Origin of the sequence: Cypionkella psychrotolerans (genome assembly GCF_001294535.1) — a bacterium.
Taxonomy (GTDB): Bacteria; Pseudomonadota; Alphaproteobacteria; order Rhodobacterales; family Rhodobacteraceae; genus Cypionkella; species Cypionkella psychrotolerans.
The window spans coordinates 1-57158 of the sequence record NZ_LGIC01000034.1 but is presented as its reverse complement, the minus strand read 5'-3'; the positions used below and the strand labels follow the sequence as shown (position 1 = coordinate 57158).

54 protein-coding genes and 1 pseudogene (1 of these 55 running past the window's edge) are annotated in these 57158 nt (G+C 62.1%); 33 read left to right on the top strand and 22 right to left on the bottom strand.

Annotated elements, in window-relative coordinates:
* The 5 genes from AKV04_RS07960 to AKV04_RS07940 form a co-directional block, all read right to left on the bottom strand.
* A protein-coding gene (locus AKV04_RS07960) for an ABC transporter ATP-binding protein (protein ID WP_054005924.1) crosses the window boundary here: on the bottom strand, positions 1-110 show its start. The gene continues 1534 nt to the left of window position 1, outside the view; 110 of the gene's 1644 nt are visible here — the first part of the coding sequence; the start codon lies at positions 108-110; its stop codon lies off the left edge, out of view.
* 5 nt (positions 111-115) lie between these two features.
* Positions 116-1201, bottom strand: a complete 1086-nt coding sequence (locus AKV04_RS07955; RefSeq protein ID WP_054005940.1) for an ABC transporter permease — start codon at positions 1199-1201, stop codon at positions 116-118.
* 65 nt (positions 1202-1266) lie between these two features.
* Positions 1267-2625, bottom strand: coding sequence for a CmpA/NrtA family ABC transporter substrate-binding protein (locus tag AKV04_RS07950; RefSeq protein WP_054005939.1), 1359 nt, complete (start codon positions 2623-2625; stop codon positions 1267-1269).
* A 251-nt stretch (positions 2626-2876) separates the two neighbouring features.
* Positions 2877-4049: a CmpA/NrtA family ABC transporter substrate-binding protein gene (locus AKV04_RS07945; RefSeq protein ID WP_054005923.1), complete on the bottom strand. Its 1173-nt coding sequence runs from the start codon at positions 4047-4049 to the stop codon at positions 2877-2879.
* Positions 4046-4630, bottom strand: a complete 585-nt coding sequence (locus AKV04_RS07940) for an ANTAR domain-containing response regulator (protein WP_054005938.1) — start codon at positions 4628-4630, stop codon at positions 4046-4048. The genes AKV04_RS07945 and AKV04_RS07940 overlap by 4 nt, the downstream gene beginning before the upstream one ends.
* A 288-nt stretch (positions 4631-4918) precedes the next feature.
* Between AKV04_RS07940 and AKV04_RS07935 the strand changes: the two genes are divergently transcribed.
* From AKV04_RS07935 to AKV04_RS07925, 3 genes are all read left to right on the top strand, one after another.
* Complete coding sequence (locus AKV04_RS07935; RefSeq protein ID WP_054005922.1) at positions 4919-5644, top strand: DeoR/GlpR family DNA-binding transcription regulator; 726 nt, start codon at positions 4919-4921, stop codon at positions 5642-5644.
* Between the two features lie 157 nt (positions 5645-5801).
* Positions 5802-6803, top strand: a complete 1002-nt coding sequence (deoC, locus tag AKV04_RS07930) for a deoxyribose-phosphate aldolase (RefSeq protein ID WP_054005937.1) — start codon at positions 5802-5804, stop codon at positions 6801-6803.
* Between the two features lie 3 nt (positions 6804-6806).
* The gene (locus tag AKV04_RS07925) at positions 6807-9185 is read left to right on the top strand and encodes an aldehyde dehydrogenase family protein (RefSeq protein ID WP_054005921.1); all 2379 of its coding nucleotides are present in this window, start codon (positions 6807-6809) and stop codon (positions 9183-9185) included.
* Between the two features lie 27 nt (positions 9186-9212).
* Here the strand turns inward: AKV04_RS07925 and AKV04_RS07920 are convergent, their stop codons facing one another.
* The 4 genes from AKV04_RS07920 to AKV04_RS07905 form a co-directional block, all read right to left on the bottom strand.
* Positions 9213-10175, bottom strand: coding sequence for a dihydrodipicolinate synthase family protein (locus AKV04_RS07920; protein WP_054005936.1), 963 nt, complete (start codon positions 10173-10175; stop codon positions 9213-9215).
* Between the two features lie 126 nt (positions 10176-10301).
* Positions 10302-11003 (bottom strand): GntR family transcriptional regulator, encoded by a 702-nt coding sequence (locus AKV04_RS07915; RefSeq protein WP_054005920.1) that lies wholly within the window; start codon positions 11001-11003, stop codon positions 10302-10304.
* A 99-nt stretch (positions 11004-11102) separates the two neighbouring features.
* A complete protein-coding gene (locus AKV04_RS07910; protein WP_054005935.1) occupies positions 11103-11816 on the bottom strand; it encodes a pyridoxamine 5'-phosphate oxidase family protein in 714 nt (237 codons plus the stop codon).
* A 10-nt stretch (positions 11817-11826) separates the two neighbouring features.
* Positions 11827-12510, bottom strand: a complete 684-nt coding sequence (locus AKV04_RS07905) for a GNAT family N-acetyltransferase (protein WP_054005919.1) — start codon at positions 12508-12510, stop codon at positions 11827-11829.
* Positions 12511-12622: 112 nt separating this feature from the next.
* On the opposite strand from AKV04_RS07905, the gene pdxR reads away from it, so the two are divergent.
* The 19 genes from pdxR (at position 12623) to AKV04_RS07810 (ending at position 35393) form a co-directional block, all read left to right on the top strand.
* On the top strand, positions 12623-14092 hold the full coding sequence (pdxR, locus tag AKV04_RS07900; protein ID WP_054005918.1) for a MocR-like pyridoxine biosynthesis transcription factor PdxR: 1470 nt from the start codon (positions 12623-12625) through the stop codon (positions 14090-14092).
* Positions 14093-14182: 90 nt separating this feature from the next.
* The gene (locus AKV04_RS07895; protein ID WP_054005917.1) at positions 14183-14827 is read left to right on the top strand and encodes a DUF1007 family protein; all 645 of its coding nucleotides are present in this window, start codon (positions 14183-14185) and stop codon (positions 14825-14827) included.
* Positions 14809-15756 carry a nickel/cobalt transporter gene (locus tag AKV04_RS07890; protein WP_054005916.1) on the top strand — a complete coding sequence of 316 codons (948 nt, stop codon included), beginning with the start codon at positions 14809-14811 and terminating at the stop codon, positions 15754-15756. Before AKV04_RS07895 ends, AKV04_RS07890 begins: the two co-directional genes overlap by 19 nt.
* A 350-nt stretch (positions 15757-16106) precedes the next feature.
* Positions 16107-17723 carry a glucan biosynthesis protein gene (locus tag AKV04_RS07885; protein ID WP_054005915.1) on the top strand — a complete coding sequence of 539 codons (1617 nt, stop codon included), beginning with the start codon at positions 16107-16109 and terminating at the stop codon, positions 17721-17723.
* Complete coding sequence (locus AKV04_RS07880; RefSeq protein ID WP_054005914.1) at positions 17720-17908, top strand: hypothetical protein; 189 nt, start codon at positions 17720-17722, stop codon at positions 17906-17908. Before AKV04_RS07885 ends, AKV04_RS07880 begins: the two co-directional genes overlap by 4 nt.
* 4 nt (positions 17909-17912) lie before the next feature.
* The gene (gene mdoH, locus AKV04_RS07875; protein WP_054005913.1) at positions 17913-19700 is read left to right on the top strand and encodes a glucans biosynthesis glucosyltransferase MdoH; all 1788 of its coding nucleotides are present in this window, start codon (positions 17913-17915) and stop codon (positions 19698-19700) included.
* On the top strand, positions 19693-20835 hold the full coding sequence (locus AKV04_RS07870) for an OpgC family protein (protein ID WP_054005912.1): 1143 nt from the start codon (positions 19693-19695) through the stop codon (positions 20833-20835). Before mdoH ends, AKV04_RS07870 begins: the two co-directional genes overlap by 8 nt.
* Positions 20836-21157: 322 nt before the next feature.
* Positions 21158-22105, top strand: coding sequence for a GAF domain-containing protein (locus AKV04_RS07865; protein ID WP_054005911.1), 948 nt, complete (start codon positions 21158-21160; stop codon positions 22103-22105).
* Between the two features lie 152 nt (positions 22106-22257).
* On the top strand, positions 22258-23775 hold the full coding sequence (gene adh / locus AKV04_RS07860) for an aldehyde dehydrogenase (RefSeq protein ID WP_054005910.1): 1518 nt from the start codon (positions 22258-22260) through the stop codon (positions 23773-23775).
* A gap of 51 nt (positions 23776-23826) precedes the next feature.
* Positions 23827-24168, top strand: a complete 342-nt coding sequence (locus AKV04_RS07855; protein WP_054005909.1) for a DUF779 domain-containing protein — start codon at positions 23827-23829, stop codon at positions 24166-24168.
* A 234-nt stretch (positions 24169-24402) separates the two neighbouring features.
* A complete protein-coding gene (locus AKV04_RS07850; protein WP_054005934.1) occupies positions 24403-26061 on the top strand; it encodes a thiamine pyrophosphate-dependent enzyme in 1659 nt (552 codons plus the stop codon).
* Positions 26058-28145: a hydantoinase/oxoprolinase family protein gene (locus tag AKV04_RS07845; RefSeq protein WP_054005908.1), complete on the top strand. Its 2088-nt coding sequence runs from the start codon at positions 26058-26060 to the stop codon at positions 28143-28145. The genes AKV04_RS07850 and AKV04_RS07845 overlap by 4 nt, the downstream gene beginning before the upstream one ends.
* Complete coding sequence (locus tag AKV04_RS07840) at positions 28142-29776, top strand: hydantoinase B/oxoprolinase family protein (protein ID WP_054005907.1); 1635 nt, start codon at positions 28142-28144, stop codon at positions 29774-29776. The genes AKV04_RS07845 and AKV04_RS07840 overlap by 4 nt, the downstream gene beginning before the upstream one ends.
* The gene (locus AKV04_RS07835) at positions 29773-30981 is read left to right on the top strand and encodes a pyridoxal phosphate-dependent aminotransferase (RefSeq protein WP_054005906.1); all 1209 of its coding nucleotides are present in this window, start codon (positions 29773-29775) and stop codon (positions 30979-30981) included. The genes AKV04_RS07840 and AKV04_RS07835 overlap by 4 nt, the downstream gene beginning before the upstream one ends.
* Positions 30978-31796, top strand: a complete 819-nt coding sequence (locus AKV04_RS07830) for an NAD-dependent epimerase/dehydratase family protein (RefSeq protein WP_054005905.1) — start codon at positions 30978-30980, stop codon at positions 31794-31796. Before AKV04_RS07835 ends, AKV04_RS07830 begins: the two co-directional genes overlap by 4 nt.
* Positions 31793-32998, top strand: a complete 1206-nt coding sequence (locus AKV04_RS07825) for an NAD(P)/FAD-dependent oxidoreductase (RefSeq protein WP_054005904.1) — start codon at positions 31793-31795, stop codon at positions 32996-32998. The genes AKV04_RS07830 and AKV04_RS07825 overlap by 4 nt, the downstream gene beginning before the upstream one ends.
* 3 nt (positions 32999-33001) lie before the next feature.
* The gene (locus AKV04_RS07820) at positions 33002-33913 is read left to right on the top strand and encodes a LysR substrate-binding domain-containing protein (protein WP_054005903.1); all 912 of its coding nucleotides are present in this window, start codon (positions 33002-33004) and stop codon (positions 33911-33913) included.
* A 12-nt stretch (positions 33914-33925) separates the two neighbouring features.
* Positions 33926-34642, top strand: a complete 717-nt coding sequence (locus AKV04_RS07815; protein ID WP_054005902.1) for an SDR family oxidoreductase — start codon at positions 33926-33928, stop codon at positions 34640-34642.
* 1 nt (position 34643) lies between these two features.
* Positions 34644-35393, top strand: coding sequence for an SDR family NAD(P)-dependent oxidoreductase (locus AKV04_RS07810; protein ID WP_054005901.1), 750 nt, complete (start codon positions 34644-34646; stop codon positions 35391-35393).
* Positions 35394-35397: 4 nt separating this feature from the next.
* On the opposite strand, the gene AKV04_RS07805 is transcribed toward AKV04_RS07810, so the two are convergent.
* From AKV04_RS07805 to AKV04_RS07780, 6 genes are read right to left on the bottom strand one after another with little or no spacing between them, the layout of a single operon-like run.
* A complete protein-coding gene (locus AKV04_RS07805; protein ID WP_162232842.1) occupies positions 35398-36156 on the bottom strand; it encodes a pyrroline-5-carboxylate reductase in 759 nt (252 codons plus the stop codon).
* 22 nt (positions 36157-36178) lie between these two features.
* Positions 36179-36931 carry an SDR family NAD(P)-dependent oxidoreductase gene (locus AKV04_RS07800; RefSeq protein ID WP_054005899.1) on the bottom strand — a complete coding sequence of 251 codons (753 nt, stop codon included), beginning with the start codon at positions 36929-36931 and terminating at the stop codon, positions 36179-36181.
* Positions 36932-36940: 9 nt separating this feature from the next.
* Positions 36941-37693, bottom strand: a complete 753-nt coding sequence (locus AKV04_RS07795; RefSeq protein ID WP_054005898.1) for an SDR family NAD(P)-dependent oxidoreductase — start codon at positions 37691-37693, stop codon at positions 36941-36943.
* Positions 37690-38721 (bottom strand): proline racemase family protein, encoded by a 1032-nt coding sequence (locus tag AKV04_RS07790; protein ID WP_054005897.1) that lies wholly within the window; start codon positions 38719-38721, stop codon positions 37690-37692. Before AKV04_RS07790 ends, AKV04_RS07795 begins: the two co-directional genes overlap by 4 nt.
* 10 nt (positions 38722-38731) lie before the next feature.
* Positions 38732-39964 carry an NAD(P)/FAD-dependent oxidoreductase gene (locus AKV04_RS07785; RefSeq protein WP_054005896.1) on the bottom strand — a complete coding sequence of 411 codons (1233 nt, stop codon included), beginning with the start codon at positions 39962-39964 and terminating at the stop codon, positions 38732-38734.
* A gap of 3 nt (positions 39965-39967) precedes the next feature.
* A complete protein-coding gene (locus AKV04_RS07780; protein WP_202905583.1) occupies positions 39968-40852 on the bottom strand; it encodes a dihydrodipicolinate synthase family protein in 885 nt (294 codons plus the stop codon).
* Between the two features lie 156 nt (positions 40853-41008).
* Here AKV04_RS07780 and AKV04_RS07775 point away from each other — a divergent pair, with 156 nt between their 5' ends.
* Together AKV04_RS07775 and AKV04_RS07770 are read left to right on the top strand one after the other, a co-directional pair.
* On the top strand, positions 41009-41722 hold the full coding sequence (locus AKV04_RS07775) for a GntR family transcriptional regulator (protein WP_054005895.1): 714 nt from the start codon (positions 41009-41011) through the stop codon (positions 41720-41722).
* Positions 41723-41785: 63 nt separating this feature from the next.
* Positions 41786-42778, top strand: coding sequence for an MDR family oxidoreductase (locus tag AKV04_RS07770; RefSeq protein ID WP_054005894.1), 993 nt, complete (start codon positions 41786-41788; stop codon positions 42776-42778).
* Between the two features lie 219 nt (positions 42779-42997).
* Here AKV04_RS07770 and AKV04_RS07765 read toward each other — a convergent pair whose 3' ends face one another.
* Positions 42998-43723 (bottom strand): UTRA domain-containing protein, encoded by a 726-nt coding sequence (locus tag AKV04_RS07765; RefSeq protein WP_054005893.1) that lies wholly within the window; start codon positions 43721-43723, stop codon positions 42998-43000.
* A gap of 18 nt (positions 43724-43741) precedes the next feature.
* Positions 43742-45100, bottom strand: coding sequence for a formimidoylglutamate deiminase (locus AKV04_RS07760; RefSeq protein ID WP_054005892.1), 1359 nt, complete (start codon positions 45098-45100; stop codon positions 43742-43744).
* Between the two features lie 125 nt (positions 45101-45225).
* Here AKV04_RS07760 and hutI point away from each other — a divergent pair, with 125 nt between their 5' ends.
* From hutI to AKV04_RS07740, 4 genes are all read left to right on the top strand, one after another.
* Positions 45226-46392, top strand: coding sequence for an imidazolonepropionase (gene hutI / locus AKV04_RS07755; protein ID WP_054005932.1), 1167 nt, complete (start codon positions 45226-45228; stop codon positions 46390-46392).
* Positions 46389-47921 carry a histidine ammonia-lyase gene (gene hutH / locus AKV04_RS07750; RefSeq protein WP_054005891.1) on the top strand — a complete coding sequence of 511 codons (1533 nt, stop codon included), beginning with the start codon at positions 46389-46391 and terminating at the stop codon, positions 47919-47921. The genes hutI and hutH overlap by 4 nt, the downstream gene beginning before the upstream one ends.
* 12 nt (positions 47922-47933) lie before the next feature.
* Positions 47934-49631: a urocanate hydratase gene (hutU, locus tag AKV04_RS07745; protein WP_054005890.1), complete on the top strand. Its 1698-nt coding sequence runs from the start codon at positions 47934-47936 to the stop codon at positions 49629-49631.
* A 218-nt stretch (positions 49632-49849) separates the two neighbouring features.
* Entirely contained in the window at positions 49850-50110 is a 261-nt protein-coding gene (locus AKV04_RS07740; RefSeq protein WP_054005889.1) for a hypothetical protein, read from the top strand.
* 60 nt (positions 50111-50170) lie between these two features.
* Here AKV04_RS07740 and AKV04_RS07735 read toward each other — a convergent pair whose 3' ends face one another.
* Entirely contained in the window at positions 50171-50611 is a 441-nt protein-coding gene (locus tag AKV04_RS07735) for a MarR family winged helix-turn-helix transcriptional regulator (protein WP_054005888.1), read from the bottom strand.
* 167 nt (positions 50612-50778) lie between these two features.
* Here AKV04_RS07735 and AKV04_RS07730 point away from each other — a divergent pair, with 167 nt between their 5' ends.
* From AKV04_RS07730 to AKV04_RS25440, 4 genes are all read left to right on the top strand, one after another.
* Positions 50779-51207, top strand: a complete 429-nt coding sequence (locus AKV04_RS07730; RefSeq protein ID WP_054005887.1) for an organic hydroperoxide resistance protein — start codon at positions 50779-50781, stop codon at positions 51205-51207.
* A gap of 57 nt (positions 51208-51264) precedes the next feature.
* Complete coding sequence (locus AKV04_RS07725) at positions 51265-52029, top strand: SDR family NAD(P)-dependent oxidoreductase (protein WP_054005886.1); 765 nt, start codon at positions 51265-51267, stop codon at positions 52027-52029.
* Positions 52030-52196: 167 nt separating this feature from the next.
* Positions 52197-53057 (top strand): dimethylarginine dimethylaminohydrolase family protein, encoded by an 861-nt coding sequence (locus AKV04_RS07720; RefSeq protein WP_202905582.1) that lies wholly within the window; start codon positions 52197-52199, stop codon positions 53055-53057.
* A gap of 43 nt (positions 53058-53100) precedes the next feature.
* The gene (locus AKV04_RS25440; protein ID WP_235815573.1) at positions 53101-53559 is read left to right on the top strand and encodes a DUF1294 domain-containing protein; all 459 of its coding nucleotides are present in this window, start codon (positions 53101-53103) and stop codon (positions 53557-53559) included.
* On the opposite strand, the gene AKV04_RS07710 is transcribed toward AKV04_RS25440, so the two are convergent.
* A complete protein-coding gene (locus AKV04_RS07710; RefSeq protein WP_202905581.1) occupies positions 53556-54260 on the bottom strand; it encodes a peptidoglycan-binding protein in 705 nt (234 codons plus the stop codon). The two genes, AKV04_RS25440 and AKV04_RS07710, sit on opposite strands and share 4 nt — an antisense overlap.
* A gap of 408 nt (positions 54261-54668) precedes the next feature.
* Between AKV04_RS07710 and AKV04_RS07705 the strand changes: the two genes are divergently transcribed.
* Positions 54669-54854, top strand: coding sequence for a hypothetical protein (locus AKV04_RS07705; protein WP_054005884.1), 186 nt, complete (start codon positions 54669-54671; stop codon positions 54852-54854).
* Between the two features lie 45 nt (positions 54855-54899).
* Here the strand turns inward: AKV04_RS07705 and AKV04_RS07700 are convergent, their stop codons facing one another.
* The 3 genes and pseudogenes from AKV04_RS07700 to AKV04_RS07695 form a co-directional block, all read right to left on the bottom strand.
* Positions 54900-55973: a DMT family transporter gene (locus AKV04_RS07700; protein ID WP_054005883.1), complete on the bottom strand. Its 1074-nt coding sequence runs from the start codon at positions 55971-55973 to the stop codon at positions 54900-54902.
* A gap of 309 nt (positions 55974-56282) precedes the next feature.
* Positions 56283-56555: a hypothetical protein gene (locus AKV04_RS26110; RefSeq protein WP_156317415.1), complete on the bottom strand. Its 273-nt coding sequence runs from the start codon at positions 56553-56555 to the stop codon at positions 56283-56285.
* 3 nt (positions 56556-56558) lie between these two features.
* Positions 56559-57158: pseudogene (locus AKV04_RS07695) on the bottom strand (IS5 family transposase); the annotation flags it as partial.

Sequence of the window (57158 nt, the reverse complement as noted above, 5' to 3'; positions counted from 1 at the left end):
AAGCCAAGGATCGCCAGAAACTCGCCGTCCTGCACCTGAAAGCTCAGGTTCCGCAGCACAGGCATATCGCCGTAGCCCTTGGAAACATTGTTAAACTCAAGAATGCCCATCCCGCTCACCGATTATTCGAGAAGGTGAACAGCGATTGCAAAGCGAACATCACCCGATCAAGCAGAAAGCCGATGATGCCAATGGTCAGCACTGCAACCATGATCTTGGCTAGGGATTGCTCCGATCCGTTCTGAAACTCATCCCAGACGAATTTGCCAAGCCCCGGATTCTGCGCCAACATTTCTGCGGCAATCAGCACCATCCAGCCAACGCCCAAAGACAGCCGCAGCCCAGTGAAAATCAACGGCAGCGCCGAGGGCAGCACCAACCGGGTGATCTTTTTCCACAACGACAGCTTCAGCACACGGCTGACGTTGACCAGATCCTTGTCAATTGACGCCACCCCCAGCGAGGTGTTGATCAGCGTCGGCCACAGCGAACACAACGTCACCGTAAAGGCCGAAACAATGAAGCTTTTCGGCATATTGCCGTCCGTGTACACCGCCGAGACCACCATCGTCACAATCGGTAGCCAAGCCAGCGGCGACACCGGTTTGAACAACTGCACCAGCGGGTTGATCGCCGCGTTTGCCGTCGCCGACAGCCCCGCCAAAATTCCCAAAGGCACCGCAATCACCGTGCCAATCAGAAACCCCGCGAACACCGTCTTAATTGAGGTCCAGATCTGCGCATAATAGGTCGGCTTGCCGGTATAGGCCGGAGTTCTCACCTCGTCCGCCTTGCCGTCCGCCACCAAAGCGGCGTTTTTCGCGGCCTGCTTGGCGTAAAACTCCTGCTCTTTCACGCCTTCAGCCGCAGCGCTGGCGTCCAAAGCAACCGCCTGTTCCCACACCTGCAAAGGCCCCGGAATAGCGCCCAGCGAAGTCTGTACCATCGGCGCAAGGCTGGCCCAAAGTGCTAAGAAACCCGCAATCGCCAACATTGGCACGACCGCCAACCGCCAGATTTCCGGCACTTGGCCCCGCGGATTATCCCCGGCCAGCACGCGCCATATCGGAGTGATCCATGCCAGCCCCAGCAGCTTGAACCATTTGTCGCATTTGCTGATCAAGCGATAAAGCTTGTCCAGCCTTGCGGCGCGGTCACGGGCGGGTTCTTCGGGCAAAGCGGCAGGGTCAAGCAGGGTCATGTCAGTCTCCATCAGCGGCGGCGTTTTCCGGCGCCTCCGCCAGACAATCCAGATAAACTATTGATTCAGTTGATGATTTCACCGCCTGCGACGGTCTGGCCGTCTTTCAGCCCAATCGTCAGGCTGTCGATATAGGCGTTCGGTTTGGTGCCATCATAGGACACCCCGTCGATGAAATCGGCGGAGGGTTCGCGGTAGCCGTCGGCGTCAAAATCGAACTCGTCAGCAGTGGCATTGCCATCAGCGATCAAAGCCTCAGCGGCGGCTTTGTAGATCTCCGGCTTGTAGACCGACTTCGCGGTTTCATCGAACCACGCATCCGGCTTGCCCTCGCCGATCTGCCCCCAACGCCGCATCTGGGTCAGATACCAGACCGCATCGGAATAGTAGGGGTAGGTCGCGTTATAGCGGAAGAACACGTTGAAATCGGGGGCAGGGCGCTTGTCGCCCTTTTCATACTCGAACGTCCCGGTCATTGAGTTGCCGATTACCGCCGCATCCGCGCCGACATAATCCGAACTGGACAGGATTTGCACCGCTTCGGCGCGGTTGGCGTTGTCATTCTCGTCCAACCAGATCGCGGCACGGATCAGCGCCTTGGTCAGCGCCAAAGTGGTCTGCGGATTGGCTTCAACGAATGCAGCGGTCAGGCCGAACACCTTTTCCGGGTTGTTCTTCCAGATGTCATTGTCGGTGATCACGGGAACGCCGATGCCCTTGGCAACCGCGGCTTGGTTCCACGGCTCCCCAACGGAATAGCCGTCGATGGTGCCAGCTTCCAAGGTCGCGGGCATTTGCGGCGGCGGCGTCACCGAAATCAGCACATCGCCACCGATCTGGCCCGACACATCATCCGCCGAATACAGCCCCGGATTGATGCCGCCCGCCGCCAACCAGTAGCGGAGTTCATAGTTATGGGTGGAAACCGGGAACACCATGCCAAGATTGAACGGCTTACCTTCGGCGGCATAGGCCTCAATCACCGACTTCAGCGCAGAAGCGGAAATCGGATGCGCAGGCTTGTCGCCCTCCATTTTCAACCCCGGCTTCATCGCCTCCCAAACCGCATTGGAAACCGTGATCGCGTTGCCGTTCAGATCCATCGAGAACGGCGTCACCAGTTTCGCCTTGGTGCCATAGCCAATCGAGGCCGCAATTGGCTGCCCCGCCAGCATATGCGCGCCGTCCAACTCGCCGGAAACCACGCCATCCAGCAGCACTTTCCAATTCGACTGCGCCACCAAAGTCACCGAAAGGCCTTCGTCTTCAAAGAAGCCCTTTTCCTTGGCAATCGCCAAAGGCGCCATGTCGGTCAGTTTGATGAAACCCAAAGTTAGCTCGGGTTTCTCAATGCCGGGGGTTTCGGCGAAAGCGGGGAAGGCAAGCAAGGCGGTCGTGGCAAGCAGGGCTGAGATGCGTGTCATGTCTGGTTCCCGGATGTCCCCGCAACGGGGCGTTGAAATGCAAAAAGCCGCCAGATCCCATGCCAACAGAGGCAGTGGATCGAGCGGCGGTGCTCGGCTTTTCCCAACTTTGGGGGTCGGCGGTGAAGGCGTCATTGCCTTCGTGCTTGGATTAAATCTGCCGATGCCGCGCTGCAGCGTCAAATCATCCGTGTCGGATTCTGTGCAATTTATGACGATTTCGCAGTCGCAGCATCGCACTGCCACTTTTTTCAGCGTGCAAGCGCGGTCAGGTCGAAAATTCGGGCGTCAAAAAAGCGATCGGCGGGCAGAATCAGCTGTCCACGCTCGGCAGGAACAGCGGTGTCGATTGCCAAAGCGCCCTCAAGCTTCTCAGACGCGCCCGGCAGAATGGCACCCGCGGGGCGCAGATGCAGACGATAGAGATCGCTGCGGAACACATCGGCGGCAGAGGCCGACGCTTCGGCCACATCCAGCCCATGCCGCCCCGCCAAAGATGCGCCAATCCACGCTGCCTGACTGCGCCACGGAAAGCCCGCCGCACCCTCAAAGAACTCGATCAGCTGCGGCGTCACATGTTCGCGGCCATCCGGTGCGGTCACAATCCGACCGGTCAACGCCCGCTCCACCAGTTCCGCCGACACGGCAATGCGCCCCTGCGCAGTCAGCATCTCCGCCGCGATGATGTGGTTTTCCGCCCGCCCCAGCCAACGCCCCGCCCGCCACAAGGCGCGCAACAGCCGCCCCGCCAGCGCGGGCTCTGCCGCAGCCCAACCCAACCGGGTCGCCAGTACTTTCTCCGGTGCCCGCGCCCACAAAGCCGAGGTCGGCAGCAGCAGAGTGCCGGAACCGTTCTCCACCGCGACAGAACCCCAAGGCTCACCCACACAAAACAGATCAATCTCGCCTGCCTGTAGCGCCTCGGCCATACGCGGCGGCGGCACGGTGCGGATATCGAGTTGCGCCGCATGCGCGCCAGAAGCTGCCAGCCAATACAGCAACAACTCGCGGTGCATCGAAAACGTATAGGGCACACCGATGCGCAGGCTGGGCGCAGCCTCCAACAAAGCCTGCCCCGCCGCCGCCGCGTCGGTGAAATCAAAGCCATACCCCGCGCTTGCCATCTTGGCTGCCAAAGCGTTGGAAATCCCAACCACATTGCCATTCAGGTTCAGCACACACAAAGCCTCAAACCGCACCGGGCCACGCCCCAAGCCCAAGGCCATCGCCACCGGCACCGGTGCCAGCATCTGCGCCGCATCAACTTGCCCCACCGCCAGCATATCGCGCAACGCCGCCCAACTGGGGGCAGCGTGCAGATCCAGCGACAGCCCCTCCTCCTCGGCAAAGCCCAAAGCCTCGGCGATGATCAAGGGCGCGGCATCCAGCAGCGGTACATAGCCAAGGCGCAGGGTCACGCTCATTTCAACAAATCCGCCGCAAGGACCAAAGCTGAAGCCACATCGGCCAGCTTGCGCCCCTGATCCATCGCGGTCTTGCGCAGCAAGGCGTAGGCTTCTTCCTCGCCAATACCGCGCGCGCGCATCAAAATCCCCTTGGCGCGGTCAATCGCCTTGCGTTCTTCCAGCGCCCGGCGAGTCTCAACCAACTCAATCCGCATCTTTTGCAGCATATGAAACCGCGCGATGGCCGCATCCAAGATCGGCTTGATCCGATCCGCCCGCAGGCCATCGACCACATAGGCCGACATCCCGGCCTCAATCGCCGCTTTGGTCAGGCTGCCATCGCTTTGATCGACAAACATCGCCACAGGGCGTTCGGTCGGCCCCGTCGCCAAAGCCAGTTCCTCCAACACATCGCGCGAGGGATTTCCGGCGTCGATCAGCACCAGATCAGGATTGCGCTGGGCAATGCGACGGGCAAGCCCGGTTTCCTCGGCAATCACCATCACATCAAAATCACCGGCGTCGCGCAGACCATCCACGATCAGCATCGCGCGGGCGCGGTCCTTCTCGACCACAATGATGGAAAGCCGTTGTGTCATGGTATTGGAAGACGGCGATGCGCCGCGCGAGGAAAGCGCAACCGCAGTCAACAGGGCCAGCATCAGTTCATGGTGCAGGCATATGATTAAACTGTGAGCAAATGCCGTGAGTATGCGATAAAAATGTGCAAAACGACAAAGCTGGTCGAAGCCCCGCGCGCCTTCCTGGTAGTCGGCAAACTAAAGTCGGCAGACAGGCCCCCAGATTGTTTACTTCATAACAATGGTTGAAAAATGGCCAGTAATGTTATAAAAATAACAGTAAGCGACCGTTCAGGAGGCTACAAAATGACCGCAAAAGACCGCCGCATAATGGCGCTGTCGCTGGCTTTGGCCGAACGGAAAGTGATCCACCTGAAGGAAGCCGCAGCCTTGATGCAGGTGTCAGAAATGACAGTGCGGCGCGATGTGGCTGAAAACCCCGACCTGTTCGGCACCCTCGGCGCGCATATCATTCCGGCAGGCAGGCCCGATCTGGAAGCCCCCTATGCCATCGACCGCGCTGCCGAAAGCCATTCCGTGGCCAAGCGCCAAGCCTCCATCCACGCCTTGCGCTATCTTCAGCCGGACGAAACCGTGTTCATAGATTGTGGTAGTACGCTCACCCATCTTGTCGATCTGATCCCTGCCGATACCCGCCTGACGGTGGTGTGCTATGCTTTCAATACGGCAGAGCGTATGATTACAAAGGAAAATATCACACTTATTCTTTTGGGCGGAGTCTTTCACCCCACCTCGGCCTCCTTCGCCGGGGCCTCTGGGGCCGATACGCTGAACGCCTTGGGTATCAATGTCGCCTTCCTGTCCGCCTCTGGCGTGGACCGGCAGCGCGGGGTGTCTTGCGAGCAGTTCCACGAGGTGCCAATCAAGCGCAAAGCGATGGAGATGGCGCAGCGCCGCTATCTGGTCTGCGACCAAAGCAAGATCGGCCGTGTGCGACCTGCCCACTTTGCAGATGTCAGTGATTTTGACGCCATAATCACCGAGGCGGGTGAATTGCCGTCAGACGCCTAAGGCCGGTGCTCTCCTCTGCGCGAAAAGTAATGTTGTAATTATAACAAATATAATGATATAAAAATAACGAAAGCAGGCATTGAGTCGAATCGGCTCGAAAGACTCGCGCCGGATTGCCTCGGAAATTTCGCGCAGCGGAGGGTATTTGGTGACGATATTGCAGCCGAAAACACAGGCTAAGGTCGCCTCGGTGCAGCAGGCGGTTGGCCATGCTGCGCGCAATGCCGGGATGCCGCTCGATCTGGAATGGATCGCGCAAACACGGGTCAACCAATCCGCCACTGATCGGCGCGTCACCAGCCTGCCCGGTCGGCGTAGCGTCAAAAAAGATGCGCAGGCGGCTTGGTTGCTGAAAGCCCTCACCTGTATCGATCTTACCACCCTCAGCGGGGATGACACCGCCGGACGCGTCCGCAGGCTCTGCGCCAAGGCGGCACAACCGCTGACCCCCGCCTTGCAAGAGGCGCTGGGCATGGCGGATCGCCGCATCACCACGGGTGCTGTCTGCGTCTATCACCGCTTCGTTGCCACGGCTGTCGAAGCGCTGGCAGGCACAGGAATACCCGTCGCGGCTGTCTCAACGGGCTTTCCGGCGGGCCTTGCGCCGCATGATGTAAAGCTGCGCGAGATCGCGGCCTCGGTCGCCGATGGCGCCGCCGAGATCGATATCGTCATCACCCGCGAACATGTGCTAACCGGCAACTGGCAAGCCCTCTACAATGAAATGCGCGATTTCCGCGCCGCTTGTGGCGCTGCCCATGTCAAAGCCATCCTCGCGACGGGCGAATTGAAAACCCTGCGCAATGTCGCGCAAGCCAGCCTTGTCTGCATGATGGCAGGCGCGGATTTCATCAAAACCTCCACCGGGAAAGAGGCCGTCAACGCCACGCCCGCCGTGACCCTGACGATGATCCGCACCATTCGCGATTACCATGACCGCACCGGATATCGCGTTGGCTACAAACCCGCAGGCGGCATTGCCACCACCAAAGACGTGCTGATGCAGCAGTTCTTGATGAAGGAAGAATTGGGCCGCCCGTGGCTGGAACCCGACCTTTTCCGCATTGGTGCCTCCAGCCTTCTGGCCGACATCGAACGCCAACTCGAAACCCATCTCACCGGCGGCTATTCTGCCTTCAACCGTCACCCGATCGGATAACCGATGAGCATTGCAAAGTATTTCGATGATATGTCCTATGGCCTTTCGCCAGAATCCGACACCGAGGCCCGCGCTTGGCTGGCCCGCCACGATCACAGCTTTGGTCATTTCATCGCGGGCAGCTTCACCACGCCCGACCACAGCTTTCAAACCTTTGAACCCGCCACGGGCAAGCCCTTGGCCCATCTCGCGCGCGGCACCGCCGCCGAAGTCGATGCCGCCGTCACCGCCGCCCGCAAAGCCCAATCCCCATGGGCGAAACTGACAGGCCACGCCCGCGCCCGTCACCTCTATGCCCTCGCCCGGATGATCCAACGCCACGCCCGACTGATCGCCGTGGTGGAGGCCATCGACAACGGCAAACCCATCCGCGAAACCCGCGACATCGACGTACCTCTCGCCGCCCGCCACTTCACCCATCACGCTGGCTGGGCGCAACTTCAAGCCACCGCCTTCCCCGATCATGCCCCGCTGGGCGTGGTCGGCCAGATCATCCCATGGAATTTCCCGTTCCTGATGCTGGCCTGGAAACTCGCCCCCGCCTTAGCCTTGGGCAACACCGTGGTGCTGAAACCCGCCGAATACACCTCACTCACCGCGCTGCTGTTTGCCGAACTGGCGCAAGCCGCTGGCCTGCCCGCAGGCGTCATCAACATCGTCACAGGTGAAGGCGACACGGGCGCGCTGCTGGTCGATCACCCCGGCATCGACAAAATAGCCTTCACCGGGTCCACCGAAGTCGGCCGCCTGATCCGCCAACGCATCGCAGGCACTGGCAAGTCGCTGACGTTGGAACTCGGCGGCAAATCCCCGTTCATCGTATTCGACGATGCCGATCTCGATGGCGCGGTCGAAGGCGTCGTCGATGCAATCTGGTTCAACCAAGGCCAGGTCTGCTGCGCAGGCTCACGGCTGTTGCTGCAAGAGGGCATCGCCGAAGATTTCATCCGCCGTTTGAAACGCCGGATGGATAATCTGCGCGTAGGCTCCCCCCTCGACAAATCCATCGACATGGGGGCCATCGTCGCCCCGGTGCAACTGGACCGCATCCGCGCTCTGGTCGCTCAAGGCGTCGCCGAAGGTGCCACGCTGTATCAAGCTGCGATGGACCTTCCGACCAACGGCTGCTTCTACCCGCCAACCCTGCTGACAGGCGTGCAACCCGCCCACATCGTCGCGCAAGAAGAAATCTTCGGCCCCGTCGCCGTCACCATAACCTTCCGCACCCCGGACGAGTCAGTGCAACTGGCCAACCACTCCCGCTACGGCCTGTCCGCCAGCATTTGGAGCGAATCCATCAGCCTCGCGCTGCAAGTCGCCGCGAAGGTCGAGGCCGGCGTGGTCTGGGTCAACGCCACCAACCTGTTCGATGCAGCCGTCGGCTTTGGCGGCCGCAAAGAATCCGGCTTTGGTCGTGAAGGTGGCCGCGAAGGGGCTTATGAATACCTCAAACCCAAGGCCATGCTGGGCCGCAAATTGCGCCCTGCACAGCCACCGATCACCGCCCGCTCGGCTTCGATAGCCGATTTCGTCGCTCCCACTATCGACCGCACTGCCAAGCTGTTCATCGCAGGCAAACAGGCCCGCCCCGATGGCAACTATTCTCGCCCGGTGTTGACCCCCAGAGGCGCGCTGATCGCCGAAGTCGGCGAGGGCAACCGCAAAGACATCCGCAACGCCGTCTCCGCCGCCCGCAAAGCCGAAGCTTGGGCCAACGCTACCGCCCACAATCGCGCGCAAGTGCTGTATTACATCGCCGAAAACCTCTCCGCCCGCGCCACAGAATTCGCAAGCAGGATCAGCGCGATGACAGGGCAGGGCGCGGCAAAGGCTGATGCCGAAGTTGCAGCCTCCATCGAGCGCCTGTTCAGCTATGCCGCTTGGGCGGATAAATACGAAGGCAGCGTCCACGCCCCGCCCCTGCGCGGTGTGGCTTTGGCGATGCACGAACCGATCGGCGTGGTCGGCGTGATCTGCCCGCCCGAAGCGCCGCTGCTGGGCCTGATCAGCCTGACCGCCCCGCTGATCGCCATGGGCAACCGCGTCGTTGCCGTGCCATCCGCGCCGCATCCGCTGTCGGCCACCGATTTCTACGGCGTGCTAGAAACCTCGGATATGCCCGACGGCGTCTTGAACATCGTCACCGGTGATCCGCAGCCCTTGGCGGAAGCCCTCGCCACCCATGCCGATGTCGATGCGCTCTGGGCCTTCGGCTCCGAAGCGCTGTCAGAGTCGGCCGAACGCCTCTCCGCCAGCAATCTCAAGCGCACCTTTGTCGATCACGGACGCCTCACCGATTGGCACCACCCCAGCGCCGAGGGCGCGGATTGGCTGCGCCACGCGACCGAGGTGAAGAACATCTGGATTCCCTACGGCGTGTAGGGAACCCAGCCGATCAGGCCTCGCCGATCAGGCCAAACAGCGCGCCACAACGCCGCCCTGCTTGCTCCAGACATCATACCAAGCGGTAAACAGCTTGAACTGCGCCTCGGCGTAGCCACGCTGGCTGGCACTCAACACATCGGTCTCATTGAAATGCAGCGCATATTCCGCCTCGCCCTGCAACTCCAACAGGTATTTGAAATACAACACCAAATCCGGGCCCTCATCGAACGACGACAGCACCGCAAACGCCGCTTCCAACTCCAGCGCCTTCTGCCGGGCCTCCACATCCCCCGCAGCCGCCGCCCGTGACAGGTTGCACAGGGTCAGCACCGGGCGCGGCAACACGCAACCAATCCCGGTGATCGCCCCCGACGCCCCGCAGTTGACAAACCCGTTCACCACCCCGGTATCCACCCCCACCATCAGCGTCACACCGTCGCCCGCCGAGGTGATAAACTCCCCCGCATAGCGCATCTCAGCAGGGCCACCGAACTCCTTGAAACCCACCAGATTGGGATGTTCGGCCTTGAGCGCGGTGAACAGATCGGCGCGGGTGACAAAGCCATAATACGGGCTGTTGTAGATCACCGCAGGCAGATCGGGCGCGGCAGACAAAATCGCCTTGAAATGCGCCTTCTGCGCGCTGGGCGAGGGCCCGCGCGACAGCACCCGCGGGATCACCATCAGCCCATGCGCGCCCACTTCCGCCGCATGACGCGCAAGCGCCACCGCCGACGCGGTATTAATCGCCCCGGTGCCGACCACAACCTTGATCCCCGCCGCCACCAGCCGCGCCACGCCTTCCATCCGCTGCGCATCGGTCAGCAGCGGCCAATCCCCCATCGAGCCGCAATAGACCACCGCCGACATCCCCGCCGCGACCAACTCCTGTGCTTCGCGCACCAAAGCGTCAAAATCCGGGCTGCGGTCCGCCGTGCAAGGCGTCATCAACGCGGGGATCACCCCTGAAAAGAGCTCGGATTGCATCTGCTTCATCCCTGTAAAAATCACGGCTGGACCCTGTGACGCCATGCGGCAGCTGCCGGATGAATCACTTCTCCGTTTTAATATACACATTGTATTTTACTTGTCGACAAGAAGCTGAGGCCAACCCTACAAAGCAATATCCTGCCGCTGGTCCCGCGCCATCAACCGCTGGATTTGCCCGACAATCTGATCCGCATGCGCCTTCGCCAGCACATCCGCGCGCGCCACATCCCGCGCCGCAATCGCGATAATAATATCCTCATGCTCGGTGATCACCGAAGCCGGTGGGCGGTCGTCAAACGATTGATAATACAACCGCAAAATCCGCCTCCCCTCATCCAGCAACCGCAAAAACAGCGCCAGATAATACGGATTCCGACCCGCCTCCGCGATGGCAGCGTGAAAATCGCGGTTGGTGCCAATCATTGCCAAAGCATCATGCGCTTCAAACGCCGCGCGGTAATCCGCCTGATGCGCCCGGATCACCTCCAGATCACCCGCCCGCCAGTTCTGCGCCGCCAATCGCGTCGTCACCCGATACATCAGCGTGATCGCGTCAAAAAATGTGTGCAGGTTCACAAAGTCGATCTGCGACACCATGGTGGATCGGTTCGGCAGCGTGTCGATCAACCCCTCCATCGCCAGCCGCGCCAAAGCTTCGCGGATCGGCGTGCGCGAGATTGCAAACCGCTCCGCCAGTTGCACCTCATCAATCGGGCTGCCCGGCGGCATCACCAGATCAAGAATGTCATCGCGCAGCAGATCATAGACCATCTTAACGCCAGAGCCGCGCTTGCGTTCAGGCGGCGGGGCAGGGGTGTTGGCCATGAAATTATCCTTCTGTGGCCAACACAGTTACGGCCACACCCCCCGCCGATCAACCGCTTCGCGTGCAGCCCCCGCCGATTGCGCCCACTTTAACCGCCATCATGCCTTGGAAAAACTTGCTGCATGGGCCTCGCGCAGCGCATCCTCCAACGCACGCCCCGCCCGATAGCCGTCCAGCGCCGCAGGCCGCGTCACCCCCGTCAGCAAACGCGGGCAGGGCTCCGGCGCGCCGATCACGGTCTGCACGGGTAAGCGCTCGGCATAGATCGGCAACGCGTAATCCTCGTCTTCATCCACCACTCCGCGCGCCCGGATCTTGGCCGAGGCGCGTTCAATCACCATCGCCACCACCGCCGTCGCCTTCACCTCTTGCGCCAAGGTTGCCCGCAACATCGCACTGCGGCCGGGGTAAAGCCGATCTACCACCGCCACCAGCGCCGCCGCCTTTTCGGCAGGGTCGTCCAGCAACCGCGCCTGACCAAATGCCATCACTGATCGGTAATCGGCAGAATGGTTGAACCCCGAGCGCGCCAACACAAGGCTGTCGAGATGTGTCACCGTCAGGCAGGCGGCTTGGCCCTTGCTTTGATTGCGCAACATCCGGCTGGCGCTGCTGCCGTGCCAATACAGCGTCGATCCTTCGCGCCAGAACAAAGTCGGCGTGCAATAGGGCGCGCCGTCAATCACATAAGACACATGGCACAACACCGCCGCGTCGAGCAATTTATGCACGGTGTCATGGTCGTAAAAGCCGCGATCATGGCGGCGCTTCAACTGGTTGGTTGCATCAACGGGATAGGATGCAGATGTCATCGGGATATCTTCACGCGCCAAAATCGGCGCGAATATCTTCCAAACGCCGCTTCTGCGCACCGACGGCATCGAAGTTATCCGGCGACAGCCACGCTTCATAAGCAGGCTTCAGCGCAACCCAATCCTTGTCGATCATCGCAAACCAAGCGGTATCGCGGTTCAGCCCCTTGATCACAAAATGCTGCCGGAACAGCCCCTCGTACTGAAAGCCAAACCGCAGCGCCGCTTGCTTCGACGGCAGATTGTCATTGTTGCACTTCCACTCAAACCGCCGATAGCCCAGCGTATCAAATGCGTACTCCGCGAACAGGAACAACGCCTCGGTCGCCGCCGCCTTGCGCGCAATCAACGGCCCCCAATAGATATTGCCGATCTCCACCGCGCCATTGGCGGCATCAATCCGCATCAAAGTCTGCCGCCCTGCAACCTTACCCGTCGCCTTGTCGATGATGGCAAAGTAAATCGGGTCCGTACTGGCCGAAACCTTCTCCACCCAAGCACGGAAACTGGCCTGATCCTCTGGCGGATTTTCCGCAAGCCAAGTGAACTTCGCATCGGCATCGACGGTGGCCGAGGCGTCGTAAAGCTGAGCTGCGTGCTTTGCCTCCAGCTTTTCCAGCCGCACAAACCGCCCCTCCAGCGTCACGGCTTCGGGGCGTGGACGCGGCGTCCAATGCTGCATGTTTTCGGCCATGGGGATGCTCCTTCGGCAAGGCTATGCCCTATGGCTAGAACGATACCGGATAGATATACAGGGCCAGTAATCGAAATAATCATCTAGCCAGTATAAAGGAGGCGCCACCCGTATGAGCAGAACCGCCGCCGCCCCGTTTCAAATTCAAATCCCGCTAAACCGTGGCCCCTCCGCCGCCCCGCTGGCCGATCAAATCGCCGCACACCTGCGCACAGCAGTGCTCGCGCACACCCTGCGACCTGCCGAGCAAGTCCCCTCAACCCGCGCCCTCGCCGCCGCCTTGGGTGTGTCGCGGATGACCGCCGATACCGCCTATGCCCAACTGATCGCCGAGGGCTATCTAGAGGCCAAGCTCGGATCAGGCACCCGCGTGGTGCCGCAAGGCCACATCACCATACCCCAACCCCTCGGCGCAAAACCCAAAGCCCCGCAGCGTACCGATCTGCCCCCCCGCGCCGCCTTACTGGCCGAGGTCGCCCGCAATCTCACCGTGCAAGCCGCGATCCCCCTCGCCATCAGCGCCCCGAATGAAACCCTCGCCCCCGGCAAAGCTTGGACTCGTATCGCCATCGCCCAAGCCCGCACGCCATGGCGCGACGCAGCCTACACCGGCCCGCACGGTCTGCCCGCCCTGCGTGTCCAAATCGCGGAATATGTCCGCCGCATGCGCGGCATCACCTGCACGCCCGACCAAATCCTGATCACCGCGGGCACCCAGCAAGGCCTGTCGCTGACCGCCCGCGTGCTGTTCCAACCCGGAGATCAGGTCTGGTTGGAAAACCCCGGCTACATCCCTTTGCGCGCCGTGATCCAAGACGCCGGACTGACGGGCATCCCGGTTCCCGTCGATGCCGACGGCCTCAACATCGCGGCAGGCTTGGCACTGGCCCCCAATGCCGCCGGAGCCTATGTCACCCCCTCACACCAATACCCCTTGGGCGCGGTGCTAACGATGGAGCGGCGCTTGGCCCTGCTGCACTGGGCACAGGCCCGCAAAGCGTGGATCATCGAGGATGACTACGACAGCGAATTGCGCTACGACGGCCGCCCGATCCCAGCCCTCGCGGGTTTGGATGCCGCCGAAGGCGCGGTGATCTACCTTGGCACCTTCAGCAAAATGCTGTTCCCCGGCCTGCGCTTGGGCTACCTGATCGCCCCCGCCCGCCTGAGTGATGCCTTCGCGGGTGCGCGGTTGCTGGCGGATCGCCACGCCCAAAGCACCGATCAGCGCGTGCTGGCAGCCTATCTCGCCGGTGGCCATTACGATGCCCATATCCGCCGCATCCGCCTGCTGTTCGCTGCCCGCCGCGCGATCCTACTGGCGGAATGTGCCGCGCAACTGGCCGATTTCGGCGGCGTCGCCCCCGGTGACCAAGGTATGCATGTGCTATTCCGCTTCCACACGCCCCTAGACGATGTGCACCTTTCCTCCACCCTGCGCGCGGCAGGCATCGAAACCCGCGCCCTCTCCCCGTTCTACGCCCACACCCCCACCTCCGGCCTGCTGCTCGGCTTTGGCAGCTTTGACGCCACACAAATCAAAACTGCCATCACCAACCTCCGCCAAGCCCTTATCCGTTAACCGCGTGGCAAACATCAGCCACCCTACAGCTTCGGGATTGGCCTTTTCCACCCATCTCTCTAGGGTCCGCGAAGCATCGGAGAGCCCGCGATGAAACCGCTGATTTTGGCAATGGCATTGCTGTGCTGGTCGCAAACCGCCCAAGCCCACCCACATGTGTTCATCGACACCGGGCTGGAGCTGATCTTCGACGCCCAACACCGGGCCACCGGTCTCCGCATCACTTGGAGCTACGATGATCTGACCTCGTTGCAGATCATCACCGACAAGGGCCTCGATCCAGATTTCGACGGCAACTTGACGCCAGAGGAAACCAGCCAACTCAACGGCTTCGACATGCACTGGGACGCAGGCTATCCCGGTGACACCTATGCCTCAATGGCAGGTCAATCTCTGCCGCTGTCCGGGCCCTCGGATTGGACCGTCGATTATAAAGACGCCAAGATCCTCTCCACCCATTATCGTAGCTTTGACCAACCCATTGAAATCACGCAACCCTTTCTGGTCCAAGTCTACGACCCCACCCTCTACATCAGCTATGCGCTGAAACTCGGCACCACCCTGACCAACGCCGCAGATTGCACCGCCCGCACCGTGCTGCCCAATCTTGATGCCGCACGCGCCAAACTCAACGCCGCCATCGCCGCGCTGCCACAAGATGCCGAAGCCGCCTATCCTGAACTCGGCGCAGATTTCGCCGAAGCTATGGAGGTCATATGCCCCCCACAGTCGTGATCCGGCCCAAACTAAAACGCACCCTTCTGAGCGTCGGCGCACTGCTCGCGCTGATCCTGCTGGCCCTCTGGTTGACCGGTGGCTTGTTGGTGTTGGAACGCTGGGTGATCGATTCCCAACATGTAATCCAAAACCAACTTGCCGCCGGAGTGCGCGCCATCAAACAGGGCCAACCTGGCGCGCTCGCCGCTCTGCTGGCGGTTTGCTTCAGTTACGGTGTGCTGCACGCCGCTGGGCCCGGCCATGGCAAAGTGCTGATTGGCGGCTACGGCATGGGCCGTCGCGTCGCGTTCTGGTCGCTGGCCAGCATTTCCCTTGCCGCCAGTCTGGCGCAAAGCTTGGTCGGAGTGGCCTTGGTCTACGCCGGGGTCGCGGCTTTGGGTTGGACCCGAGATGCCGCCCAGAATGTCGCACAAGACGTGATGGCCCCGATCGGCACATTGGCAATCGCGGCAGTGGGCCTCTGGCTGGCAGCACGCGGCCTGCGCAAAATTTGGCAACAAACCGCGACGCCTCCACCAAACACGCATGAGCATCCCCATCACGATCACCACCACCACGACGCCAACTGCGGCTGTGGCCATTCCCACGGCCCCAGCCTCGCCGAAGTCGAACGCGCCACCAACTGGAAAGACCGCGCCGCCCTGATCATCGGTGTGGCGCTGCGTCCCTGCTCGGGTGCGCTGTTCCTACTGATCCTGACATGGCAACTCGGCATCGCGCTGGCGGGCATCGCCGGTGCTTTTGCGATGGGGCTTGGCACTGCGGTGATCACCATCGCTGTCGCAGCCATGGCGGTCTGGGCGCGCGAAGGTGCCTTGGCCAACCTGCCGTTCCACCGGGTCGCGCAAATCTTACCATGGGTCGAGGTATTGGCGGGCTGCCTGATCACCCTTATCGCGCTGACCCTGCTGACGCAGGCGCTGTAACGCCGCTCACCCCGGCCTTTCACGATTCTCCCGCGAAAATCCGGGCCAGCAAAGCCACCAAATCTCCCCACAAAGTCGCCCCATGTGCAGTTGCAGCACGATTTGCCCCTATATGCGGCAGTTTCTCGCGCATCTCACCACCCTGTGATGGCCGCTAACACATCTGGAATTGACCTTTTGTACATCCTCCCCCATCTGAACCCGTGGTTGGGTCTAGGCATCGCGTCCGGGTTCCTTTGCGATTGCGGCATGGCAGGGTTGCTTTGGTTGCATAGCATGACATCTGGCGCGACTTCCGATAACCTGCGAATTACGTTAAGTTTTCCCCGAATCGGGGAGCAGGAGAGAATATGCCGGGTCAGCCGGGTTTGTCCGCGATCGTTCACCGCCGCTCTGTCCTGGCTTTGCTGGGGACGGCGGCATTGCTGCAATGCAGCACAAGCCTGTCCAACGCCGCTTGGGCTGACGCCGCAGCCCCCGCTGCGGCGACCCCAAAAGTCGTCAACGCAGAGCCGTTCAGTTTCGACATTCTCACCGCTGCAATGCAGCAACGGGCGACCACGCCGCATCAAGCCCCTGCCAAGGTTGAAGGCTTCTTCACGACCTTCAGCTATGACGATTACCAAGCCGTGCAGTTCAACCCGGATCGTGGCCGCTGGGCCGGGCCGAAGGCGGGCTTCAACGTGCAGGCCTTCCATTTGGGCTGGCTGTTCGCCGAACCCGTGCAGATGTTTGAGACAAAAGACGGCATGGCCCGTCCGATGACCTTCTCGACCGACGATTTCCGCTATTACGACCTTGTCGCCGCCCGTGTGCCGAAACACGAGCCATTGCCGGGCGTCGCAGGTTTCCGCCTGAACGCGCCGCTCAATCGCGCCGATCTGTTCGACGAAGTCGTGGCTTTCCTTGGGGCCAGCTATTTCCGCGCTTTGGGTCGTGACAACGCGTATGGTCTGTCGGCGCGTGGTCTGGCGATCAACACCGGCCTTGGCAAACCCGAAGAATTCCCGCGTTTCTCGAAATTTTGGCTGGAAACCCCGGCCCCCTTCGCCCGCGAAGTCGCGGTCTATGCAGCCCTCGAAAGCGAAAGCTGCACCGGGGCTTACCGCTTTGTGATCCGCCCGGGGGCCGAGACCGAAATCGACGTCACCGCGCGGTTGTTCTTCCGCAACGCGGTCGATCAGATCGGCATCGCGCCTTTGACCTCGATGTTCCTGTTCTCGGAAAAAAACCGCGCCGCCTTCGACGATTATCGCCCCAATGTCCACGACAGCGACGGCCTTGCGATCTATCGCGGCGATGGCGACCATATCTGGCGTCCGCTGAACAACCCGCCGCGCCTGTCGGAATCGTATTTCGCCGAAACCAGCCCGCGCGCGTTTGGGCTGATGCAGCGCGACCGTAACTTTGAAAGCTACCAAGACGCCGGCGCGCATTACGAACGCCGCCCGTCTTTGTTGGTTGAACCCTTGGGCGATTGGGGCAAAGGTGCTGTGCGTTTGGTAGAAATCCCCAGCGCGCTAGAGGTCAACGATAACATCGTCACTTTCTGGGTGCCCGAGGCCAAACCCGTCCCCGGCACGATGATGGAATTCAGCTACCGCCTGCGCTGGGGCGCTTTGGCCGCTGATGTCAACGCTGACATCGCCTTCGTCAAAGAAACCCGCGCCGGAATTGGCGGCGTCTCGGGCGTCGACAACACCGATGGCACCCGTAAATTCGTGGTCGATTTCGAAGGTGGCCTGCTCGCCGCGCTGCCACCCGAGGCCGAGGTCAAAGCCATCGTCACCATCTCCGGTGGCGAAATCGCGCATCAGGCGCTGTCTGAGATCCCCGGCACCGATTTCTGGCGTCTGGTGCTGGACGTCTCCACCACCGCCGGTGCCACGGTGGAATTGGGCGCTCATATCACCGGATATGGCCGCAAACTGTCCGAAAACTGGCTTTATCAATGGGTGAATGCATGAACGTGACCATTCAAACCGGGGCAAAGCCCGCAGCCAAGCAAGCCACGCTGGCCGATCTGATGGCTCCACCGCGCGCCGCCCTTGCCATGCCAAAGCAAGTGCTGACCGCACCGCCGGGCAGCTTCATGCGGTCCGTGCGCAGCTTGCTTTGGGCCGTAGCCCCGGGCCTGCGCCGCCTCGGCTGATCCGATGGCCCAAAACGCCCCCTCCCGCGACCGCACCATCAGCGCCCGCGCTTTGGCGATCGCGGCCAGTGTTCTGGCCGCCGCAGCCGCTGGCATGGTGTTTCAGATCTACGGCGCTGCGGACGGTGTGGGCTTTCTGGACGTGCTGCGCAGCACCCTGATCTTCTTCTCCACTTGGTGGCTGGCTTGGGGCGCGGCCACAGCGCTCCTTGGCCTGACCGCGCGCCAACGCCCCGCGGTCGCCCGCATCGCTGGGGCGATCAAGGGTCGTACCGTGGTCATCGTCCCGGTCTACAACGAAGAGCCCCGCATCACCTTCGCCCGCATCGCCGCGATGGACGCCTCGATCCAAGCCACCCACATCGCCGCGCAAGTCGATTTCGCCGTGCTGTCCGATACCCGCGACGACAAGATCGCGCTGCAAGAGCAACACTGGTTCGCCCGCCTGCTGGCCCGTCAAAACGGCGAAGGCCGGATGTTCTACCGCCGGCGCGAGAAAAACACTGGCCGCAAGGCCGGCAATATCGAAGAATTCATCGCCTCCTCGGGGGCGGCATGGGATTACGCGGTGATCCTCGATGCCGACAGCCTGATGGAAGGCGACACCATCATTGAGATGATCCGCCGCATTGAGGCCGCCCCCAAACTCGCCCTGCTGCAAACCCTGCCGCGTGTCGTCGGCGCCACCACCCGCTTTGGCCGCGCCATGCAATTCGCTGCTGGCTTCCACTCGCCGATCTTCGCGCGCGGTCTCGCCGCCACCCAAGGCCGCACGGGCCCGTTCTGGGGCCACAACGCCATCGTCCGCATCCGCGCTTGGGCCGAAAGCTGCGGCCTGCCCGAACTGCCGGGCCGTGCCCCGTTCGGCGGCCATATCATGAGCCATGACTATGTTGAGGCCGCCCTTCTCGCCCGCGCAGGCTGGCTGGTGCGGCTGGATGATGACCTTGAAGGCTCGTATGAAGAAGGCCCCGAGAATATCATCGACCACGCCAAGCGTGATCGCCGCTGGTGCCAAGGCAACCTGCAACATGCCAAACTGCTGACAGCCCCCGGCCTGAAACCATGGAGCCGCTTTGTCTTTGTCCAAGGCATCTTCGCCTATATCGCCCCCCTGATCTGGCTGGCCTTCATCGCGGCCTCGATTGCCGCCGTCTACTGGGTCGAAATCCCCGATTACTTCCCCGAGGCCAACTGGCCGTTCCCAACCTTCCCCAACGACCAAACCCCGAAAGCCATCGGTCTTGCCGTCGGCGTCTTCGGCCTTCTGGTGATGCCGAAACTGCTTGTGGCGCTCGATGCCATCTTCACCGGACGCGTGCGCGGTTTTGGCGGCATCGGCGGATCCTTGCGCGCCATGCTGGTCGAGCTGGGGCTTTCCTCGCTCATCGCGCCGATTCTGATGGCTTTCCAAAGCCGTTCGGTTTTACAGGTGCTTCTGGGACGCGACGGTGGCTGGCCACCGAACAACCGGGGGGATGGTGGATTGGATATAACCGAGGCTTGGGCCGCCGGAAGCTGGATCTCTTGGCTTGGTCTTTCGGGTTTGATTGCCACGCATCTGATGGCCCCGGTGCTGACGCTGTGGCTGTTGCCCGTCGGGCTGCCGATGGTGGCGGCACCGCTGCTGATCTGGTGGACCTCCCATCCCGCAGGCCCTCATGCGTTTCCGGTGCCAGAAGACACCACGATCCCGCCAATCCTGACGCGCCATAATGCCGTGCTTGCCGCATGGTCGATCGCGGCCCCCGCCGCCAATGCCACGCCGCTGGCGGAGGCCAAGCTTGGCTGAACCTGCACGCGTCCGGGATTACCGGATTGATCTGCTGCGCGGCATCGCGTTGGTGATGATCTATATCAACCACATTCCCGGCACGATCTGGGAGCATCTGACCTCACGCAACTTCGGCTTTTCCGATGGCGCCGAAGGCTTCGTGCTGATGTCGGGCATGGCCACCGGGCTGGCCTATGGCGCGGTGTTCCTGCGCGGCGCAAGCTGGCCCGAGGCTTTGCGCCCGTGGAAGCGCGCCTTCACTCTGTGGTGGGTGCACGTGCTGGTCGTGGCCTGCATCCTGGCGCTGTTCGTCTTCACCCAGCACGATTCCGAAGTGGCCAAAATGGCGATCAAGCGCAACATCGCCCCCGCGCTTGAGAATATGGATGGCTTTGCCCTGCCGCTCTCCACCCTTGGCCACCAGTTCGCCTATGCCGATATCCTGCCGCTTTATGTCGTGCTGATGCTCTGGGCTCCGGCGCTGTTGGCGCTGGCCGTCCGCTGGCCTAGGGCGCTGATGGCGGGCTCGTTGCTGATGTGGTTTGTGGCGGGACTGGCCCGCTTCACCATGCCGACTTGGCCCTTGTCGAACGGCTGGTTCTTCAACCCATTCTCGTGGCAGGTGCTGTTTGTTGCAGGGATGCTGACCGGCATCGCCATCCGCCAAAACCGCCGCTGGTTGGCCGTACGCAAGTGGCCGCTGCGACTGGCTTGGGCGTTTCTGATCCTCTCCGCCCTCTGGGTGCAAATTGGCTGGGTGGCGAATTGGGGCGGCCATACCCTCTGGTTGCTGCACGAATACGCCTATTTCCCGGCGGTGTTCACCTCGTTCGAGAAAAGCTTCATCTTCCTGCCGCGCCTGTTGCACATTCTGGCGCTCGCCTATGCCCTCAGCGCCTTGCCCGTGCTGAAAACCGTGGCCAACAGCCCGAAGGTGTCCGGTCTGATCCTGCTCGGCCAACACTCGCTGCCGGTGTTCGCTACCAGCACCGTGCTGGCGTATATCGCGCAAGTCACCAAGGCGATGAACCCGCCCTCCATCCTGCTCGACACCGCCCTGATCGGCGGCGGCTTGGTGATCCTCTACGCCGTGGCATGGCTGCGTGACGGCCAAAAGCGCCAGCAACAGACCCGGATCGCGGACACGCTCTAAAGGATTTTCTCTTTTAAAAATACGCCCGCCGCAGGCATCTGCGGCCAACCAAAAGAGCCTCCGGCGGGGATATTTAAACACAGAGGATGACCCAAGCGGCGCGCGCCCCTATCTTGTGCCCGCGCCATAGCACGACCAAAGCCACGGCGCGTATACGCGCAATTCTTAACAGGACATGAATCAGCGCGTGTAACCCATTGATTTATAAAGACCGAAAAAAGTGCCGCGCGTGGACACGCCCACGTGCTCGCGCCACACTTGAATTAATCCCGACAAGAGACATACTCCTACCTGTCCAACCTCCTCGACCGGTGTGTCCCCCATGATCCCGCGCGGCACCGAAAACCACCTCACCACCATCGAGACAGCCCTCGCCCGCGGCGAAGCTGCCCGGTCCCCCGTGGTCGCCTCGTGGAGCCGTTCCGCCCGCCTGCACGGCCTTGACCCCACCAAGCCCAGCCAACCCGACCGGATGACCGCGCAAGAACTCGCCGCCGCCCGCGACCGCACCGCCCCCCTGATCCGCGCCGCATCCCCGAGCCTTGATCGGCTGTTCCAAGCCGTTGGGGCCGTCGGCTGCTGCGTTCTCCTCGCCGACCTTGATGGAGTCCCCCTGGAACGTCGCGGTGCTGCCGTCGATGACACCGTCTTCTCCGACTGGGGGCTCTGGCCCGGCACCCGCTGGTCCGAAGCCGAGCAAGGCACCAATGGCATCGGCACCTGCTTGGTCGAAGAGCGCGTGGTGACCATCCACCGCGACCAACATTTCTTTGCCCGCAACACCATCCTGTCCTGCATGAGCGCCCCGATCTACGGCCCGCAAGGCAAACTCGCCGGGGTGCTGGATGTCTCCTCCGCCCGCAACGACCTGACCGAAGGCTTCATGGTGCTGATCAGCCAATCCGTGACCGAGACTGCCCAAAAGATCGAAGCCCAAGCCTTCCGCGATGCCTTTCCCACCGCCCGTATGGTGCTCGTGCCGGGGGATCGCGCCCCGGGCGGTCTGCTCGCCGTCGATCACGACGATCTGGTGATCGGTGCCACCCGCGCCGCCCGCCACCACCTTGGCCTGACCGGCGACCTGACCCGCCAACCCCGTCCCGCCGCCGATGTGCTGGGCCATTTCGAGCATGAAACCTTGGAAGACGGCGAACGCGCCGTGCTGATGCGCGCCCTTGCCCGCGCCGGTGGCAACGTCTCCGCCGCCGCCCGCGACCTTGGCATCAGCCGGGCCACCTTCCATCGTAAGCTGGGGCCCCGCCTGATCTGACGCTCTTGCTCTAGGTTTTCCTTCTACCTGTCGCAACGCTGCGACAACTTCGCCGAACATCCCCTTCCCCCCCTGCTGACAGACGCCGCCCAAAGGCGCAGCCTGAGTCCAGTGCCGCGAGGAGGCGGCCGCACAGTCTGGGAGGACTAGCAATGAACATGGTGGAGCATTTCCGCACGTCTAAATCGCCGTTCAAGGCGACCTATGGCAACTTTATCGGCGGCAAATGGGTGCCTGCCCAATCGGGCAAAACCTTTGACAATACCTCGCCGATCACCGGCGAAGTGATCTGCAAAATCGCGCGGTCCGAAGCGGCGGATATTGAGGCAGCCCTCGACGCCGCCCATGCAGCGAAGACCGCGTGGGGCAATTCCTCGGTCGCCACCCGCGCGGTGATCCTGAACAAGATCGCCGATGTGATGGAGCAGAACCTTGGCCTGCTGGCGCTGGCCGAAACTTGGGATAACGGCAAGCCGATCCGTGAGACGACACACGCCGACCTGCCCTTGGCCATCGACCACTTCCGCTACTTCGCAGGCGCTATCCGCGCACAGGAAGGCAGCCTGTCCGAGATTGATCACGACACCGTCGCCTACCACTTCCACGAACCCTTGGGCGTTGTCGGCCAGATCATCCCGTGGAACTTCCCGCTGCTGATGGCGGTCTGGAAACTTGCCCCGGCGCTGGCCGCAGGCAACTGCGTCGTGCTGAAACCGGCGGAGCAAACCCCGGCCTCGATCCTCGTTTTCGCCGAACTGGTCGCCGACCTGCTACCGCCCGGCGTGTTGAACATCGTCAACGGCTTTGGCCTTGAGGCAGGTAAACCGCTGGCCTCCAGCAACCGCATCGCCAAGATCGCCTTTACGGGTGAAACCACCACTGGCCGCCTGATCATGCAATACGCCAGCCAGAACCTGATCCCGGTCACGCTGGAACTCGGCGGCAAATCCCCCAACATTTTCTTCAAAGACGTCTGCGCCGAGGATGACGATTACTTCGACAAAGCCATCGAAGGCTTTGTGATGTTCGCGCTGAACCAAGGTGAGGTTTGCACCTGCCCGTCGCGCGCTTTGATCCACGAGTCGATCTATGATCAATTCATGGAAAAAGCCCTGAAGCGCGTGGCCGCGATCACCGCAGGCGACCCGCTGGATCCCACCACGATGATCGGCGCGCAGGCGTCTTCGGAACAGTTGGAGAAAATCCTGTCCTACATGGACATCGGCCGCCAAGAAGGCGCGCAGGTGCTGGCCGGTGGCGCACGCCGTGAAATGCAGGGGGGCCTTGCAGGCGGCTTCTACATGCAGCCAACCGTGTTCAAGGGCAACAACAAGATGCGGGTATTCCAAGAGGAGATCTTTGGCCCGGTGGTTTCTGTCACCACCTTCAAAGACGACGACGAAGCCCTCAGCATCGCCAACGACACCCTCTACGGTCTGGGCGCAGGCGTATGGAGCCGCTCGGCCAACACCTGCTACCGCTTTGGCCGCGCCGTGCAAGCAGGCCGGGTCTGGACCAACTGCTACCACGCCTATCCCGCCCATGCGGCCTTCGGCGGCTATAAGCAGTCCGGCATCGGGCGCGAAAACCACAAGATGATGCTGGATCACTACCAGCAGACGAAAAATATGTTGGTCAGCTACTCTCCCAAGAAGCTAGGCTTCTTCTGATCAATCGGGCGCGAGGTTCGCCTCGCGCCCACATCCTGCCGGGAGGCTGATATGACTGAGGTTCTCGATAAAGTCACCGCCACGCCTGCGGCCCTGCAACTGCTGGCTGAGATTGTCGCCGACCACGGCCCGGTGATGTTTCATCAATCGGGTGGCTGCTGTGATGGCTCATCCCCGATGTGCTACCCGCAGGGCGATTTCCTGCTGGGGGATCGCGATGTGAAACTGGGCGAGATTGGCGGGATGCCGTTCTACATCTCGGGCAGCCAGTTTGAGCTGTGGAAGCACACCGATCTGATCATTGATGTGGTCAAGGGCCGGGGTGGCATGTTCAGCTTGGACAATGGGCGCGAGCAAAGGTTTCTAACGCGGTCCGAGGTCTGTGCGATTTGATTTTGCCAAGGTCCCAACTCGGGACCTTTTTTATGCTTTTGGAATCATATGGTTAGGGCGGGCGTTTTAAGTCTTTGTTAAGACTTACTTGCGTTTCGATACCGATTTGATCCGGCGGTACGCCATCGGGTCGAGTGCATATGGACAAGTAAAACTTGCCAATCGCTTACACTTCTTGATTTCCCTTTGCCCCGCGCCAGCGCAGGATACACCCAAGTGATCAAGGGGCGGGCGATGCAAAACGGCGGGCAGTTACTGGTTTCCTCTTTGGTTGCCTTGGGCGCATCCAAGGCCTTCGGCGTTCCCGGTGAAAGCTATCTTGCGGTGTTGGACGCTCTGCACGACACCCAAGGCCAGCTTGATTTCATCCTCTGCCGCAACGAAGGCGGTGCGGCTTTCATGGCTTCGGCCTACGGCAAGCTGACCGGAACGCCCGGCATCTGCATGGTCACACGCGGGCCGGGGGCGACCAATGCCTCGATCGGCGTGCATACTGCGATGCAAGATTCATCACCGATGATCCTGTTCGTCGGCCAGGTTGGCACCGACATGAAGGGGCGCGAGGCGTTTCAGGAACTCGACTACCGTGCGGTGTTCGGCACGATGGCTAAATGGGCGGTTGAGATTGACCGGGTCGAGCGTATCCCCGAAATTCTCGCCCGCGCTTGGGTCACTGCCACCACAGGCCGCCCCGGCCCGGTGGTGATCGCACTGCCCGAGGATATGCTGACCAGCCTGACCGACACCCCGCCGCTGACCGCCCCCGCGCGTATCGCGGAACCTGCAGCGTCTCCCGACACCATCGCTGAAACCCTCGCCCTGCTTGCATCCGCGCAGCGGCCGCTGATCCTGATGGGCGGCACCAACTGGACGGATACAGGCCGCGCCGCCTTGCAGCATTTCGCAGAAACCTCGGATATTCCCGTGCTGGCCGCCTTCCGGTTTCAGGATCAGTTCGACAACTTTTCCCCCGTCTTCACGGGTGAAGCGAGCGTCGGGATGCTGCCCCATGCCAAAGCCCTGATCTGCGACGCCGATGTAATCCTCGCGATCAACGTGCGGTTTGGTGAGATGACAACCGATGGTTACACCCTGCTTTCGGTGCCGAACCCAGTGCAGAAATTGATCCATGTGCATGGATCTGATCGTGAAATCGGCAAGATTTATCAGCCAGTTATCGGCATCCACTCCGGCCCCAACGCCTTCGCCAGCACCCTCACCCCGCTGCAAGGCGCATGGTCCGACTGGCGCAGCAACGCCCGCGCAGCCTACGAGGCCAGCTTCAATGCCCCCGCCCAGCCCTCCCCGGTGGATATGGTCGCCGTCACCGCTCATTTGCGCGAAATCCTGCCCGAAGATGTGATCCTGACCAATGGCGCGGGGAATTTCACGGTCTGGCCGAATAAGTTTTTCAAATTCGGAAAAAATGCCCGCCTGCTTGCCCCGCAATCGGGTGCTATGGGCTACGGTGTGCCTGCGGCGATTGCCGCCAAGGTGGCCTATCCCGCCCGCCGTGTGGTCTGTTTTGCCGGAGACGGCGATTTTCAAATGAACTGCCAAGAGCTCGCCACCGCCGCCCAAGCAGACGCGCAGCCGATCATTCTGATCGTCAATAACGGCATCTACGGCACCATTCGCGCCCATCAGGAACGCCACTACCCGGCGCGGGTTTCTGGCACCACGATGGTGAACCCCGACTTTGCAGCCCTCGCCCGCGCCTACGGTTTCCACGCCGAACGGGTAGAGCGCACTGAGGATTTCGCCGCCGCCTTTGCCCGCGCCTTGGCCTCGGACTCAGGCGCGGTGCTGGACCTCAACGTATCCCCCGAAGCCATCACCCCGCGCCAAACCCTATCCCAAATGCGCGCCGCAGCGCAGGCGGCCAAGGCATGAGCGCGCCCATCCGTTTGGGCGCGGACATCGGCGGCACCTTCACCGATATTGCGCTGGAATGTCGGGGCCGGATGTTCTCGACCAAAGTGCTGACCAACTACGCAGCCCCGGAACAAGCCATCCTTGACGGCATCGACGTGGTGCTGGCTGAGGCCGAAATTACCCTCGCCGATCTAGATATCGTGATCCACGGCACCACTTTGGCGACCAACGCCTTGATCGAACGCCGGGGGGCAAAGACCGCCTTTGTCACCACCGAAGGTTTCCGCGATGTCATTGAAATGCGCACGGAAAATCGCTTTGCGCAGTATGATCTGAACATGGTTCTGCCCAAACCACTGATCCCGCGTGAGGATCGTTTTGCCATACGGGGCCGCATCGGCGCACAGGGGCAGGAGCTCGCCCCGCTCGACGAAGCAGCCCTAGAAACTTTGGCAGATCACATCGCCGACGCTGGCTTTGGCGCAGTGGCGATTGGCTTCATTCATTCCTACATGAACCCCGCACATGAGCAGCGGGCGCGGGAGATAATTGCGGCGAAGGTCGCAGTTCCGATCAGCATTTCCGCCGAAGTCTCGCCGCAAATGCGCGAGTTTGAACGCTTCAACACCGTCTGCGCCAATGCCTATGTCCGCCCGCAAATGGCGGATTATCTGACCCGGTTGCAGGCGCGGCTGAAGGCTTTGGGCGCGGGTTGCCCGGTGTTCATGATCCACTCGGGCGGCGGTTTGATTTCTGTGGAAACCGCCTCAGAATTCCCGGTGCGCTTGGTCGAAAGCGGCCCAGCCGGGGGCGCGATTTTCGCCGCCGATGTGGCGCAAAGGTTCGGGCTGCAAAAGGTCGTCAGCTATGACATGGGCGGCACCACCGCGAAGATTTGCCTGATCGAAGACTACGCCCCCAAAACCGCCCGCAGCTTTGAGGTGGCGCGGACCTATCGCTTTGCCAAAGGTTCCGGGATGCCGATTTCGATCCCGGTGATCGAGATGATCGAGATCGGCGCGGGGGGCGGTTCTCTGGCGTGGGTCGATGCGATGGGGCGGATTCAGACCGGGCCAGAGTCGGCAGGGTCAGAGCCGGGGCCCGCATGTTACCAGCGCGGGGGGGTGCATCCCGCGATCACAGATGCTGATTTGGTGCTGGGCAAACTTGATGCCGATAACTTCGCAGGCGGCGCGATCAGGCTTTCCACCGATGCTGCAAGTGGCGCAATCCTGCGCGATGTCGGCGACAAACTCAACCTCGACGCCACCTCTGCCGCCTTTGGCATCTGCGAGGTGGTCGATGAGAATATGGCCAACGCCGCCCGCGTTCATGCGGTGGAAAACGGCAAGAATATCTCGGACAATGTGATGATCGCTTTCGGTGGTGCCGCCCCCCTGCACGCCGCCCGCCTCTGCGAGAAACTGGGCATCGACCAATGCCTGATCCCGGTCGGTGCGGGGGTTGGTTCCGCCATCGGCTTCCTGAAAGCCCCATTTGGCTATGAGGCTTTGGCCTCGCATATCCTGCGGCTGGCGGCGTTTCAGGCGGCGGCGGTGAACGCCTTGATCGTGGGGTTGAAGGCTACGGCGACGGGTTTCGTGCGCGCAGGCACCAGCGCTGCGATCCAGTGCGAGATCACGGCGTTCATGCGCTATGTCGGGCAGGGGTGGGAGATTCCCGTCACGCTGCCGGACCGCAATTTTACCGATGCTGATGCCGACATGCTGCGCGAAAAGTTCTGCGAGAATTACGCGCGGTTCTTTGGTCGGGCGATTGAGGGTCTGGATGGCTTGGAAATTGAAATCGTCACATGGTCGGTCAAGGCGCAAGACCAGCGTGCTGCGCCTGACCAGATCGCACTCATCTCGGGCGGGTCGGAGGTTGGGCGCAAACTCTCACGTCCGGTGTTCGACCCGTCTCGGGGGGAGTTCATGGAGACCGCAATCATAGATCGCAGGGACTTGCGCCCCGGAGCGCGCGTGCAAGGCCCGGCGGTGATTGTCGAACGTGAAACCTCCACCGTCGTCACCGCGCCTTTCGACGTGGTGATGCAAAGTGACGGCAGCTTGCTGTTGAGCCGCAAAGGGGGTGCGCGATGAGTGACCAGACCCGCGATATTCGGATGCAGGTGATGTGGAACCGCCTGATCTCGGTGGTTGAGGAACAGGCGCTGACCCTGTTGCGCACGGCATTTTCCACTAGCGTGCGGGAAGCGGGCGATTTGTCCGCCGGAGTCTTTGGCCCACAGGGCCGGATGCTGGCGCAGGCTGTCACCGGCACGCCCGGGCATGTGAATACGATGGCCGAGGCGGTGCTGCATTTCATCGCGGAAATTGGCCGGGAAAATATGTTTGCGGGCGATACCTATGTGACGAATGACCCCTGGAAGGGCACCGGGCATCTGCATGATATCACCATGGTTTCGCCCTCGTTCCTTGGCGCGGAATTGGTCGGTTTCTTCGCCTGCACCGCGCATGTGGTCGATGTCGGGGGCAGGGGCTTTGGCGCGGATGCCAAGTCGGTCTATGAAGAAGGCATCCAGATTCCGATCATGAAATTTGCCGACAAGGGTGTGGTGAATGCCGACCTCGTGCGCCTGCTGCGCGCCAATGTGCGCGAACCCAATCAGGTGGTGGGCGATTTCTACTCGCTCGCCGCCTGCAATGATGTCGGCCACCGCCGCCTTGTGGCGATGATGCAGGAAATCGGCCTCACCTCGCTCAATGCCTTGGGCGATTTCATCTTCTCCCGCACCCATGCTGCGACTTTGGAGCGTATCCGCGCTTTGCCGCAAGGCGCTTGGACGAATGAACTCTTGACCGATGGCTATGACGCCCCCGTGAAACTGGTGGCGCAGGTCGAGATCAAAGGCGATCAGGTTAACGTCGATTTCGCAGGCTCTGATCCCGCCAGCCGCTACGGCATCAACGTGCCGATCATCTACACCAAGGCCTATGCCTGCTATGCGTTGAAATGCGTGATCGCCCCCGATATTCCGAACAACTGGGCCTCGCTTGCCCTGTTCACCATTTCCGCGCCCGAAAATATCCTGAACGCCGCACGGCCTGCGCCGGTCGCTGTGCGGCACGTCATCGGCCATATGGTGCCCGATCTGGTGCTGGGCGCTTTGGCGAAAGCCCTGCCGGGGCAGGTGCTGGCCGAAGGGGCTGCGGCCCTATGGAATATCCATATGTCGGTGCGCCCTGTCGCCGGAACCAAAGGGCGGCGCGCCGAAATCCTGATGTTCAACTCCGGCGGCATGGGCGCGCGTCCTAGCCTCGATGGGCTGTCCGCCACCGCCTTCCCCTCCGGCGTGATGACCATGCCGATTGAGGCGACCGAGCATACCGGGCCGATCGTGGTCTGGCGTAAGGAGCTGCGACCCGACTCCGGCGGCGATGGCCAGTTTCGCGGCGGCTTGGGGCAGATCATCGAAATCGAACCTGCACCGGGTCACGAATTCGACTTCTCGGCAATGTTTGATCGCGTCAATCACCCGGCAGCGGGCCGCGACGGCGGCGGGGCAGGGGCGGCTGGCATCGTGGCGCTGGATGATGGCACCCAGCTTAAGCCGAAAGGCTGGCAGCATGTGCCGCAGGGGCGTCGGTTGATCCTTCATCTTCCCGGTGGCGGCGGCTACGGTGCGCCGGAAGCGCGCAATGCGGATGCGCGGGCGGATGATGCCGCCAAGGGTTATGTGACGGGCCAAGATTTGGGGAACAAGCCATGAATTACGTTGCGGATCGGCTAGCGGTGGTGAAACCCTCGGCCTCAATGGCGGTGTCGATGGCCGCCAAAGCCCTGCGCGCGCAGGGTGTCGACGTGATCGACCTAGGCTTAGGAGAGCCCGATTTCCCAACCCCCGCGCATGTGGTGGAAGCGGCGTTCAAAGCGGCGGCGGCGGGCGAGACACTCTATACTGCATCGGCAGGCACCCCTGCGCTGCGGGCAGCGGTGGCGGAAAAACTCAGGCGCGAGAACGGCTTGGACTATAGTGCCGATGAAATCACCGTCGCCAATGGTGCCAAGCAGATCATCTTCAACGCGCTACTGGCGACGCTAAATCCCGGCGACGAAGCCATCTTGCCGACCCCCTATTTCGTGTCCTACCCCGAGATGGTCAAACTGCTGGGCGGCGTGCCGATCACCCCCGCGTGCCCGGCGGAAACCGGCTTCCGCCTGACGCCGGACCTGCTGGAGGCCGCCATCACCCCCCGCACCAAATGGCTGTTTCTGAACATGCCGGGCAACCCCTCGGGCGCGGTCTACTCGGCGGCAGAGTTGCAGGCCTTGGGCGCAGTCCTCGCCCGCCACCCGCAAGTGCTGATCCTGTCGGATGAAATCTACGAACACATCCTGTTTGATGGCCGACAATTCGTCAGCTTCGCCGCCGCCTGCCCAGACCTCCGCGACCGCAGCCTGATCGTCAACGGCGTGGCGAAAGCCTATGCGATGACCGGCTGGCGTGTCGGTTACGCGGCAGGCCCAGCCCCCCTCATCAAAGCGATGAACACCGTGCAAAGCCAATCCGTCACCTCGGTAGCCGCGCCAATGCAAGCGGCAGCCCTCGCCGCGCTGACCGGCCCACAAGATTGCACCGCCCAGTTCCGCACCGCCTTTGAACGTCGCCGCGATCTGGTCGTCACGGGCATCAAAACCATCCCTGGCCTGAGCCTCGCCCCGCCCGAAGGCGCGTTCTACGCCTATATCGGTTGCGCGGGCCTGATCGGAAAGCGCACGCCCAAAGGCGAAACCCTTACCGACGACACTGCCGTCACCCAATACCTGCTGACCGAAGCCCGCGTCGCTGCCGTCCCCGGCGCAGCCTATGGCCTCTCGCCGTTCTTCCGCATCTCCACCGCCACCTCTGACGCGGTTTTGGCCGAAGCGATCAGCCGCATCAAAACCGCAGTCGCGGCGCTGGAGACAAAATGACCCCGCGCTTTGACACCATTCTGATCACCGGCGCGGCGGGCCGTTTGGGCACCGAATTGCGCCGGGGTCTGGCACCCTTGGCGCGGCGCCTGCGGCTGGCGGATGTGGCCGAGATCAAAGACCTGCAACCCAATGAAGACGCCATCATCTGCGACCTCGCCGATGAATCCGCGATCCTGTCCCTCACCCAAGGCATTGACGTTATTGTGCATTTCGGCGGCGTTCCGATGGAGCGGTCTTGGGATAGCATCCTCAACGCCAACATTCGCGGCAGCTATCACATCTACGAAGGCGCGCGCAAAGCGGGCGTCAAACGCATAGTCTACGCCTCCTCCGTCCATGCCATCGGCTATCACGACTTAGAAACCCAGATCGACGCCAATGCCCCGCACCGCCCCGACGGCCTCTATGGCCTGTCGAAATGCTTCGTCGAAGACTTGGGCCGCCTCTACTGGGACAAATTCGGGATTGAAACCGCAGCACTGCGCATCTTCTCGTCGTTCCCCGAACCCGCAGACCGCCGGATGCTGTGGTCCTACCTGTCCTTCGACGACTGCATCCGCCTTGTTACCGCCGCCCTGACCGCCCCGCGCGTGGGCTTCACCGTCAGCTTCGGGCTGTCGGATAACACCGTGAAAACCGTCGACAATCGCCTTGCGGCGCACCTCGGCTATCAGGCAAAAGACACGTCAGAACCCTTCCGCGCCGGGGTAGAGGCGCGCACTGACATGCCCGATCCGAAAGCCCCCGCCGTGCGGCATCTGGGCGGTTGGTTTGTAGATTTGGGACACCCCGACGATAAGGATACAAAATGAAAACGCAGTATGATGTGGTGATCGTGGGCGGGGCGGTGATCGGCTCGGCTGTGGCCTATTTCCTGATGGCGAACCCGGATTTCAACGGCTCGGTTCTGGTGGTCGAGCGTGACCCGACCTATGCCAAGGCCTCGACCTCGCTGTCGGCAGCCTCAATCCGCACCCAGTTCTCCAATGCGATCAACGTGAAGATCAGCCAGTTCGGCTATCAGTTCATCAAAGATTTCCCGGAAACCATGCAGGTCGGTGACGACAAGCCTGACCTGAATTTCCACTCCGGCGGCTATCTTTACCTCGCAGGCACCCCCGAACAGGAACAAATCCTGCGCGAAAGCCACGAGGTGCAGCGCGCCTGCGGGGCCGATACCGTGCTGTGGGATCAAGACCAACTGGCCACAGCCTTCCCGCACCTGAATGTCGACGATATCCGGCTGGCAAGCTACGGCCAATCCGGCGAAGGCTGGTTCAACAACACCGGCATCATGTCCGGCTTCCGCAATAAGGCGCGGTCCTTGGGGGCCGATGTGATCACCGATGAGGTCACGGCCATCGGTCGCGCTGCCGATACCGTCACCTCTGTCACGCTCAAATCCGGCGCCACGATCCAAGCCGGAACCGTAGTGAACGCCTCCGGCCCCCGCGCCGCCCTCACCGCCCGGATGGCTGGTCTCGACATCCCCGTCGAGCCCCGCAAACGCACCCTATTCGTGTTCGACTGCGCCAAATCCCCGGAAGGCAGCGCCACCGTCAACCAAGGCCGCCTGCCGTTGATGATCGACCCCTCCGGCGTGTTCTGCCGCCCCGAGGGCCGCTTTTTCCTGACAGGGGCCGTCCCCGTCGAAGACCCCGCCGTGGATTGGGATGATTTTGAGCCCCGCTATGAAGAATTTGAAGACATCATCTGGCCCGCGCTGGCCAACCGCGCGCAGGGGTTTGAGGCGATCAAAGTCGTCAACCAATGGGCGGGCCACTACGATTTCAACACCCTCGACCACAACCTTGTCGTGGGCCGCCATCCACAGGTGCGCAACTTTGTCTTCGCCAACGGTTTCTCCGGCCACGGCCTGCAACAAGGCCCCGCTGCGGGCCGCGCTGTGTCCGAACTGATCATCTACGGTGGCTATCGCACGCTGGACCTCAGCGAAGTCGGCTATGAACGCATCGTCGAAAACCGCCCGTTTCTTGAAAAGGCCGTCATTTAACCCATGGACCGCCCGCCGCGCCTTCCGCCTTTGAACGCGCTGCGGGTGTTTCAAACCGTGATGCGGCACCGCAGCTTTCGCGGTGCTGCGGACGAGTTAAGCGTCACCCCCCAAGCCGTCAGCCAGCAAATCAAACTGCTGGAAGACACCTTGGGGTTGGAGCTTTTCGCCCGCAAAGGCCGTGCGATTGAGCCGAATGAACAGGCGATCTTGCTGGCGCATCACATCCAAGCCGGGTTTGACGAATTTGCCGAGGGCGTGCGGCGGGTCACCAAGCTGGGCCAACGCAACCGCATCAACCTCAACGCCAGCCCGTATTTCGCCACCCGGTTCCTGCTGGATCGGCTGGCGCGGTTTCGTGAGATCATGCCGGGGGCCGATCTGCGGCTGACCACGATGGTCGAGCTGCCGGATTTCGTCGCCGACGATGTCGATGTGGCGATCCAATGGGGCTTTGGCACTTGGACGCAGTTTGATCAGGTGCTGTTGCTGCGCGACATAAAGGTGATCTGCTGCACGCCCGACCTCGCCATGCGTCTGCGCGCGCCGGGTGATCTGCTCGACGTGCCGCTGCTGCATTCCGTGCTGGCTGACCTCTGGGTGCCCGTGTTGCGGCACCTTGGCGTTACGGGAATCCATGCCCCCGACGCGCTGCGGTTTCAGGATGCCGCCACCATGCGGCGGGCAACTTTGGCGGGCTTGGGGGTTGGTTTGCTGTCCACCATTGACGCCGAGGAAGACCTCGCTTCGGGCAAATTGATCGCCCCGTTTGGGCTGGATGTGATGGCGGGGATGCCGCAAGCGCAGATCCCGGGGTTCTATCTGGTGCTGCCAAAAGCGCACCGCCGGGTGAAAGCCATCGCGGCGTTCTGCGATTGGGTGGCGCGTGAAAACTGGGCTTTGCCCGTTGTTTAAGCAGGAGGCGGCATGGCGCAGGCATTGGTGACAGGGGCGACCAGCGGCATTGGCCGCGCGATCGCTATCGCCCTACATAACACAGGCCATCAAGTGATGGCTTTGGGCCGCAACGCCCACGCGCTGGCCGATCTGTCAGCACTTGGCCTGCAAACCCGGCAGATTGATCTCACCGATCCGTCAGGCTTGGTTGATCTGGCCGACCTCGCCCCGGATATTCTGGTGAACAACGCCGGCATGATGCCGCCCTTGGGCAATTTCTGCGATGCCGACCCCGCCGATATTGACCACGCCATCAACACCAACCTGCGCGCCGTTCTGTCGCTGACCCGCGCCATAGCCCCCGGAATGCGCACGCGCGCCCACGGCCATATCTTCTTCACTGGATCCACGGCAGGCCACGCCCCCTTTGCCAATCTCGCGGTCTATTGCGCCACCAAAGCGGCCATCGGCGGCTTCGCCCAAGCCCTGCGCCTAGACATGGCCCCACACGGCGTTCGGGTGACCGAGATCGTCGCGGGGCGGGTAGAGACCGGGCTCTACAACGCCCTGCTGCCCGCCGAGGCCCGCGCCGCGATGTATGCGGACAACGCAGCTGTGCAGCCCGAAGACGTTGCCGCAATGCTGCTCGCCGTGCTGGCCCTGCCGCAATCCGTCGACGTGGCGCGGTTCGATATTCTTCCCACCTATCAGGGGGTCGCCACAGGCACCTCGAAGAAAGAGGCTTAAGATGAAGGGTTTATCCGTTGTGATCATCGGTGGCGGCGCGGGTCTGGGCGCGTTGCTGGCCGAAATGGCGGTGGCGGAAGGGGCTTCCGCCTTGGGTATCATTGATCTGAACGCCGAAGCCGCCGAGGCTGCCTTGGCCCCCGCCCGCGACGCAGGCTTGCCGCACGCCTTTGCCGCCTGCGACATTCGCACCGCCGAGGCCGCCCATGCCGCCTTTGCCTCGGTTGCGCAGGCTTTGGGCCGCGTCGACACCCTGATCAATTCCGCCGCAATCTATCCGCGCAAACCGATTCTTGAGATTTCCGACGCTGATTGGGATGCCTCCAACGCCATCAACGTCAAAGGCACCTATCACATGATGGTCGCCGCCATCCGCCAGATGAAGCGCCAAGACCCCATCGGCCATATCCGCGGCCGCATCGTCAACATCACCTCGGTCGATGCCTTCAAGGCGCATCCGCAGAACGCGCATTACGCCGCGACCAAAGCGGCGGTGGTGTCTTTGACCAAAAGCATGGCGCAAGAGGTCGCGCCCGATGGCATCCTTGTGAACTCGGTCGCCCCCGCTGGCATGGCGACGAACCGCGCGCGGGAGTTGGGTTTCCTCGGTGAACTGGCCAAAGCCAGCCCGCTGGGGCGCGGCGGAGAGCCGAAGGAAATGGCCGAATGGGTGCTGATGGCAGGCGGGCCGCGCAACACCTATATGACCGGAGAGAACATCATTGTCTCCGGTGGCTATATCTACGCCTGAGGCCCTAGCCCTGCACCCGTTTGAAGGCCGCCGTCAAAGCGGCCTCCATCGCCGCCCCGCCGCCACCTTGCACGAAGCGTTGAAAAATCATTTCATTCAAGCCGCCCTTGGTCGAATGATCCTCCCGCAACTGTTCAAACGAGGCCGGGCCTGCGCGCAAAACATCGCCCAAACTGCCAAACAGCCCGCGCAGATAGGCGACGGCATCGAGGCGCGGATGGCCCTGCGCCACCATCCAATCCGCCGCGGTTTCCAGCAGACCGAAATAGCTGGCCATCAGCGCACTTGCCGCGCCATAGGCATCGTAGGCGACCAGATCGGTGACGGGCAAAGCGGTGCCCAAGGCGGCGAAAATCTGCATCGCGTGGCGCTGCGGCGGGAACACCGGAGTCACCCCTTCATGCCGCTCGACAAACGGCAGCGGGATGGCGCGGGCGATATCCTTAGCCCCCGTCCATTCGGCGATCTTGCAGATATGCAACCCCGCGATCAGACTGATCACCGGGCGATCTGCCGGGAAAACCAAAGCCCCAAACACCGCCTCCGCCACCTGCGGACGCACCGCGAGGATCACCAGATCACACTGATCAATGACGGCCTGATTGCTCGCAGCCACCGTTACACCCGGCAACAAAGCCAGTTCCGCCGCCACCGCCTCATTGCGCGGAGACAGCACAATCGGCCATTCCGCCAGCGCCGAGGCCTTCAGCCCCCGCACCATATGCGCCGTGATCGTGCCGGTGCCAATAAACCCTAACCGCATCATTCCCCCATGAGCCCCAATCTTACGCGACCGCCTGCGCCCCGGTGATTTCCACCAAAGACCCGCACATGAACGCCGCCTCATCCGAGGCCAGAAACGCCACCAAGGCCGCAACCTCCTCAGGCCGACCTATCCGGCCATAAGGCACCATACGATCCAGATCGGCAATCGTGCGACCGGATCGTTTCACCCCGGCCTCCAACATCGGCGTGTGGATTTCGCCGGGGCAGACCGCATTGACGCGTACTTTCTGCGCAGCATAATCGCGGGCAAGGTTCTGGGTGAAACTCGCCACCGCCGCTTTGGTGACGTTATAGGCGATGTGGTTCGGCGCGGGGTGCAAACCCCATTGTGAAGCAGTGTTCACAATCGCCCCACCCCCCGCCGCGATCATATGCGGCAAGGCGGCTTGGCACAGGTGAAACATTGCGTCGATGTTAATGGCGAAAGAGATATTCCAGTCATCAGCCGTCAGCGAAAGCAGGTTTCCACGCCGATTAACCCCGGCATTGTTGCACAAAACATCAATCCGCCCTTCCACCGCTATCACATCGTCGATCACCGCGCGGCAACCCTCCGCCGCGCCAATATCCGCCGCAAAACTGCGCGCCCGACCACCCGAGGCCCGCAAACCCGCAGCCGTCGTCTCGGCGCCGTCACCGTTCACATCCGTCACGACAACCAGAGCCCCTTCACTGGCAAAGCGCGCGCAAATTGCACCGCCAATGCCGCCAGCCGCCCCGGTCACCACCACCACTTTATCCTGAAACCGCATCCCGTCCCCCTAGCGCAAATAACTGCCGCCGTTCACATCCAGCACCGCCCCGTTCAACGACGCCTGACTTGGCCGCAAAGCAAAAGCCACCAACTCGCCGATTTCAGCCGCCTCGGCCATCGCGCCAATCGGGATGCCCGCCAGTGCCGCAGCCTCACCATGCTGGGCAATAAACGCCTCGGCCATCTCGGTGCGCACCCAACCCGGCGCAATCGCCACTGCCGTGATCCCCTCGCCCCCATGACTTTGCGCCACCGATTTCGTCAGGTTGATCAACGCGGCCTTGCTGGCCCCATAAGCCATCGCGTTGGAGGCATATCCCCGCTGCCCGGCCCGGCTGGCCATATTCACAATCCGCCCGCCGCCCTGTGCCCGAAAGTGCAGGATCGCCGCTTTCGTCAGATCGACCGCAGCAAGGAAATTCACCCGAAACTCCCGCCCCCACACCGCCTGCCACTGATCCAGCGGTGCACCGACGGCCACCTCAGATCGGATGCCAGCATTGTTCACCAAGCCATGCAAGCGCCCCGCCAAAGCCTCGGCCTGCTGCCAAAGCGTCGTCGCCCCCTCAGCCGTCGCCAAATCCGCCCCAACGCACCAACCCGCCCCGCCGATCTGCGCCAGCAAAGCCTCGGCTGCCGCCCGATTGCGCCCATAGTGGATCACCACCCGCGCGCCCTCGGCAGCCAGAGCGACGCAAATCGCCTGCCCAATCGCCCCGGTTGCTCCGGTGACCAGAACCGCGCGACCTGCCAAACTCATAGCTCGCCCACCTGCGAGCCCCAAGTGTCCGACAGCGCAAAGCCGCGCGCAAAAGGATCATCCGGGCTGATCCGCAACTGTTCCCGCCCGTAAACCCAGCCCTGCCCGGTGATGCGGGGTAGCACGGCGCGACGGTTGCCGACCACCGCCTCACCAATCGCTTCCGCCGTGAACGTCCCGCCGATGATCGAGCGCGACACGCGGGCATCGCCCACCGCAACCTCCCCCCGCGCAAACATCACCGCGAGATTGGCCGAAGATCCGGTGCCACAAGGCGAGCGATCCACCCGCCCCGGCTTCAAAGTGGTACAGGTGCGGATGCTGCCATCGGCCTCACGACTGCGAAACATCACATAGGCCACATCATCCAAACCCGGAATATCGGGATGGCTGACCTCAATCTGCCCCTGCAAATCCGCCTTGATCGCAATCCCCGCCTCGGCCAAAGCCCGTGCGTTTTCGGGCACAATCGACAGCCCGATCTGATCGACATCGACCAACGCATAGAACACCCCACCAAAGGCAATATCGGCGCGGATCACACCAAAATCAGCGGTCTTAACCTCAGCATCCAAAGCCAGCACAAAGGCCGGAACGTTGTCCAAACTGACCGACAGACAGCGCCCGTTCTTGCAATCGGCTCGCGCCACAATCAGCCCCGCCGCTGTGTCCAACCGCACCACGGTTTCAGGCTCCACCATCGCCACCCGCCCGCTTTCCAGCAAAGCCGTCACCACGCAGATGCAGTTCGAGCCTGACATCGGATGCGCCCGGTCCGGTTGCAGCACGATGAACGCCGCATCGGCATCCGGGCGGGTCGGCGGCAGCAGCAGATTGGTGCTCATCGCGACGCCCGCACGCGGCTCAAAGGTGACAAAACGGCGTAGGCTGTCATCCACGGTATTGATATGGTTCATCTTCTCAAGAATGGTCGCGCCCGGAATCTCAGGCGCGCCGCCGATGATCACCTTGCCGATTTCGCCCTGCGCATGGACCAGCAGCAGATCAAGCGTGTTTTCAAACTGCATGTTCAGCCTTTCAAAAGCGGTTAACGCGGTAGGGATGCAGGTCAATCTCCGCCCGCCCCCCAGTGATCAGATCGCCCATCACCTTTGCAGTGGTCGCGGCATAAGTTAGCCCCAGATGGCCGTGCCCAGTGGCGTAAAACACCCCCCGCGTCTTGGCTGAGGCCGACAGGATCGGCACCGTATCGGGCAGGGCAGGGCGGTGGCCCATCCATTCAGTAAAATCCTCACACCGCAGCCCCGGCAGCGCGGTTTGCGCCCGGCGCACCGTCACTTTCGCGCGGCGATAATCCGGCGGCGCATCCAAGCCCGCCATTTCCACCGTGCCGCCCACCCGAATACCGCCCGCAGTCGGCGTCACCATAAACGCCCGCGCGGGCCAGATGATCGAGTGTTGCATCTCGATGCCCGGAGCCATGATTTGCGTGTGATAGCCGCGCTCGGTTTCCAGCGGAATAGCCTCGCCCAGCAGCTTCGACAGCCTGCCCGAGAACGCCCCCGCGCAGATTACCACCTCATCCACCGCAATCTCGCGGCCACCCGCCAGCTTGACCGCCGTGATCTGGTCGCCGCGCGCAAACCCCACCGCCGTGCCCTGCTCGATCCGCCCACCCAAAGCGCGGAAGCGTTCGGCCAAGGCCAGCACCAGCTTATACGGGTCCTTCATCGAGCGATTGTCTGGAAACCGCACCGCCATGCCGATCTTATCCGACAGCGCTGGCTCCAACGCGCGCAGGGCGGCCCCGCCGATCACCTCATGCGCAAAGCCAAACCGCTCCAGAATTTCGATATGTTCGCGATCCGCCCGAAACTCTGCCTCATCGGTATACAGCGAGAGACAGCCCTGTTCAGAAATCTGATCCTCCAGCCCCGTCTCGCGCAGCAACGCCTGCGTATCCGCCAGCGCCCGCCCACACAAAACCGCCCCCTGCGCCTCCAATTCCCGAAGCTTGCTGGGCCGCGAGGCCGCAATAAACCGCAAGAACCACGGCACCAAACGCGGCATATAGCCGGGCCGCACCCGCACTGGGCCTTCCGGGTCCAGCATCCAGCCCGGAATTTGTCGCCAGATCGAGGGGCGCGAGGCGGGCATAAACTCGGTCACCGCAATCGAGGCCATATTGCCAAACGACGCCCCCTGCCCTGGCGCGTCGCGGTCCAGCAAAACCACCTGCCGTCCGCGCTTTTGCAGATCATGCGCAATCGCGGTGCCGATGATCCCTGCGCCAATGACAACCGTGACCATGGCTTATTTCCAGTTGATGATCGGCTGCATCGCCGCTGCGAAATCGGCCTTTTCCTCTGCCGTCAACGGCCCCAATGGCATCCGACACTCCCCCACCGGCACCCCCTGCAATTCGCAGCCATATTTCAGCTTCTGTACAAACTTGCCGGATTCCAGAATGTTCATCGCGGTATACAGTGTCGCCATCTGCGCCTTGGCCTTGATCAAATCACCCGAGCGATAGGTCCGGTCCAGATCACACACCGCCTGCGCCATGCAATTCGCAGGCCCGCAAATCCAACTGTCCGCGCCCCAGAACATGAAATCCAGCGCAATGTCATCCGACCCCGACACCAGCTGAATCCGCCCCGCATAACGCGTTGCAATCCCAATCGCGCGCTGCAAAGACCCCGAGCTTTCCTTGATCCCGATCACGCGCGGATGATCCGCCAGCGCATCCAAAACCTCCCAGCCCAGTTCCACCCCATCCTTGTCGGGGTAGGAATATAGCACGATACTCACATCCACCGCATCCAGCACGGCATTGAAATGCTTGATCAACTCGGCCTGTGTCGGCTTGGTGTAAAATGGCGTCGCCAGCAAAACTGTGTCATAGCCCAATTCTTTGGCGCGCTTGGTATTGGCGATCACCCCCGCCGTATGCGGTGCATTGGTGCCTGCAATCAACGTCTCTTCTGGCCGCGCAAACGCCTTCACAAACGCCAAAACCTCCTCACGTTCCGCATCCGACATCAGGTTATACTCACCCGACGACCCGCACGGCACCCAGCCCGTCACGCCCGCCGCGCGCAACCCCTGGAGATGGGTTTTGAACGCCACAAAGTCGATCTGACCTGCCGCATCAAACGGCGTGACCAAGGCAGGCATGACGCCAGAGAGTTTCAGCATGAGACATCCTTTGCAAACGAATCGAGACCGCACAACCGGCGCGGCGTTGCCCCAATTCATGGCGACAGCGTGCCGACACGTCAAATCAAAAATAATCTGTGTCGACACGAAGCGCCTGAAACGCTATCTCTCAACAAACCACCGGAGGCTGCCCCAATGGATGAAATTGAGATCAAACGCGCCAAGGGCACCGGCGCGAAATTCGCCTATGAGACGATCCGCGATGAAATCCTGTCGCTGGCACTGCGGCCCGGTGCGTTGCTGGATGAAACCTCGCTGGCCGAACGGTTTACCATGTCACGGTCCCCGGTGCGCGAAGCCCTGATCCGGCTGGCGGGCGAATATCTGGTGGTGATGCTCGCCAACCGCTCCACCATCGTCGCCCCTATCGACGTCACCAGCTTCCCGAAATACATTGAAGCACTGGATATCGCGCAGCGCATGAACACCCGTTTGGCCGCCGAACTCCGCACCGACGCCGATCTGAAAGCCATCGCCCAGCGTCAAAAGGAATTTGTCGCGGCGGTGAAGACGGGCGATCATCTGGCCATGTCCGAGGGCAATAAACTGTTCCATATGGCCATCGCCGAAGCTGGCAAGAACCCCTATCTGACCGCCTTTTATGAACGCCTGCTCGACCAAGGCCGCCGCATGTTACATCTGCATTTTCAATATATTGAGCGCACTCACGACGGCTATCTTCTAACCGACGAGCATGTCGAAATGCTGGAAGCCATCCGCGCCCGCGACATCAACCGCGCGGATGCCTTGGCTGCAGCCCACACAAGGCAATACCGCGACAATTTCCTGACCTTCATGCGGGAAAACTACTCGGCCCCAATGCCGCTGGGCGCGCCCAACGCGGCTTGACGCCAGCGCCGTCCTAGTGTCGCATCCCCCCAAGGCCGGATCGGCCATAGCAAAGGACCGCAAATGACGTTCAAAGCGCTGGTTGTCGATAAAGACGCCGCAGGGGCGACCCATGCTGCCGTGAAACACCTGACTTTGGCCGATCTGCCGAGTGGTGAGGTTTTGGTGGCGGTCGAATATTCCACCGTGAACTACAAAGACGGTCTGTGCATGGGCTCAGGCGGCGGCATGGTGCGCACTTACCCGCATGTGCCGGGGATTGATTTTGCAGGCACGGTCGAGGCCTCGGATGATCCGCGCTACAAACCCGGCGACAAAGTGGTGCTGACCGGCTGGCGGGTGGGGGAGGCTTATTGGGGCGGCTACGCCCAGAAAGCCCGCGTCAAAGCCGATTGGCTGGTGCCGTTGCCGCAAGGCTTGACCAGCCGCGCGGCGATGGCAGTGGGCACTGCTGGCCTGACTGCGATGCTGGCGGTGATGGCTTTGGAATCGCATGGACTAAAGCCGGGGCAGGGGCCGGTGCTGGTGACCGGGGCGGCGGGCGGTGTCGGCTCTGTCGCCGTCACCCTCCTTGCGCGTCTGGGCTATGAGGTGGCTGCCGTGACCGGGCGGCCCGAGACGGAAGGCTATCTGCGCGACTTGGGGGCGACTCAAATCGTCGCGCGCGACCAGATCAATGAGACGGTCAAGCGCCCCTTGGAGTCTGAGCAATGGTCCGGCTGCATTGATGCCGTCGGTGGCGCAATGCTTGCCCGAGTCTTAGGTCAGCTGAACTACGGTGCTTCGGTTGCGGCGGTTGGTCTGGCCGGGGGCTCACAGCTCCCCGCCTCGGTGATCCCGTTCCTGCTGCGCGGCGTCAACCTGCTGGGCATTGATTCCGTGCTGCAACCCTACGCCAACCGCCAAGCCGCTTGGGCGCGCATTGCCACCGACCTGCCGCTGGACAAGCTGGAATCGATGGTGACGATGGCCAGCCTCACCGACCTGCCGCGCTTGGGGGCGGAGATTTTGGCGGGTCAAATCAAGGGCCGTTGCGTAATCGACGTGAACGCCTGAGGCGCAGCACTGGAAGTCTTTCCCGATTTGGCCGCAGACAGATCGGGACGCGCCTGCCTGCCCCGGCGGGCGCGTTTGCATGCAGCTACCAGACAGGCGCGCCCCGATTTTCATCCGTGGGTTTGCGAATCAACACCCCTTGCTGAAGCGGCGTTCCGCCTTTTGAGCAATGAACCGGAAAACTCTGCCCCGCAGAGTTTTCTCTCGGTTCATGCCTGCTCAATACCGCGTCGTCATCCGATATCCCCGCCGATGCGCCAACGTCACCAGTGTCACGGCGGCGTTTTGCCACCATGTCGCGCGCTCGACACAGAACACCGGATCGCCCAAAGCGTGATCCAGATGCGCCACCATCACAGCATCCGCAGCCGCTGCCAGAAAGCTGATCTCCACTTCCGAGAATGGCACCGTCGCGACCAGCCATTCATTCGGGCCCACCTCCGAGAAATCCTGCTCCAAAGCCTGCGGCAATGCGCTGGCGTTGATCCAGCGGTCCTCCAGCTGAAACGCCACGCCATCGGCAAAGTGCAAACACAGCAGATGCACCACCTTTGCGCGCGCCTTCAGCCCCATCCGAAGCCGCAGCCAATCCGGGGCCACAACCACCTCATGGCTGACCAAAGCATAGCGATATTCCGCTCCGGTTTTCTCAATCTCTGAGCGCACCACAGGCATCTCAAACCGCGCCTGCCGGATCGGCGCCATCCGCACCCGCGTTCCCGCCTTGCGCTTGCGGTCCAGAAAGCCCAGATCGGACACCTCGCGCAAAGCCCGGTTCATCGTGGTGCGTGAGACGCCGAATTCTTCCGCCAACTCCACCTCTCCGGGCAGCAAAGTGCCCGGCCCCCAAGGGCCTTCGGTGATCCGCGCCACGATCTCGGCCATCACCTCGCGAAAGGTCGTCGTCTCGGCCTTTGGCGTCTCGGTCCTTGCAGTATCTGGCATGCTGGCCTCCTCAGCGCCCTATAGCGCGTCCACCAGCCCCTGCACAGCCACACGCCAGCCCGCAATGATCTGATCACGCTGCACATGCCGCCCGCCGCGCACCTGATGCCGCCCCGCCGACCACAGGTCAGTCACCACCGCATCGGATGCCGCAAACGCCAGCCCATCCAAAATCTGATCATTCCGCAAAGCGCAGAGCGAGGGGTGCGACAGATCAATCGCCACCACATCCGCCAGCATCCCCACCGCAATCGCCCCGGATTTGCGCCCCAAAGCCTGCGCGCCACCTTTAGCCGCACCCAGATAAATCGCCTGCCCGACCGAGCCTTCGCCCAAAACCATCACATTGCGCGCAATATCGCGCAGCCGCTGGCTATACTCCAACGTCCGCAATTCCTCTGTCAAAGAAATCCGCACATTGCTGTCCGACCCAATCCCGAACGCCCCGCCCGCCGTCAACCATCCCGGCCCATTGAACGGCCCATCGCCCAGATTGGCTTCGGTGATCGGGCACAACCCAGCCACAGCCCCCGAACGCGCCAACCCAACCGTCTCCGCCTCCGTCATATGCGTCGCATGAATGGCGCACCAATCGTCATTGATCGGCGTATTCGCCAGCAACCATTCCACCGGACGCGCGCCCAGCCAAGCCGAGATATCCGCGACCTCTTTCGGTTGTTCCGCCACATGAATATGCACCGGATTGCCCGCCGCAATCGGCAAGGCCCGCAGCAAATCCCCCGGATTGGTCGCCCGCAACGAATGCGGCGCAATCCCCACACGGGTATCGGCAGGCAGTGATCGCGCCGAAGCCCGCGCCGCCTCAACCAGCCGCGCAAACCGATCCACATCATTACCAAACCGCAACTGCCCCGCGGCCAAAGGCTGCTCGCCCGCCCCGCCGTAGGTATACAGTACCGGCAGATGCGTCAGCCCGATCCCGGTCAGATCAGCCGCAGCAAAAATCCGCCCCGACAACTCGGCAATATCCGCATAGACCGCGCCACCCGGCTGATGATGCACATAATGGAACTCGCCGACTGAGGCATAGCCCGCCTCCTGCATCTCCATAAACACCAGCGCCGCAATGGCTTGCATCTGCTCCGGCGTCAGCCGATCCAGAAACCGATACATCAGATCGCGCCACGTCCAGAAACTATCCCGCCCGGCGATGCGATGCTCGGTCATCCCCGCCATTGCGCGCTGAAACGCATGGCTGTGCAGGTTCGCCAGCGCAGGCAGCAGCGCCGACACAAGCACATCGCCCGTCTGCGCCTTAGCCCCGACGGATATGGCGCTGATATGGCCATCGGCCACAGTGATCCTGACATTCTCAGCCCAACCTTGGGGCAGCAAAGCGCGGGTAGCAAAAATCACAGCAGCGACTCCTTATGTGTAGACATAATAAACATACTCGCATAAACAGCGACTCGGCAATAGCTTTTGCGAGGCATCCCGTGCATCCTTCCCCGATCACCCTTATTGGCCTGCAAGCCGCCACGATGCAGGGAAAATTAGATCCCTATGGCCTGATCCAAGACGCGGCTTTGGTGCTGTCCGAAGGCCGAATCGCATGGGTCGGCCCCCGCGCTGACCTCCCCGCCGCACACGCCCACCTGCCGCAGAAAGACATGGGCGACCGCCTGATCACCCCCGCTTTGATCGACTGTCACACCCACGTCGTCCACGGCGGCAACCGCGCCGTTGAATTTGAAATGCGGCTTCAGGGCGCAAGCTATGAAGAAGTCGCGCGGGCGGGCGGCGGCATCATCTCCACCGTCAAAGCCACCCGCACCGCGTCCCAAGACGATCTGGTGGCGCAAGCCCTGCCGTTCGTCGATGCCATGATCGCCGAAGGCGTTGCGGTGATCGAAATCAAATCCGGCTACGGTCTGAACCAAGAAACCGAACTCCGCATGCTCCGCGCCGCCCGTGAAATCGGCACCCTGCGCCAGATCACCGTCAAAACCAGCTTCCTCGCCGCCCATGCCATTCCCCCCGAATACAAAGACCGCGCCGACGCCTATATCGACGAAGTCGCCATCCCCGCCCTGCACGCCGCCCATGCCGAAGGCCTTGTCGATGCGGTGGACGGTTTCTGCGAAGGCATCGCCTTCTCCCCCGCCCAAATCGAGCGGCTGTTCACCGTAGCCCACGCCCTGAATATCCCGGTAAAACTCCACGCCGAGCAACTCTCCAACCTTGGCGGTGCAGCCCTCGCCGCTCGCTTCAACGCCATCTCAGCCGACCATCTGGAATATCTCGACGAAGCAGGCGTCATCGCCATGGCCAAATCCGGCACCGTTGCCGTGATCCTGCCCGGCGCGTTCTACACCCTGCGCGAAACCCAAATGCCCCCCATCGCGCTGCTTAGAAAACACAACGTCCCGATGGCCGTCGCCACCGATATGAACCCCGGCTCCTCCCCGATGTCGTCGCTCCTCCTCGCGATGAACATGGCCTGCACCCTGTTCCGCATGACCCCTGCCGAAGCGCTCGCCGGGGCCACCACCCACGCCGCCCGCGCCCTAAGCCTACCCACCCACGGCACCCTAGCCCCCGGCCAAACCGCCGACCTCGCCGTCTGGAACGCATCCCACCCCGCCGAACTCGCCTATCGCATCGGCTTCAACCCCCTTCATCAACGCATCATCGGAGGCGCGCTTTGACCGCACTCATCCTAACTCCCGGCCAAACCACCCTTGAACAACTGGTTCGCATCTACCGCGACGAACTCCCCGTCACCCTCGACCGCGCCGCCAAGCCCGGCATCGAACGCGCCGCCGCCGCGATCAAAGCCGCCGCAGCAGGCGACGCCCCGGTCTACGGCGTCAACACCGGTTTCGGCAAACTCGCCAGCATGCGTATCGCCCCCGCAGACACCGCCACCCTGCAACGCAACCTGATCCTGTCGCATTGCTGCGGCGTCGGCGAAGCGATCCCCCGCCGCCACGCCCGCCTGCTGATGGTCTTGAAACTGCTCAGCTTTGGCCGCGGAGCTTCCGGCGTACGCTGGGAATTTGTCGAACTGCTCGAAGCCATGCTGGCAAAAGGCGTCACCCCCCAGATCCCCGCCCAAGGTTCCGTCGGGGCCTCCGGCGACCTCGCCCCACTTGCCCATATGACCGCAGTCATAATCGGCGAAGGCGAAGCCGAATACCAAGGCCAGATCCTGCCGGGGGCAAAAGCCCTCGCCGCCGCTGGCCTGACCCCCCTGCAACTCGGCCCGAAAGAAGGTCTCGCCTTCATCAACGGCACGCAATTCTCCACCGCCTTCGCCCTCGCGGGCCTGTTCGACGGCTGGAACGCCGCGCAATCTGCACTGGTGACGTCGGCCCTCTCGACCGACGCCATCATGGGCTCCACCGCGCCGCTGCAACCCGAAATCCACAGCTTGCGCGGTCACGCAGGCCAGATCGAAGCCGCCGCCTTCATGCGCGAATTGCTGGCCGGTTCCGAAATCCGCGAAAGCCACATCGAGGGCGACGCCCGCGTGCAAGACCCCTATTGCATCCGCTGCCAGCCGCAGGTGACGGGTGCCGCGATGGACGTGCTGCGCCAAGCCGCGACAACACTGGAAATTGAGGCCAACGCCGCCACCGACAACCCTCTTGTGCTGACCGAGGCTGGCCTGATCGTCTCTGGCGGCAACTTCCACGCCGAACCGGTGGGCTTCGCCGCCGACATGATCGCCCTAGCCCTCGCAGAAATCGGAGCCATCGCGCAACGCCGCGTCGCCCTGATGGTTGATCCGGTGCTGTCGTTCAACCTGCCGCCGTTCCTGACCCCGCGCCCCGGCCTCAACTCGGGCCTGATGATCGCCGAAGTCACCACGGCGGCGTTGATGAGTGAAAACAAACACATTGCTATGCCCTGCGTGACCGACAGCACCCCCACCTCTGCCAACCAAGAAGATCACGTCAGCATGGCCGCGCACGGCGCTGTCCGCCTTGGCAAAATGGTGCAAAACCTCAACGTCATCCTCGGCGTCGAAGCCATCTGCGCCGCCCAAGGCGTCGATTTCCGCGCCCCGCTGCAAACCTCTACCCCGCTGCAAGCCGTCGTCGCCCGCCTGCGCACCGAAGTCGCCACCCTCGGCGATGATCGCTACCTCGCCCCCGATCTGATCGCCGCCGCCAATCTGATCGCCACCGGAGCCTTGGCCCAAGCCTCCGCCCTCACCCTTCCCACCTTGTAACCCGAGGCTGACATGAACAAACCGCTCGACAATTCCCGCCACAATATGCGCGACATCTACCCCGCCACCGGCACCGAGATCACCGCGAAATCGTGGCAGACCGAAGCCGCCATGCGGATGCTGATGAACAACCTGCATCCCGATGTGGCTGAAAACCCGCATGAGCTGGTGGTCTACGGCGGCATCGGTCGCGCCACCCGCACCTGGGGCGATTTTGACCGCATCGTCGCCACGCTGAAAGACCTTGAAGACGATGAGACCTTGGTGGTGCAATCCGGCCGCCCCGTCGCCGTCGTCCGCACCCACAAAGACGCCCCCCGCGTGCTGATCGCCAACTCGAATCTGGTGCCGCATTGGGCGACTTGGGACCATTTCAACGCCCTCGATAAAAAGGGCCTGATGATGTATGGCCAGATGACCGCGGGTTCGTGGATCTACATCGGCACACAGGGCATCGTGCAAGGCACCTATGAAACCTTCGCCGAAGCGGGCCGCCAGCACTACAACGGCAGCCTGAAAGGCAAATGGATTTTGACGGGTGGTCTGGGTGGTATGGGCGGCGCACAGCCTCTGGCGGCTGTGATGGCCGGAGCCTGCTGTCTGGCGGTGGAGTGTGACGAAACCCGCATCGATTTCCGCCTGCGCACCCGTTACGTCGACGCCAAAGCGCATACCCTCGACGAAGCCTTGGCGATGATCGCCGAATGGACCGCCAAGGGCGAAGCCAAATCGGTGGGCCTGCTGGGCAACGCCGCCGATATCTTCCCCGAACTGGTCCGCCGCATGAAGGCGGGCACCGCCCGCCCCGATATCGTCACCGACCAAACCTCGGCCCACGACCCGCTGCACGGCTATCTGCCGCAGGGCTGGACCGTCGCCGAATGGCGCGCAAAACAGGAAACCGACCCCGCAGCGGTGCAAAAAGCCGCCCGCGCCTCGATGCGCACCCATGTCGCCGCGATGGTTGATTTCTGGAACGCAGGTGTGCCAACGCTAGATTACGGCAACAACATCCGCCAAGTCGCCCTCGAAGAAGGTCTGGAGAACGCCTTCGCCTTCCCCGGTTTCGTCCCCGCCTACATCCGCCCGTTGTTCTGCAAAGGCATCGGCCCGTTCCGCTGGGTGGCCCTGTCCGGCGACCCGGAAGACATCTACAAAACCGACGCCGCGATGAAGAAACTGTTCCCGGAAAACAAGCACCTGCACAACTGGCTGGATATGGCCGCCGACCGCATTGCCTTCCAAGGCCTGCCTGCCCGCATCTGCTGGATCGGTCTGGGCGATCGTCACCGCGCCGGCCTGATGTTCAACGAGATGGTGAAGTCTGGCGAACTGAAAGCCCCCATCGTCATCGGTCGTGATCACCTCGACTCAGGCTCTGTCGCCTCGCCCAACCGCGAGACCGAAAGCATGATGGACGGCTCGGATGCAGTCTCCGACTGGCCGCTGCTGAACGCCCTCGTCAACACCGCCTCCGGGGCCACCTGGGTTTCCCTGCATCACGGCGGCGGCGTCGGCATGGGCTTCTCGCAACACTCCGGCGTGGTGATCGTAGCTGATGGCACCGATGATGCCGCCAAACGCCTCGAACGTGTGCTATGGAACGACCCGGCTTCCGGCGTCTGGCGCCACGCCGATGCGGGCTACGAGACCGCTATCGACCACGCCAAGGCCCAAGGCCTGCGCCTGCCCACCATCTTGGGCAACTGACCCAACCCCTTCGCAGGACCGGACGCTCCACCCGCCGGTCCTGCAAAGACCCTGCAAATTTGACTAAAATTATCATCCTCTGCGCTCAAGTATCCCACGGGGGAAGCGGGTTTGGCACAAACCCGCGTGGGGGTGTGAAACCCCCATAACCCCTGCTGGGAACAAGAGCCGCCCTCCTGCGTTACCCTTCTGTAATGGTTCATCAGAAGGGAAACCCGATGTCCGCTCCGAACACGAATATCGAGAAACAGGCGCGCCGTCACCGTGGCCCGCTGATTGGCATGGCACTGGTTGTGGTGTTTGGTGTCGCGCTGATCCTGTATTGGCTGTTTGAAGAATCCGCCAAATCCGATCCGCCCGCGCCGCAAGATCAGATTGAGTCCGCACCCACGACCCAAGTGCCCGTGACACCAGCCCCCGGTGAGGGCGCCATCATCGCCCCGCAAACCGGCACGGCACCCGCGCCAACCACCCCGTAAGCAAGCAAAACCGAGCCGCCGGACCCCTGCGGCGGCTCGGCCCCATGCAAACCTGCCCACCTAATCCGCGCGCAACTGGTCGCGCAGGCTGTTGACCTGATCGCGCAGCGCCGTCAGCGCCGCCAGCGTCATGCCGGACTTCTCCAGGATACAGCCCGGAATAGCCGCAGCCCGCGCTTGCATCCCGCGTCCGGCCTCGGTCAGCGACACCCGCACCTGCCGCTCGTCCCGCGCGTCGCGCGCGCGCAGCACCAACCCCTGCACCTGCATCCGCTTCAAAAGCGGTGTCAGCGTGTTACTTTCCAACTGCAACGCCGCCCCAAGTTGCCCCACCGTCTGACCATCCTCGGCCCACAGCGCCACCAGCACCAGATACTGCGGATAGGTCAGCCCGAGCGCCTCCAGCAAAGGTTTATAAGCGTGCTGCATCGCGTGCGTCGCCGAATACAGCGAAAAGCAGATCATCTCGGCAACGGGCAGGGCGGCAGCTTTCTCATCCATGGCGATACTCCTTTCCAGCAAGATAGATCGCACGCGATTAATTCACAAGATCGGCGGGAACCACCGCGCCCGAAAAGCATTAACCTAAGCGCCGACCTATGAGGGTTGACGCAAACACCGACTCGGGCTAAATACATCGCACACGATTTAATCGCAAAGGATACATCATGCCGACGAAAGTAGTCTACTCCACCGAAGCCACCGCAACTGGCGGCGGCCGTGATGGCAAATCGGCCACCAAAGACGGCGCGCTCGCTGTCACCTTGGCCGTGCCGAAAGAAATGGGCGGCACGGGTGCGGGCAACAACCCCGAGCAGCTTTTCGCTGTGGGATATGCCGCCTGCTACCTCGGCGCGATGCGCTTCGTCGCGGGCGCTGAGAAACTCGGCACCGTCCCGGCTGACGCCACCGTGACCTCGACCGTCGGCATCGGCCCGCGCGCCGAAGGCGGCTTCGGCATCCAAGTGGCGCTGGCGGTGTCGATGCCCGGCGTCGATCGCGAAACCGCGCAGAAAATCGTCGACCGTGGCCATTTCATCTGCCCCTATTCGAACGCCATCAAAGGCAATGTCGAAGTGACCACCACCCTCGTCTAACCGCTTGAAAGCGCCCCTTGCCCTGCTAGGCTGCGGCCAACAGGGCAGGGGGCACATATGGATCGGCTAAAAGGCAAGGTCGCAATCATCTCGGGCGGAGCTACCGGCATCGGTGCCGCAGCCGCCCGCCTGTTCGCCGCCGAAGGCGCTGCGGTGGGCATCATCGACCGCAACGTCGATGCAGGCCAAGCCCTCGCCTTCGATCTGGTGCAACAAGGCCGCCGCGCCATGTTCGCCACCGCCGATGTCTCCCAAAAATCCCAAGTCGATGCCGCCGTCGCAGTGGTCAAAGCCCAACTCGGCCCGGTCAACGTGCTGTTCAACCACGCCGGAACTATCGTTATCAAACCCTTCCTTGAAACCGAGGAAGAAGATTGGGACATGCTGTTCGACGTGAACGTGAAATCCATGTACCTGATGACCCGCGCCGTCCTTCCAATGATGCTGGAACAAGGCAAGGGCTCCATCGTCTGCACCTCGTCAATCTCGGCAGTCTACGCGACGCCAATGGAAGTGCTCTACGACGCCACCAAGGGCGCATGCCACATGTTCGCCCGCGCCATCGCGGTCGAATTCCGCGACAAAGGCATCCGCTGTAACGCCGTCTGCCCCGGCTTTATTGAGACACCGCACGGCTTGCGCGAAGTCAAAGAACTCACCGCACTGGGCGTTGATGCCTCCGACACCGCGATCAAAGCCGCTCAGGGGCGCTTCGGCCAACCCGAAGACATCGCCCGCGCCGCCCTCTACCTCGCCTCCGACGACGCCGAATTCGTCACCGGCACGCAGTTGTTCGTCGATGGCGGCTTTTCCGCCGTCTGACCCCAACGGAGTCGCAAATGTCAAACCCGCACTGGATCTACACCCAAACCGTCAAGCATTTCGCCGCCGGGGCCGAGCCACCCTTCGAAGATCCCGCCAAATTGATGGCGAGCTGGGGAGCCGTCTGAGGTCTCGACAATGACGTAGGCCGCATCCGCTCGATCCTGATGCACCGCCCCGGCCCCGAGATGAACGTGGTTGATCCGGCGCATCGCCTGCCCGAGATCGGCTCCTACGGGGACCCCGCCGTCGGTTGGTATTTCCAATCCGACAGCCTCCCCGACCGGCCCCTGATGCAAGCCCAACACGACGCTTTCACAGCCAAACTGCAAGCCGAAGGCGTTGAGGTCTACTACCTCGACGGCGACGCAGGCATCCGCCTGAAACAAGTCTACACCCGCGACCCGTTCATCATGGTCAAAGGTGGTGCGATCATCTGCCGGATGGGCGCGCGCATCCGGCGCGGCGAAGAACTTGCCACCACCCGCACCCTCGCCCGTATCGGCGTGCCAATCCTGCGCACCATCTCAGGCACCGGCGTGATGGAGGGCGGCAGTTTCGCGTGGCTGAATGAGAAAACCTGCGCCATCGGCATCGGCATCGGCATCGGCGTCCGCGTCAACCGTGAAGGCGCGGAACAGGTCGGCGAAGTCCGGCGCCGCCAAGGCGTAGAATTGCTGATCGTCGAACTCACCGGCTATGACATCCACCTCGATGTCTCGTTCCTGATGATCGACCGCGACCTCGCGCTGCTCAACCCGATGGGCCTGCCGTTCAGCTTCCTCGAACAACTCACCGCCCGCGGCATCAAATACATCGAGATCGACCCCGCCGATGATCCGTGGATCAACAACTCCCTCGCCGTAGCGCCGGGTAAACTCCTGATGCCCGAAGGTGCCAGCAACCGCACGCTGGATCGCCTCGCCGCCCATGGTGTCACTTGGACAACGCTACCCTATGGCGCCGTGCAGAAAAACGGCGGCGGCCTGCACTGCTCGACCGCCCCGTTGCGCCGCGATCCGCTTTAGCGACACTGGCAGGAATTGGGCCTCATAACGCCGAAATCCTGCCATGATCCCCCGCTACACCCGGCGCATGATCACAAACATCTTCACCCCCGGCACCACAGGTTTTGCGGCGCTTTGCCTTGCCGCCTATCTCCTGCTGGCCAATGTCCTCGCCTATGCCGCCTTCGCCGTGGATAAATCCCGTGCCATCTGCGCCGAACGCCGTATCCCGGAGCGTAGCCTGCTGATCCTCGCCACCTTGGGCGGCTGGATCGGCGCGAAATTAGCCCAACACCGCTTGCGCCACAAAACCCGCAAACAGCCGTTCGGCATCTTGCTGAACCTGTCCGTGCTGATCATCCCCGGCCTGATCGCAACCGCCATAATCCTGCAATCCGACCTGACATGGGCCAGACTCACCACCCAAGCCAGCACCACCGCGCAAAGCCTGCTTGCCACCGGCACAACCGCCGACATTCCCACCCCGCCGCGCCGCTTCGGCCCCGGCAGCGACGCCCCCTAACGCACGATCAGCGCAAAGGCGGTGATGAAATTGCCGCTCAGCTTCATCCCCGGATAATCCGTCACCTCCAACGCCCCGCGCCCCACGGGAAGCGAGTTGTTCACCCGGATCATCCGGGTAAACGCCACTGGGCCCGAGTAATAGCCGCTGATCACCACCGCATGTGCGCCGCCATTCACCCAGTTGCCGCACATGATGATCGGCCCGCGCCGCAGATACGGCTCCAGCCCCTCAATCTCTGCCGGAGGTTGCCGCACCAGCCGCATCCCCAAGGAAATCGCATACAGTTCCAGATTGGCCATATCTGGCCGCAAGCCGCCGCCATTGCCATCCGGCGTCACCGGGTCAAACTGCGCCTGCCCCGGTATCGCACTGGTCATCCGCCCCGAGGCCAGCCCCCCCGACACCACCCAGCAGGTCATCCCGGTACTTTGCCCGATCACCGGCAGCGGATGCACCAATTCCGTCACCAGCCCCAAGGCGCGCCAGCTTAAAGGCCCCGCCACCCCATCCGGCACCAACCGCCCGACCGGCCCAGTATAGGTGCTTTGAAACCGCCGCAGAGCTGCATCGGTCAGACGGCCAAAAGCGCCATCCTCGTCCAGCACCGCAATCGAGCGGTCATGCACCAAAGCATTGTTCAACATCCGTTGCAGGAAAACGACATGAGGGTCATGGCTGCCCATGCGCAAAGTAATCATCAGAGCGCTCCAAAATCGAAGGTCTAAGAAAGGTCGCGAAAATCTGCCGTCAAACTGCACGAAGGCTAGCACAGCTTTCGCGCTCGCCAAGCAGATTTTTGCCAGCGCTAAGCACCCGCCAAAATGCCCCGCGTCACACCCGTCAAACTGCTCGGTCAATCCTGCGCGCAACCCCCGGCTTTCATCTTGGCAAAAATATCCCCGCCGGAGGCATCCCACCTCGCCCCCCCCCCCGCGCGCGCGTTCAGAACCGGGCGGATCAAGCATCGGCAAGCGTAGGTTGGGGTTCCTCCCCACCCCACCGCGCCATAGGCCATTCCCCGCGCCCCCTCCCTCCAAACGCTAGGGCCGCCGCCCGATCCGTGTTACCCTCCGCGCACCCAAGCCATATCGCATCAGGAGGCCCCGATGACCAAACACCTCGCCGATCACCGCACCGCATCCGAGGGCGGCCGTTTGCAAAACTTCCTGCGCCTTGAGCGCAGCCAATCCCCGACAGCCCCCCGCATCCTGCACCAACGCCCGCAATCGCGCAGCGACGACAACCCCCGCCTGCAACACTTCCTGCGGATCGAGCGCGGCGAGCAGGCCTGAACCAACCGTCCTAACGTCTGGGATGGGCTTCACTCGCTCCGCGCGCTAAGACGCAGTGTCCGTGTGGCTGTGCCGATGGTGCAAATCTGGATAATGCGGATGTTTGTGCCGCATCGGTTCATGCCTATGCCAATGTGAATGCGGCTCGGTGATCGCGCCGTCATGCGCGTGTTGATGGTGAGCATCGTGACTGTGCAGGTGATCATGCTCCAACGCTTCGTGATCATGCGTGTGGTCATGCCGCTCTGAAAGATGCAGCCAAAGCCCCAAAGCCATCAGCACCCCCGCAGCCACCAGCGACACCGTAAGCGACTCGTTGAACAGCACCAAAGCAAGCACAGCCCCGATGAACGGTGCCAGCGAGAAATACGCGCCCGTCCGCGCGGTTCCTAAGTGCCGCAGCCCTAACATGAACATCACAAGGCTGACCCCAACGCCCAGAAACCCAACAACCGCGCCCGCCGCCAAAAACCTTGCATCGGGCAGCGCCGCGCCAAGCCACAACGCCAGCGCGAAATTCACACAGCCCGCCACCAGCCCCTTGATCATCGCGATCTGCACCGGATCAGCCGAGGACAGCTTGCGCGTCAGGTTATTGTCGATGCCCCAGCACAGGCACGCCCCAGCAATCAACAGCCCGCCCATATCCAACCGAAAGCTTTGGCCATTCCAAGACAACAACACTGCCCCGCACAGAATGGCCCCCGCGCCAATCAGCAACCGCCGATCAACGTTCTCGCGAAACACCACCCAAGCGATCGCCATCGTTGCCAGACCTTCGAGATTAAGCAGCAACGCCCCCGAAGCTGCCGAGCTGCGCGACAGCCCCAGCATCAACAACAATGGCCCCAGCATCCCACCAAACAGCACCACAGCCGCCAGCCACGGCAGATCAGACCGCTGCAACTTAGCCTCGGCGCTGGGCAACCCAATCAGTGGCCGCCCCCATGTCACCAAAGCCAACCCAGTCCCCGCGCCCAGATACAAAATCCCCGCCAAAAGCCACGGGTCCACCGATCCCATCAGCAGTTTCGACAACGGCGCAGAGGCCCCGAACAAAATAGCCGCCCCAAGCGCCAAAGGCACGCCGGGCCACAGATGGGAATGAGGTTTTGTCATCGGCAAAGCTTAGCACGGGTCCGTAAACGCACAAGGTCAAGATGCGCAACTCAGGGCCGCGCCCGACCTCGGGACGGCGCACCAACACCCGTTCTATGCGCTTTATGCCTCAACCCCTCCCACAGAAATTCTGCTGGCCCCGCTGCAAACGCGCCCTCCCAGGGGGAGGTCGGGCGCGGCCCGGCGGCGCTAAAGCGCCTTGATTCCGGGCAACAGAAAACTTGTAGGATGGGATTCACTTCGCGATTCAAACTCGATCACGAGATCGCTAACACTGTTGGGGCTGCTTCATGGGCAATTCATCGTCAGTCATTTTTGTATATTTGTGGCACTTTCATCTGTTTTGATCAGGCTGGAGGGTAGCCCTGCCTGCTCAAGAGACGAGCGAATATTTAGCTGGGCTCGACGAGAATCTAGTGCCAAACGCTCAACCGACTCCGCATCACGGGTCATGTCATCCGAACCAGACACTTCATGGCGGAGTGTTCTTAATATCTCATCGTGAAAATAAGTCGCCCAATAGTATGCATATCCTTCTCCCCATTTATCGAATGCCTCCTTTGAACTAGGCTCAGGACTCATTGATCATATCCAGAAGATGACGATGGCTGCTATGGCGATGGCTGACATGAAAGTGTGGGCGCAGCGGTCGTAGCGGGTGTGGATACGCCTCCAGTCCTTGAGTTTGCCGAACATGTTTTCGATTTTGTGCCGCTTGCGGTAAAGCAGTCTGTCGTGCGGTGTCTGGATTTTCCTGTTGGATTTTGATGGGATACAGGCCTCGATCTTCCGATCTGCAAGGGCGTCTCGCAGCCAGTCGGCATCGTAGCCCTTGTCGGCAAGGAGCGCCTTCGTCGGGGGCAGGCTTGACAGCAAGGCCGCCGCCCCGGTGTAGTCACTGACTTGGCCTGCGGTCAGAAACAGGCTGCGCGGGCGGCCTTCGCTGTCGCAGACAGCGTGCAGCTTCGAGTTCAACCCGCCTTTGGTGCGTCCGATATACCGGGGAAGAGCCCCTTTTTGAGCAGGCTGGCTGCTGTGCGGTGCGCCTTCAGGTGAGTGGCATCGATCATCAACTCGGCTGTCTCGCCGCCGCCTTTTGCCAGTTCCAGGAAGATGCGTCCGAACACGCCCAACTCGCTCCAGCGGATGAAACGGTTGTAGATTGTCTTGTGTGGCCCGTAGCTT

Bases quoted from the DNA above. Each gene is read 5' to 3' on its own strand.
- AKV04_RS07955 (WP_054005940.1), bottom strand. From the start codon at position 1,201: ATGACCCTGCTTGACCCTGCCGCTTTGCCCGAAGAACCCGCCCGTGAC.
- AKV04_RS07950 (WP_054005939.1), bottom strand. From the start codon at position 2,625: ATGACACGCATCTCAGCCCTGCTTGCCACGACCGCCTTGCTTGCCTTC.
- AKV04_RS07945 (WP_054005923.1), bottom strand. From the start codon at position 4,049: ATGAGCGTGACCCTGCGCCTTGGCTATGTACCGCTGCTGGATGCCGCG.
- AKV04_RS07940 (WP_054005938.1), bottom strand. From the start codon at position 4,630: ATGACACAACGGCTTTCCATCATTGTGGTCGAGAAGGACCGCGCCCGC.
- AKV04_RS07935 (WP_054005922.1), top strand. From the start codon at position 4,919: ATGACCGCAAAAGACCGCCGCATAATGGCGCTGTCGCTGGCTTTGGCC.
- AKV04_RS07925 (WP_054005921.1), top strand. From the start codon at position 6,807: ATGAGCATTGCAAAGTATTTCGATGATATGTCCTATGGCCTTTCGCCA.
- AKV04_RS07920 (WP_054005936.1), bottom strand. From the start codon at position 10,175: ATGCAATCCGAGCTCTTTTCAGGGGTGATCCCCGCGTTGATGACGCCT.
- AKV04_RS07915 (WP_054005920.1), bottom strand. From the start codon at position 11,003: ATGGCCAACACCCCTGCCCCGCCGCCTGAACGCAAGCGCGGCTCTGGC.
- AKV04_RS07910 (WP_054005935.1), bottom strand. From the start codon at position 11,816: ATGACATCTGCATCCTATCCCGTTGATGCAACCAACCAGTTGAAGCGC.
- AKV04_RS07905 (WP_054005919.1), bottom strand. From the start codon at position 12,510: ATGGCCGAAAACATGCAGCATTGGACGCCGCGTCCACGCCCCGAAGCC.
- pdxR (WP_054005918.1), top strand. From the start codon at position 12,623: ATGAGCAGAACCGCCGCCGCCCCGTTTCAAATTCAAATCCCGCTAAAC.
- AKV04_RS07895 (WP_054005917.1), top strand. From the start codon at position 14,183: ATGAAACCGCTGATTTTGGCAATGGCATTGCTGTGCTGGTCGCAAACC.
- AKV04_RS07890 (WP_054005916.1), top strand. From the start codon at position 14,809: ATGCCCCCCACAGTCGTGATCCGGCCCAAACTAAAACGCACCCTTCTG.
- AKV04_RS07885 (WP_054005915.1), top strand. From the start codon at position 16,107: ATGCCGGGTCAGCCGGGTTTGTCCGCGATCGTTCACCGCCGCTCTGTC.
- AKV04_RS07880 (WP_054005914.1), top strand. From the start codon at position 17,720: ATGAACGTGACCATTCAAACCGGGGCAAAGCCCGCAGCCAAGCAAGCC.
- mdoH (WP_054005913.1), top strand. From the start codon at position 17,913: ATGGCCCAAAACGCCCCCTCCCGCGACCGCACCATCAGCGCCCGCGCT.
- AKV04_RS07865 (WP_054005911.1), top strand. From the start codon at position 21,158: ATGATCCCGCGCGGCACCGAAAACCACCTCACCACCATCGAGACAGCC.
- adh (WP_054005910.1), top strand. From the start codon at position 22,258: ATGAACATGGTGGAGCATTTCCGCACGTCTAAATCGCCGTTCAAGGCG.
- AKV04_RS07855 (WP_054005909.1), top strand. From the start codon at position 23,827: ATGACTGAGGTTCTCGATAAAGTCACCGCCACGCCTGCGGCCCTGCAA.
- AKV04_RS07850 (WP_054005934.1), top strand. From the start codon at position 24,403: ATGCAAAACGGCGGGCAGTTACTGGTTTCCTCTTTGGTTGCCTTGGGC.
- AKV04_RS07845 (WP_054005908.1), top strand. From the start codon at position 26,058: ATGAGCGCGCCCATCCGTTTGGGCGCGGACATCGGCGGCACCTTCACC.
- AKV04_RS07840 (WP_054005907.1), top strand. From the start codon at position 28,142: ATGAGTGACCAGACCCGCGATATTCGGATGCAGGTGATGTGGAACCGC.
- AKV04_RS07835 (WP_054005906.1), top strand. From the start codon at position 29,773: ATGAATTACGTTGCGGATCGGCTAGCGGTGGTGAAACCCTCGGCCTCA.
- AKV04_RS07830 (WP_054005905.1), top strand. From the start codon at position 30,978: ATGACCCCGCGCTTTGACACCATTCTGATCACCGGCGCGGCGGGCCGT.
- AKV04_RS07825 (WP_054005904.1), top strand. From the start codon at position 31,793: ATGAAAACGCAGTATGATGTGGTGATCGTGGGCGGGGCGGTGATCGGC.
- AKV04_RS07820 (WP_054005903.1), top strand. From the start codon at position 33,002: ATGGACCGCCCGCCGCGCCTTCCGCCTTTGAACGCGCTGCGGGTGTTT.
- AKV04_RS07815 (WP_054005902.1), top strand. From the start codon at position 33,926: ATGGCGCAGGCATTGGTGACAGGGGCGACCAGCGGCATTGGCCGCGCG.
- AKV04_RS07810 (WP_054005901.1), top strand. From the start codon at position 34,644: ATGAAGGGTTTATCCGTTGTGATCATCGGTGGCGGCGCGGGTCTGGGC.
- AKV04_RS07805 (WP_162232842.1), bottom strand. From the start codon at position 36,156: ATGCGGTTAGGGTTTATTGGCACCGGCACGATCACGGCGCATATGGTG.
- AKV04_RS07800 (WP_054005899.1), bottom strand. From the start codon at position 36,931: ATGCGGTTTCAGGATAAAGTGGTGGTGGTGACCGGGGCGGCTGGCGGC.
- AKV04_RS07795 (WP_054005898.1), bottom strand. From the start codon at position 37,693: ATGAGTTTGGCAGGTCGCGCGGTTCTGGTCACCGGAGCAACCGGGGCG.
- AKV04_RS07790 (WP_054005897.1), bottom strand. From the start codon at position 38,721: ATGCAGTTTGAAAACACGCTTGATCTGCTGCTGGTCCATGCGCAGGGC.
- AKV04_RS07785 (WP_054005896.1), bottom strand. From the start codon at position 39,964: ATGGTCACGGTTGTCATTGGCGCAGGGATCATCGGCACCGCGATTGCG.
- AKV04_RS07780 (WP_202905583.1), bottom strand. From the start codon at position 40,852: ATGCTGAAACTCTCTGGCGTCATGCCTGCCTTGGTCACGCCGTTTGAT.
- AKV04_RS07775 (WP_054005895.1), top strand. From the start codon at position 41,009: ATGGATGAAATTGAGATCAAACGCGCCAAGGGCACCGGCGCGAAATTC.
- AKV04_RS07770 (WP_054005894.1), top strand. From the start codon at position 41,786: ATGACGTTCAAAGCGCTGGTTGTCGATAAAGACGCCGCAGGGGCGACC.
- AKV04_RS07765 (WP_054005893.1), bottom strand. From the start codon at position 43,723: ATGCCAGATACTGCAAGGACCGAGACGCCAAAGGCCGAGACGACGACC.
- hutI (WP_054005932.1), top strand. From the start codon at position 45,226: ATGCAGGGAAAATTAGATCCCTATGGCCTGATCCAAGACGCGGCTTTG.
- hutU (WP_054005890.1), top strand. From the start codon at position 47,934: ATGAACAAACCGCTCGACAATTCCCGCCACAATATGCGCGACATCTAC.
- AKV04_RS07740 (WP_054005889.1), top strand. From the start codon at position 49,850: ATGTCCGCTCCGAACACGAATATCGAGAAACAGGCGCGCCGTCACCGT.
- AKV04_RS07735 (WP_054005888.1), bottom strand. From the start codon at position 50,611: ATGGATGAGAAAGCTGCCGCCCTGCCCGTTGCCGAGATGATCTGCTTT.
- AKV04_RS07730 (WP_054005887.1), top strand. From the start codon at position 50,779: ATGCCGACGAAAGTAGTCTACTCCACCGAAGCCACCGCAACTGGCGGC.
- AKV04_RS07725 (WP_054005886.1), top strand. From the start codon at position 51,265: ATGGATCGGCTAAAAGGCAAGGTCGCAATCATCTCGGGCGGAGCTACC.
- AKV04_RS07720 (WP_202905582.1), top strand. From the start codon at position 52,197: ATGCACCGCCCCGGCCCCGAGATGAACGTGGTTGATCCGGCGCATCGC.
- AKV04_RS25440 (WP_235815573.1), top strand. From the start codon at position 53,101: ATGATCCCCCGCTACACCCGGCGCATGATCACAAACATCTTCACCCCC.
- AKV04_RS07710 (WP_202905581.1), bottom strand. From the start codon at position 54,260: ATGATTACTTTGCGCATGGGCAGCCATGACCCTCATGTCGTTTTCCTG.
- AKV04_RS07705 (WP_054005884.1), top strand. From the start codon at position 54,669: ATGACCAAACACCTCGCCGATCACCGCACCGCATCCGAGGGCGGCCGT.
- AKV04_RS07700 (WP_054005883.1), bottom strand. From the start codon at position 55,973: ATGACAAAACCTCATTCCCATCTGTGGCCCGGCGTGCCTTTGGCGCTT.
- AKV04_RS26110 (WP_156317415.1), bottom strand. From the start codon at position 56,555: ATGAGTCCTGAGCCTAGTTCAAAGGAGGCATTCGATAAATGGGGAGAA.